Genomic DNA, 57671 nt, shown 5'->3' with positions numbered 1-57671 from the left:
AAAGTCAGTTCTCCTCGGTGTTGCGGTCGTTCTCGCGGGCTATTCGGCGTTTCTACACTTCGGCGTCGGACTCGCCGGGGTGCTCGGGTCGGTTCCCGACGGCGCGGTGACCGCCGTTTCCGCCCTCTTCCTGATCAGCGCGGTCGTCGTCGGGTTCTTCCTCGTCGCACTCGCTCGAGGAGTCGCCATCCCGACTATCTATCTGGCGGGTGGCGTCCTCATGGTCTTGCACCTGGTGGCCTACGTGGACGTCCACGCGCTGGGCTATTTCGAGACGGCGACCGGCGTCGATATGCACGGACACGACGGCGGCTCAGAAAATCACAGCCACGACGATACCACGACTAATCACAGTCACGACGATGGTGCGGTCGATCACAGTCACGCTGACGACACGGACGGACACAGCCACGACGATGGCACAGATGGCCACACCCACGCTGACGACGAGAACGAACACGCTCACGGCAGCGACGAGTCCACGGGGCAGATCCTCGTTTCACACCTTCGAAACGACCTCACCGCACTCTCGACGAAAATCGCGGAAACCGGTTCGGCGATCGCCTTTTTCGCGCTGTACGTCCTCGAGCGATAAGCAGACGATCCTAGCGAGCGGGCTTTCGCACCCATTTAGACGGGCTCGAGATCACGGCCTGACGATGTAGCCCTTCGACTCGAGCGATTCGATCACGCCCTCGGGCGCGGCCGCGGCGGCGTCGCCGGTCGCCGCGAACTCGAGTTCGTTCTCGCCGATCACGTCGAATCGGTAGTCGGTGCCCTCGTGACCGACGACGACCTGCTCGCCTTCGACGGTGATGTCCATAGTGGATCGAACGCAACGTACAGCGATGCGGGTGGTGAACTACCCCACCCTCACAGAGCGAACGGCGTTAGCCGGGAGCGAGTAGGGTGGGGCTTCCTGTTTCCACGACGCGCTTTGCAGACACAACGGTGTCCACAGGGAGCGCAGTCTCCACAGGCGTTCGAAAATCGCTTAGCGATTTTCGCAGCCCATCAGAATCTTCCGATTCTGAGGACGTTGATTCGGAGTAAACCACTCCTACATCCTCGAGACCGCGAGAAAGAATATTCCACGCCGCATTCGCGTCCCTATCCGCTTCAAACCCACACGCCGGACACGAGTGTTCACGAACCCACAGTGGCTTGTCCGTCTTGACACCACAGGACGCGCACTCCTTCGTCGTATCTTTCGGGTCAACCGAGACGAAGTGCGTTCCCTCACGTTCGCACTTGTATTCGAGCATCCGGAGGAATGTCCCCCACGCCGCGCCTGCTCGATTCCGTGAGTTACCGGGGAGTTCGACCACCCCCTTCGCATCCAAGTCCTCAACAGCCACCAAGTCGTACTCGGTGGCGTAGTAGTTCGACAACTTGTGGAGGAAGTCTCGTCGCTTTCGCTTGAGATTGGCGTGTCGTTCGGCCACGACCTGCCGTTGTTTCTCCCAATTCGCAGAGCCGTGTTCCTTCCGCGAGAGGTCGCGTTGTGCGCGTTCGAGTCGTTCGCGCTCGTCGCCGAAGTCGAGACTTTCGATGGCGTACCCATCGGTGTCGTGGGCGTACTTGAGAATCCCCACGTCGATACCAACGACCTTCTCGGGCGTCTCTGGTTTTTCAGGCGTGGCTTCCTCTACGTCGATGCCGAACGTGGCATACCACTCGCCCGTGGGTTCTCGTTTGACCGTGACCTGTTTGATGGTCGCATTCTCGGGGATGTCTCGGTGGAGGTGAATCGGTATCTCACCGATTTTGCTCAACCACAAGACAAGCCGACCACTCGTATTCTTGAGTTTGAAGCCGGACTGGTTGTAGGTGAGCGACCGATACTCCCGAGGCGGTTTCCACTTGAGCATCCCAACAGCGCGTCCGTTCTCCTTCTGTGCTTTGAGCGTGGAGAGGTTGTCGTAGACGCGCTTGACGACCATCTGAAGGACTTTCGAGTGAACGTCTCCGAGGTCGTCCCACCACGTTTTGAGGTCGGGGAGTTGTCCCTGAACCTCGTAGCGGGCGGGAATGTCGTCTGTCTCGTTGAGCAGGTAGAGGACGTGGTTGTACAGTTGTCTACAAGTATCGACGTGATCTAGAAGCGTCTCGGTGAGGGCTTCCGGCGGGTCGAATCGATACTTGTAGTTGTACTGCATGGTCTACTCGTCTGAAGTGGGTTCGGAGACGCGGACGACTTTCACGTCGGCTCCGCGCCAGCGTTTTGGGACGATGACGTGGGCACTATTCCCCGACGGTTTTGCAGTCCCGTCAAGGACTTCTTCGCCTTCGATTTCAAATCTATCCATCAGCGAGGTATAGACTTTGGATATACCTAAAGGTAGGGGTGGGCCTGTGGGCAGAGTGTCGTGGGTGTTTGAGAATTGTGCGGCGCTGTATCCCCTTCCTACTGTGCTACTCGGTCGCTTCGCTCCTGCGTTGCTCCTTGAGGACGGGGACTTAGCGCCTATTTCCAGTTAAAAGTGGTCGCTCGCGTTGGGTTCACGACCGGAGCGACCAGACCTGACGGGAGAGCTCCCACCGAACGCCGTCACGACGAGTCGTCCGCGGGAGCCAGCGCCGACAGCGTCTCTCGTATTTCGTCCTCGTTCGCGCCGCGGGGGAAACTCACCGCGACGGCGTCGACGCCCTCGAGCGACTCGAACGCTTTCAGGTTCTCTCGAGCCGTCTCGAGACTGCCCGCGGCACAGAGGTCATCCAGAAGGTCGTCGTCGAGAGCGGCGGTCGCCCGCTCGCGGTCGCCCTCCTGCCAGGCGTCGTGGATCGTCTCGGCCTGCTCGTAGCCCTGTCGGACGAGTGAATCGCGGTAGTACGTCCCCATGCCGCCGATATAAAAGGCCGCGTGCTGGCGGGCGAGTTCCTGCGCCCGCGCGGCGTCCTCGAGTACACAGCAGGTCACGCCGACCGTCACGCGAACGTCCTCGGGCGACCGATCGCCGAGTTCGGCGCCCCGGCGCAGGTCCTCGAGCCCGTCTGCCATTCCGTCGGCCGTGAACATGATCGCGTGCCAGCCGTCGGCGAAGCGGCCGGCTAGTTCGACGGCCTTCGGCCCCATGCCGGTCACGTCGACCGGTGGCGTCTGCGCCGGCGGCTCGCTCCGGAGTTTGAACCCCGAGAGCGAGAACTGGTCGCCGTCGTACTCGACGGGATCGCCCGAGAGCACCCGCCGAATCACCTCGACGTACTCTCGAGTGCGTCGGAGCGGATCGTCGAACTCGACGCCGTGCCAGTTTTCGATCACGATGGGGCCGCTCGGCCCGATTCCGAGGCGAAAACGCCCGTCCGCGACCTCCTGTAACGTGGCCGCGGTCTGCCCGAGCAGGGCGGGCGAGCGCGAGTAGGTGTTGACGATGCTCGAGCCGATCCCGATCGTCTCGGTTCGTTCGGCGATGGCCGTCAATACCGTCACCGCGTCCCGACCCCACGTTTCGGGCAGCCACGCGAAGTCGTAGCCGGCGGCTTCGGCCACCTGCGCGTACTCGACGAGCGCGTCGACGCTCGGCTGTGCGGCGACCGGCAGGTGGACGTCTCGAGCGGTCGTCGTCTGGTTTTCGCGATGATCCGTCGTCCCACCCACGCCTCGAGAACTCATACGTCAGGCGTCTCCTCGACTCGAGGGACGCCCTTGGCGGCGATCGTTTCCCCGACCATGTACGACGAGGCGGGACTCGCGAGGAACTGCGCGATGTCCGCGATTTCCTCGACGGTTCCGATCTGTCGATCCACGTCCGAGCGGTCGATCGCGTCCGCGGAGACGCCCATCTGACTCTCGACGCCGGGCGTGGCGACGAAGCCGGGGGCGATGCAGTTCACTCGAACGTCGTCGCTCGCCCACTCGGCGGCGAGCGATGTAGTGAGGTTTATCACGGCCGCCTTCGCCGCGCCGTAGTGGCTCATGTAGGCCGATCCCTGCTGGCCGGCGACGCTCGCGAGGTTGATGACCGCTCCGCCGCCCGCTTTGAGGTGGTCGGCGGCGGCGTGGGTGCAGTGGTAGGTCCCGTTGACGTTGATGTCGACGATGGTCTCCCAGCCGTTCGGACTGATGTCGTCGAAGCCGGCCATGAACGACGCCCCGGCGTTGTTCACCAGCACGTCGAGGCTGCCGAACTCCGCGACGGTCGTCTCGACGAGCGCGTCGACGGCGTCGCGGTCGGTCACGTCGCACTCGACGGCGACGGCGGCTCCCGGCCGGTCGCTCTCGCGGATGCCCTCAGCGACGGGGTCGACGTTGTCCTGTTCGCGCGAACAGACGACGACGTCGACGCCGTCGGCCGCGAACGACTCCGCGATCGCCCTCCCGATCCCGCTCGAGGCGCCCGTGACGACGGCCGTATCGCCGTCGACGCTAAACTGATCGGTACTCATTCGGTCTCACCGACGGAGATCGACAGCGCGTGCGATGATTTCCTTACCATTGTTAGGTACAACCCAGAATACGGAGACGTTGGTAATAAAGATGGGTATGGGAAGCGTATCGTTAAGTGTCTCGTCGCCATTGACACCTGTAGACAGACGCGGAGGAGCGGCTACCGAGGCGGGCAAGCGTGTACGCGCTCGAAACTGCATCGTCGATACCCGGCGACCAAGCCGAAACTGACCCGCGAACGGTCGTCCGCGAAAAACGAATGAGAGACACACGGGCAGCACAATCCGAGGACGCTGTCGGGACCGAACGCGATTCGACGAGCGAGCGCTCGTACGACCGAAGCCAGTGGGAAGCCGTCTTCTGGGACATCGGCGGCGTCATCCTCGACCTCGAGTCGGTTCGGACAGCCCACGTCGCGTTCGTCGACGAACTCCTCGAGCGGTACGACCTCGAGACGAGTCGGGAGCGGGCGCTCGAGACGTGGCGCTCCGTACTCGGCGAGTACTTCCGGGAGCGCGACGGCACGGAGTTTCGGCCGGCTCGAGCGGGCTACGCGATCGCCGTCGAAACGCTCGTCGGGACGGAGGTTCCCCGCGAGGACTGGAAACCGGCCTTCGAAGCGGCCGCAGACGATGCCATCAAACCCGTTACCGGCGCGCCGGAAACCATCCGTCGACTCGCGGCGCGCGACGTTCACGTCGGCGTCATCAGCGACATCGACGACGCGGAGGGGAAACGAATGCTCGAGCGCTTCGGCGTCCGATCGGCATTCGATTCGATCACGACCTCCGAAGAGGTCGGGCGGACCAAACCCGATCCGACGATGTTCGAAACCGCACTCGAGAAAGCGGGGGTAACTCCGAGTCGGTCGCTCATGGTCGGCGACAGATACGAACACGACGTAAAGGGGGCTGCGGATGCGGGCCTACACGGCGTGGCCTTCGGCGCGGACGACGGACCGGCGGTCTCGTACCGGATCGAGGATCCTCGCGAGGTGCTCGAGATCGTCGACGACGGCTCGAGAACATTGTAAGATACAGCATTCGTCGAAACTATTTTCGTTAAGCACCGTGAGACTGGTAGACACAACAATGCCGAACCGTATCGACGCGACCAGCGGGTGCTTTCGACCGCTCCCCCCCTCTCGATCTATCCCGTGGAAGCCATGAGTGACGAGTACCGCGAGCGCCTCGTCGACGAGGACGCGCTGGCGTCGTTTCTGACCGACCACCTCGGACCGGCCGAGACGTACGACGTCCGCCGACACCTCGAGGGCCACTCCAACGAGACCCTGTTCGTCACCTGGGGCGATCGGGAACTGGTCGTCCGCCGACCGCCGCCGGGCGACGTCGCGGAGACGGCCCACGACGTGCTCCGGGAGTACCGGGTGACCAACGCCGTCGCCTATACTGACATTCCCGTCCCAGAGCCGCTCTTCGCGTGCGAAGACCACGACGTCATCGGGAGCGACTTCTACGTGATGGACCGCCTCGAGGGTGACGTCCTCCGGGAGGACGAACCGGAGCGCTTCGCGGCTCCCGACGCTCGAGCGCGGATCGGCGAGGAACTGGTCGACACGCTGGCGACGATCCACGAGCTGGATTACAAATCGGTCGGACTCGGCGAGTTCGGCCGCCCGACCGGCTATACCCAGCGCCAGGTCGACCGCTGGGGCCAGCAACTCATGTGGGCGTTCGAGGTCACCGCCGATGAGCGCGAAGTACCGGATCTGTACGATGTCGGGGAGTGGCTGCAAGAGAACGTCCCCGACGACCATCCGCACACGCTCGTCCACGGCGACTACAAACTCGACAACGTGATGTTCGGCCCGGGCGAGACCCCGGAGTTGATCGGCGTCTTCGACTGGGAGATGGCCACCCTCGGCGATCCGCGCGCCGATCTGGGCTGGATGCTTTCTTACTGGCGCGATTCGAAGGATCCGGAGCCGTCGATTCCGGAGCTGACGACCCGGTTTATGGAGAGAGAGGGATATCCGAGCCGCCGCGAACTGGTCGATCGCTGGGAGTCCCGGACGGGCTATACGTTCGAACACGAACGGTTCTACCGCGCGCTCGCGGTGTACAAACTCGCGGGCCTCGGCGAGATGTTCTTCCGGCGCTACCTCGAGGGCAACAGCGACGATCCGATGTACCCGAAGATGGAGGGGCGCGTGCCCGCACTGGCCGCTCGAGCAAAGCGGATCGTCGACGGCGAGGAACCGCTCTAGGGGCTTCGAGAAAACTGGTGATAGCCGACTGGGGCCGCGCCGTACTACCGTGTCGAATTTTCACCAAACGAGAGTGTCAAATTTCCCACGAACGAGACGCGGTCAGTCCGACGTCTCCTCGAGATCCTCGTAGATTCGCGGGTCGGTCTGGAACTTGAGGACGTTGTGGACCGCCGAGTTGCGGATGTTGGCGATAACGCCGCCGTACTCCTTGTAACACTCGTGGATCCACCGGGAGACCTCCTGGCGATCGCGAAACATCATCACGGTCTTCCACTGGTACTCGCCGTCCGAGAGGAAGAAAAACAGCGTGTGTTTGTCCTCGCGGATGTGCTCCATCGCCGCCTGCCACCTCTCGGCGAAGTGTTCGGTGTTGAACTTGAACTCGAACAGCGCGAAGATGTAGTACTCCTCGTTGGGGATGATCGCTTCTCGAAAGACGCCCTCGTCGCGCATTCGCCGGATCGATTCGCTGACGGTGACGTGGGAAACCTCGATGTCGTACTCTGACTCGAGCACCTCGGTTAGCTCTCGAGAGGAGAGCTGCGGGTCGTCGGCGAGTTCGCAGAGAATCGCGATGTCGCGGTCTTTGAAGTCCCAGTCGGGCGGATCGTCTTCGGTCATACGAAGCCTGTTTCGGGCCGTTTTACGTGTGCGTTTCGATCGCTTCGGCCCCTCTCACGAACCGCTGCCCCGCGTATCACTCCGGCGCGATCCCGCCCTCGTCTCTCGTCAGGAGGTAGAGTACGAACGAGGAAAGCCAGTGTGATCCAGCGTAGGCGTCGGTAAACGCCTGAGCTAGCCCGCGCTCGGCGTGTCTTTTCGCGCTTCGCTCGAGGATGGGGGCATACTCGTGCCCGGGAAGGGCATCTGCGATTCCAGCCAGCGACCACGCTTTCGAGACGTTCAATCCGACGAAATGGAGGGCGATTTCCTCGTCGGGATCCGACTCCACGTCGATAGGATCGAGGATCGTTCGCCCGGGTGCGTCGGTGAGGTCAGGGAGAAACCGTTCGACCCAGTCGACAAACGCCGGGCGGTCGTACACGCGCCGCATGAGATCCGCTTCGGTGAGCGATGGGGAGAGAAAGTCCCAGCCGAGCGGCTCGTATTCGACGGGATACTCCCGGTCTTCGGCGAAGAATTCGGTCGCAGTAGTTACGGCCGAGGTTTCGAGCGAGTCGTTCGAAACAGTTCTCGCATAATCGAGAACGCAGTGGAGGGCGAACGCGGAGTTCTGGTGCGTTCCGACTCTGAACCGTTCGGATCGGTTTCTCGTTGTTTGGCAGGGAGGAGAGGGAGAAGAGACGAGAGGGCATACATTGAAAACGGCTGGCCGTCCGGAAACACGAGATCTTCTCCGTGAACTTCAAAATAGTCGCCGACATTGTAGTTTGCTTCCGCCTCGCCGTTGATTTCGATACACTCTACACGAAGGTCGTAGAGGGTAAATTCCCTCTCTTCCGGGTTTTCTGCCATCGCAATCATACCGTCTCAAGAGAATAGCATAAGTGTTTTTTTCTCCTCAATTGATGCCGCGACTGCAGCTACCGTAGATGACGAGGCGCTACTCAGTGATTCCTCACGGCATCTCGAGTCTGTTCCGTCCTACGGCCGTAGAGCGAACCTCACGTAGCACCATACAACCACGGTTAATATCTACCGGTCGAGACCCGTACTCTGCACACGCTCTGCCACGTCGAGAAGAAATATTTTATGACGGCACTATGATGGACGGAGGTGATAGTAGCCTATCTCCAATGCCGAGCCCAAATGGGAAAGCTGTCACCGGATGTAGCGAGTGTCTCGCGAACGTGGTGAACTTGCACGTGCCACAAGCTCGGACGAACACACAGGCGCTTCGTTCTCGTTCTGGATAGCGGAAAGGTTTTTGATTCTCCAGGTGAGTGTTTCCCATGCATGCAGGTCCTAGTTACGGATCCGATCGCAGATGCGGGTTTAGACGTGCTCAAAGAAGCTGGCCATGATGTCGAGACGGGCTACGAACTCGAGGGTGAGGCTCTCCTCGACGCGGTCTCGGACGCCGACGGACTCATCGTTCGCTCCGGGACCGAGGTCACCGAGACGGTCCTCGAGGCCGCCGAAGAGCTGGTCATCGTCGGTCGTGCTGGTATCGGCGTCGATAACATCGACATCAACGCCGCGACCGATCACGGCGTCATCGTTGCCAACGCTCCCGAAGGGAACGTCCGTGCCGCCGCCGAGCACACCGTCGCGATGACGTTCGCAGCTGCCCGGTCGATTCCTCAGGCTCACATTAGACTGAAAAACGGCGAATGGGCGAAAAGTGACTATCTCGGTGCGGAACTCAACAACAAGACGCTGGGCGTCGTCGGCCTCGGCCGCGTCGGCCAGGAGGTCGCCAAGAAGCTCAACTCGCTTGGCATGGACGTCGTCGCCTACGACCCCTACATCAGCGAGGAGCGCGCCGACCGCATCGGCGCCGAACTCGTCGACCTCAAGGCGAGCCTGGTGCAGGCAGACTTCCTAACCGTCCACACGCCGCTTACGCCGGAGACGGAGGGGCTGATCAGCGAGGACGAACTCGACTTGCTCGGCGATGGCTACCTGATCAACTGCGCTCGCGGCGGCGTCGTCGACGAGGACGCTCTCGCGGCGAAAGTCGAAGACGGGACGCTGGCCGGCGCGGCGATCGACGTCTTCGCCGAGGAACCGCTGCCCGCTGACTCGCCGCTGCTCGAACACGACGATACTATCATCACGCCCCATCTGGGTGCGTCGACGGAGGCCGCTCAGGAGAACGTCGCCACCTCGACGGCCGAACAGATCAATGCTGCCTTAGCAAGCCATCCGGTCACCAACGCCCTCAACGCCCCGTCGATCGACGAGAGCGCGTTCCCCCGCGTTGAGCCCTACATCGAAATCGCTGAGACCGCGGGCAAAGTTGCCGCCCAACTGCTCGAAGGCCGCGTCGAGGACATCGAGGTCGTCTACGAGGGCGACATCGCCGGCGAGGACGTCGAGTTCGTCACCGCGAGCGCGCTCAAGGGCATCTTTGAGCCGGTCCAGTGGCAGGTCAACGCCGTCAACGCGTCTCAGATCGCCGATGACCGTGGTGTCGACGTCACCGAATCCAAGACCCCCCAGGCCGAGGACTTCCAGAGCTTGGTCTCCGTGAGCGTCAGTAACGACGATAACGGAATTTCGGTCGACGGGACGTTGTTTATGGACGATGATCCTCGCATTGTTCGCGTAGACGGCTACCGAGTCGACGCCATTCCACACGGTCAAATGATCGTCGCGCGAAACACCGATGAGCCCGGTGTTATCGGTTTCATCGGCTCCGTTATGGGTGAGTATGACATCAACATCGCCGGCATGTTCAACGCTCGCGAAACCATCGGCGGGAAGGCCCTGACCGTCTACAACGTTGATGGCCCTGTCCCCGACGAAGTCAAAGAAGAGCTAGAAGGGGACGAGCGGATCATCGAGATCAGCGATATTAACCTGAACGGTCAAGATTGAATCTGGTATCCGTACGAGCAGTTTGTTAATCTCGCTCGCCTTCTCATTATCCCTGCGAACATCGGCCCTGAAGGAGTTCCTCCGCCTAGCGGACCGCTGTGAACGTCTCGCTTACGGCTGGTGCCGTTGACTCCGGAAGGGGCACTCCTGTTGCCGAGGCGCATGTTGGAGGAGTCAGTAACGTCCTCGGAGCGATGTCGCCCGATTCGACTAACGAGGGGAAAACTATCCGGTTTTGATACCAGCGATATCGCACGTACTGACGGAGCGAGGGAAAGTCCCTAACGGCCCCGCCTCAGACAGAGCCGTTCAGCTCCACGTACTCCTCGATTCTATCGAATCCGAGCTCAAGGCGGTCGAGACTGTTCGCGAAGCTAATACGAATATACTCGTCGAGCGTGTCCCCGAAGCCGACACCTGGAACAACTACCACACCGTGCTCCTCGAGTAATTCTCTGGCGATCGTCGTGCTCTCGACACCGAGTTCCGAGCAATCGAGGAACGCATAGAACGCCCCGTCAGGTTCCGGACACGAGATCCCCGGGAGATCCTCGACGCGGTTGACGACGTATTCTCGTCGGTCATCGAAGGCCGATAGCATCGACTGAATTGGCTCCTGATCTCCTGTGAGTGCTTCGACAGCCGCTTGCTGAGATGGAGCAGGAGCACAGGTCACGATGCTCTCGTGGAACTCGAGCGCTGCATCGGCGACTCTTTCATTGGCCGCGAACCAGCCGACACGCCATCCAGTCATCGAGTATGTCTTAGAACAAGACCCGACAGTGATTACATGTTCCGGATGCGCTGTGTTGCTAGCGACCGACTGAAACTGTTGATCGTAAACAATGTCCTTGTATACCTCGTCTGCGATAACGTACGCATCGTGTTCGGCAGCGGCTTCGACGATCTCTGCTGTCGCGGACGGGTCGAGTATCTGCCCGGTCGGATTCGACGGGGAAGTGAGAAGAATCGCGGCGGTCTCATCGGACATCTGGTCGACCAAGAGTTCGGTGTCCAGCGCGAATCCTTCCTCTTCACAGAGAGGGACGTTGACCACGTTGGCATCGGTCATGATCCCTTGTATCTGGTAGTTCGGCCAAGCGGGAGTCGGAACGATGACTTCGTCACTGGGATCCGCGACGGTTATACACGCGAGCGCCAGCGCCTCGACGGCCCCTGCCGTAACAATGATCTCGGAGTCCGGATCGTACTCGTAATCGAGGTCATCGGCGATGGCGTTTCGGAGTTCAGAAATCCCAGTGCTTGACGTATAGTGGGTTGCCCCGTTTTGGGTCGCTTCCACTGCAGCGTCTATAATGTGGTCCGGTGTATCGAAGTCTGGTTCCCCGATCTCCATATGGACGAGGTCTTGATCGCGATACTCATGAGCGAGATCAAACATTTCTCGGATCGGAGATCGGCTTACTCGTTCGGTTCGGCTAGCTAATGATAGGCCATTACCATCTTCTGGATTCATGTTCCACTTATCGTAGAGAAGACACATATAGCTTGTGATCGCAAAAGGCTGATCGGCGTGGATGGCCGCTGGCTTCCGCTCGGAAGAAACGAGTACGATGCAGAGACGGGACGCCTCACAGCGTCTGCTTTCGTCGTTCGTCGTATCGGGGCATTGTCTACGGATCGGAGGCCAGTGTCGCGATCGGTTGCCTCTTAGTTCTGCAGTAGCCCTGACAGTTGCCAGTAGTTCCTGTTGGACCTGCTGTGTATCGCTGCACCCCCGACCAAACCTCGCCCCTATGAAATCAAGGCATAACCATATGAATTCTATAATTATTACTTTTATTCTGTGAGATGTCATGACAGGGCATGGACAATCCAGATGCCACCATGCAAGCCGTGACCGCTGAGATACCTCCCATCAATTCGCTCACGGTCGAGCAAGCGCGACAGGGGTACAAACAGTATCTCGAAATCGAAGAAACGATTTCTGACGTCGGTGACGTGCGTAATCCAACTATTTCCGGACTGGACGGCGATATTCCGGTCCAAATCTACGAACCGACGGGGACCGGCGCGCGGCCGCTCGTCGTCTGGATGCATGGCGGTGGGTTTATTTTGGGCGATATCGAGTCGTACGATCCGACCTGTCATGCCCTCTGTGATGTGCTCGATGCCGTCGTCGTTTCCGTGGACTACCGACGTGCTCCGGAGCATCCGTTCCCGGCAGCCGTCGAAGACTGCTACATCGCAACGGAGTGGGCCGCGGAGTCCGCCGAACGGCTCGGTGCGGACCCGATAGGCTGATCGTCGCCGGCGATAGCGCTGGTGGGAACCTGGCCGCATCAGTCGCTCACTTGGCTCGTGACAAAGGCGGCCCATCGATTGATCACCAGGTCCTGATCTATCCGACGACGACTTTCAAATTCGATTTTGACACGGAAAGCGAACCGAATACCGACTTTTTCCTTACCGAACCTGATCTCGAGTGGTCCTGAGATCTCTACCTCGACAACGAACTTCACGGAATGACTCCGTATACATCACCGCTCCAAGCGCGATCGGTAGCAGACCTTCCACCGGCGACCGTCATTACTTGTACCTTTGATCCGCTTCATGACGAGGGCGTCGAATATGCCAATCGTCTTGAAGAAGCCGGCGTCGAGGCTTCACATAAAAATTCCAACGGGATGATACACTCTTTCATCACGTTACTGGCGGAACCACGAATCGACCAGGTGTGGGACGCGCTCGACTTCATCCAAGTGAGCCTCTACGATGAGCCAAACGGCGAGTGAGTAGCGCACGCCCTCGGCCGCTCAACTGCGTACTTGTCGTTCGCGTCTTTCCGAGAACGGACGGCGCTGACAGCGAGTCATTGATGACTGTCACCGCCGGACGCCGTACGGAAGCGGGATCGATCTGGAGTATCTGTTCTATAGGTTCTCACTCACACGAGACTCTCTTGTCTCTTCTTCCATCTTCCGGAGATAGGACATATAATCCGTCCCTCCAGTTCCTTCGGTGTCTCCGGTCTCCTCACGGATATACTGGATCACCTGCCCAAAGTGAACATCTCTGAATTCCTCGAGGTTACTCACACACCTGTTATAGGTCTCCCAGAGGTCGTCCCGATCTTGCTCAGTCACATACTCGACGATGTCGGGACCACTGTCGAGCGTCTCGATAGTGGACCTGTGCAACGGCGGCATATAACTCCGCATATCTCCGAGTTTCTCGGTCATCTCCGTCGCGTCATGTTTTATTCCGAGCGTCGCATCGATCGAGGGAAGTATGGAGCTCTGTGCACCAGATCCACCACGTAGCGTTTGCGGCGTCCCCTCTAACTCATCTACACCTTCGAAGTAGATTTCATCGAAGCCGTCGTAGTAGGGTCGATACTCATTTGCAAATACCGACGTATCGTTGCCTTCGGTCATCTGCTCCATGATGTCGGTTACGTCGATGATCGATCTTGCTATCGTGTCCAGCGTCTCCTGTAATAATTCCGGCTCATCGTCAATAACTGCCTGTTGTGCGACTGGACACGCATTTACTGCAGGGCCAGCAGCTGCTTCGATTGCAACATGAATGATGACGAACCACCGCTCGTCATCATAGTGTGTAAAGCTCTGGATCAAGTCCAAGTTATCAAGCGATATGTCTTCGTCTGGGTCCTTCCTCTGGAAGTTGTGGAGGCAGAGGAGATCGTACGAGAGAATTGGTTTTCCGCTCTCGCTACTCGTATCGGGGGTTTCGAACCGAACCGGTCGCGAAAACGGACGGTGAAACACACTTGGCATATCATTCGGCCGGCCTAAACAATAACGTTCGGCCGATAATAGTGGGTAAACTCTGAAATAGATGGATTTATACGCCACTCTCGGAAGAGATGTTGTACGAACTATCCCCTCGAGACAATGGTAGCAGATGTCGATACGCCGACCGCGTCGAGACGAGAGAAGATCGACGCCCTGATCAGCGTTCTCAAGTACGACCCGCGACTCACGGCACTGATCGTGGGCGTCGGAATCGTCGCCGCCGTGCTTGAAGGAGTGGGGTTGAGCTTCTTGTTGCCGATCATCGAGCTGGTCCAGTCCGGCGGCCAGCCCGGACAGAGCGGAAACCTCGGCGCGTTCGCGACGGCGTATCAGACCGTAAACGTTCCGCTGACGCTGGGGACGGCGGTGCTCGGCGTCGCAGTCGTCATGACGGTACGGTTCGCGGCGAGTTTTCTCGTGGCGTGGCTCCGCGAAATCCTCCGGATGTCCTACATACGAGACCTCCAGACGGAGGCGTTCGCGAACGCGTTCGAGGCCGAGATCGCGTACGTAGACGACGTCGGGTCCGACGACACGCTGAACGCGATCATCACCCAGACGTTTCACGCGGGCCAGGTTATTCGGCGGCTGGTGTTGTTTCTCGAGCAGTCGTTTCTGGGGGCCGTCTACGGACTCATCGCGTTCGTCATCTCGCCGCGTTTGACGGCGCTCACCGTCGTCGTCCTCGGGGGCGTGACGCTGTTACTGCGTGTCGTCGTCGAGCCGGACGGCGACATCGGCGACAGGGTCGCGGACGCGAACGAGCGGCGCCAACAAACCGCCCAGGCCGGCGTTCAGGGGATGCGAGAGAGTCGAATATTCGGGCTCGTCGACGAGTTGTACGTGGATTTCGTCGACTCGGTCGAACAGTACACGAACGCGCGAATCAAGCTCCGGCGAAACCAGGCCGCGATCAACAACTTCTATCAGCTAACCGTCGCGGTGTCCGTGTTCGCGCTCATTTACGTCTCGCTCACATACGTCGACCTGACGCTCAGCTCGCTCGGGCTCTTTCTGTTCGCGATGTTCAGACTAGGGCCGAAAGCGAGCCGGGCGAACGAACTGTTCTACCGGATCGGCCACGATCTCCCCCATCTGGTTCGGACCCGCCAGTTCACTCGCGATCTCGCCGATAACGCCGAACCTGACACCGCCACACGCGCGGTTCCCGACCGGGTCGAGTCGATCACCGCCTCGGACGTCACCTTTTCTTACGACGGCGAGACGGACGTGCTGAAAGAAGTGGACTTCACCGTCGAGCGAGGGGAGTTCGTGGCGTTCGTCGGCCAGTCCGGGGCCGGAAAGTCGACCGTCGTCTCCCTACTCTCGCGCATGTACGAACCCACCGACGGCGAGATCAGGGCGAACGGCGACCCGATCGAGGAGATGGATATTTCGGCCTGGCGCGACCGGATCGCGGTCGTCAGCCAGGACCCGTACATCTTCGACGACACGCTCCGGTACAACCTGACGATCGCCGACAGGGACGCCACGGAAGCCGAGCTCGATCGAGTCTGCGAACTCGCGCGGGTGGACGAGTTCCTCGAGGACCTCCCGAACGGCTACGACACGGCCGTCGGCGACGACGGGGTCCGCCTCTCGGGCGGCCAAAAACAGCGCGTCGCCATCGCTCGAGCCCTCATAGACGACGTCGACGTGTTGCTCTTGGACGAGGCGACGAGCGATCTGGACACGAACCTAGAACGGGAGGTACAGCGCGGCTTCGAGACGATGGATCGAGAGTACATCGTCGTCACCGTCGCCCACCGCCTCTCGACGGTCCAGAACGCGGACCGCATCTACACGCTCGACGACGGCGTCGTCACGGAAGTCGGCTCGCACGACGAACTCGTCGAAAACGACGGGGAGTACGCCGATCTCTACGCGGTGCAGGCACACCACTGAAACGGTGGCCGGGTACAGCAGCTGCGATCGAGTGCCCGCGAGACCGAACGAAACCGGTCACGTACCCGTCCTCGAGTCGACCCGGTGCAAGCGTTAACTGGTCGTGCGGTGTAGCCGATCGGATGGCCGAGACACCGCCAAACGTCTTGCTCGTCCTCACCGATCAAGAGCGCTATGACTGTAGCGCGCCCGACGGACCGCCGGTCGAGACGCCGACGATGGACCGACTCTCGAGCGAGGGAATGCGCTTCGAGCGGGCGTTCACGCCGATCAGCATCTGTTCGAGCGCGCGTGCGTCGCTGCTGACCGGACTCTTTCCCCACGCCCACGGGATGCTCAACAACTGCCACGAAGCGGACGCCATCCAGCCGAACCTGCCGACTGAACTGCCGACCTTCTCGGAACTGCTCGCGGATGCGGGCTACGAACTGACCTACACCGGAAAGTGGCACGTCGGGCGCGACTCGACGCCCGACGATTTCGGGTTCTCGTACCTCGGCGGCAGCGACAGACACCACGACGACATCGACGAGGCGTTTCGGGCCTACCGCGACGAACGCGGCGTTCCAAAAGACGACGTCGAACTCGAGGACCCCATCTACACCGGCGACGACCCACACGACGATAGCGAGGGAGCGTTCGTGGCCGCGAAGACGCCGGTCAACGTCGAGGACACGCGCGCCTGGTTTCTCGCGGAGCGGACGATCGAAGCGATCGAAGCTCACGCGGACGAGGACGGCAGCGGCGAGCAAGAACACGCTGGGACCGAAGCCGACGACGACCGGCCCTTCTTTCATCGTGCCGACTTCTACGGCCCGCACCATCCCTACGTCGTCCCCGAGCCCTACGCCTCGATGTACGATCCCGCGGAAATCGAACCGCCGGCGAGCTACGCCGAGACCTACGACGGGAAGCCGCGGGTTCAGAAACAGTACCTCGAGTACCGTGGCGTCGCCGGCTTCGACTGGGAGCTGTGGGCCGAGGCCATCGCGAAGTACTGGGGGTTCGTCAGCCTGATCGACGACCAGCTCGAGCGGATTCTCGAGACGCTCGAGCGGACGGGACTGGCCGAGGAGACGGTGGTGGTTCACACGTCCGATCACGGCGATTTCGCGGGGTCACACCGGCAGTTCAACAAGGGGCCGCTGATGTACGACGACACCTACCACATCCCGTTGCAGGTCCGCTGGCCGGGCGTGGTCGAACCGGGGTCGGTCTGTCAGGACCCAGTCGTGCTCCACGATCTGGCGGCGACGTTTCTCGAGATCGGAGACGTACCCGTTCCCGACTCGTTCCATGCTCGAAGCCTCGTCCCGCTTCTCGAGGGCGACCGCAAGCCCGGACGCGGGCGAGCCCACCGCGCGGAGTGGCCGGATTCGGTGTTCGCTCAGTACCACGGCGACGAGTTCGGCCTCTATACCCAGCGGATGGTCCGCACGGACCGATACAAGTTCGTCTACAACGGCCCCGACGTAAACGAACTGTACGACCTCGAGGCGGACCCGGCGGAACTGCAGAACCTGATCGAGCATCCGGCGTACGAAGAGATTCGACTGGAGATGAGCACCCGACTGGTCGAGTGGATGGCGGAAACCGACGATCCGAACCGGACGTGGGTCCCCCAGACGCTCGAGTAGGCTTCACCGACAGTCGTCGAGCGCCGCTGGGTCCCCCAATTCAGTGTGCCATCAACAGCAGTTTCGCCTCCGTTCTGGCGAGACAGAACGGCCGCTCGGGTGGTGTATCGAACGACGCCGTCGCGTTTTCGGTGACGAACAGCCGACCGAACGCCCGTCCGCAGGCGGGACAGCCCAGCTCCGCGCGGTTCTCGAGCGTTCGCGTCTCTCCGTCGTCGTGTAAGAGTTTCAGTTTCGCCCGGTAGTCGTGAATGCTGAATCCGCCGGTGATGTCGATCCGTTCCATGTCGCTCGTCGTGTACGTCTGCGGGAATTCATTTTAGTGTCACTGCCGTCGGACCGTCGGGAAGAAATAGATAGGATTCTTACACGTGTGGCGTGATATCGCTGTCCGCTCGAGACTTCATCCCCGTCGCGTGGCCGATTCTTGGCAAAAATATAACGGGAACTCGAGGATTACTACGGAACCGAAGTCAACCACGGGCGTCTCTACCCGAACCTCGACGAACTCGTCGAACTCGGTCTCGTCGAGAAGAGCGAACTCGACAAGCGAACGAACGAGTACTCGCTGACCGACGACGGCTACGACGCCGTCCTCGACGGCATCAACTGGACGCTCTCGAAGGTCGTTACGGACGGCGACCGAGCTGACGAGATCACCGATATCGTCGAAGACAGCTACTAAAACCCAGTACGACGATTCTGTCGGTGTCACGTCGCGACGAACTGACAACGATCACTCGGACCGGTATTCGGGCACCGGTTCGCCGGCCGTCTCGAAGACGAGTTCGATCGAGCGCTCGAGCGCGTCGCGTTGCTCGTCCGACGGCCACGCATTTCTTACGACGTACTCCGTCCGGAACTCCGAGAGCTCCGCGACCGTCGCCGACTCGATCGGCTTCGCGTAGTGGTTCCCCATGAAATCCGCCAGCAGCGCGGCGTTGTCGCCGTGGACCTCGCCGTGAGCGGCCCGAACGTCCTCGACGAGCGCGCGATTCGCCGCGTCGACCGCCTCCCAGTCGTCCGGGTCGCCAGCCCCCTCGAGCGGGATTTCGACGGCGCGCTCGAGATCGTCGATCCGGTCCGTTCTGATGACGCCCGCGTCCTCGTCGTGCCACTCCTTGGGGTGGAGGACGAGCACGTCGTCGTCTTCCGTTCTGACCCGCGCGGTGTACTCGTGGTCCTCGAGCAGCGTCTCGCGCTCGGCTTCGTAGGCGGCTGTTTCCTCGTCGTCGATGGCGTTTCGCGCGAGTCTGGTGAGCCGTTCGGCGTCGTCGATCGCTTCCCTCGGAAGCGATTCGCCGGCCTCTGCGGCCGTTTCTCGGGAAGTCGACTCGGCTTCGTCTCCGGCGCTCTCGGCGTCGGGCCCGGTGGCCGACTCTTCGTTGGGAGTAGGCATGTGGATACTCGAGAAAAGGAGCGGCTGACTTTTCAGTCGTGCGTTCCCGGTGTGCCTTCGCGGGTTCGTTTCGGCGGGGGGCGCGAGCGCTCAGGCCTCGTCGAGCGCCTCGTTCGCGAGGTCGTCTGCCCGTTCGTTGGCCTCTCGAGGGACGTGCTCGATGGTCCACTCTCCGAAGCCCGTGAGTAACTCGAGTGCGGTTACGCGGCGCTCTCTGAGTTCCGGATTGTTCGTGTCGTACTCGCCGCGAACTTGCTTGACGATCAGTTCGGAGTCCCCGCGGACGTGGACCTCGTCGTACTGGTAGTCGCGGGCCGCCTCGAGTGCCGCGATGAGCGCCTCGTACTCGGCCTGATTGTTCGTCGCGTGCCCGATCGTGTCGTTGCCCTCGGCGACGATACCGTCGCTCGTGACGATCACCCACCCGATTCCCGCGGGGCCCGGATTGCCGCGTGCCCCGCCGTCGAAATAGACGTGCGCGCGACCGCCGCCCTCGCGCAGCAGCGCCTCGAGGTCCTGCGGGTTCGAGCCCTGGACGACGACTTTGTCGTCGTAGGCGATCCCCGTCGCGTCGCCGCGACTCGCCCGCCAGCGTTCGTGGTCCGTGTTTCCAGACTCGATGGTGACGTTCGCGTCCTCGAGCCGTTCGCGGGCTCGATCGACGTTGCACTCGATGACCGGCATTCGTGCGAACTCGGCCGGATCCGAATAAAGTCTTTCTGGTTTTGAGTGACAAACTCCGCCCGTCAGTACGTCTCTCGACTGATATCGGCGCTTTGGCTCCAACGGAAAAAACCCTTACCAAGGATTTATATACGTCCGTGATACTACTATAAAAGTGCGATGACACGGTCCACCCGCCAGCGGGAGCGAACACGTGAGACGGACGAGACCGAGGAACAAGAAGGGGTACGTGCCTGCCCCGAGTGTGAATCGGATAATCTCGTGAAGGATTCCGACCGGGGTGAGCTCATCTGTCAAGACTGTGGGCTCGTCGTGGAAGAGGAAAAAATCGATCCCGGCCCTGAGTGGCGGGCGTTCAACCACCAGGAACGGCAACAGAAGTCCCGCGTCGCGCGCGCGACGACCCAGACGATGCACGACAAGGGACTGACGACGACGATCGACTGGAAAGACAAGGACGCCTACGGACGCTCGATTTCGTCGAAAAAGCGCAGTCAGATGCACCGACTGCGCAAGTGGCAAGAGCGCATCCGTACCAAAGACGCCGGCGAACGTAATCTCCAGTTCGCGCTCAGCGAGATAGACCGCATGGCCTCGGCACTCGGCGTGCCGCGATCCGTGCGCGAGGTCGCGTCGGTCATCTATCGCCGCGCACTCAAAGAAGACCTCATTCGCGGACGCTCCATCGAGGGCGTCGCGACGTCTGCGCTGTATGCCGCCTGCCGAAAGGAGGGCATCCCGCGCAGTCTCGAGGAAATTTCGGAAGTCTCACGCGTCGAACGAAAAGAAATCGGTCGAACGTATCGGTACATCTCGCAGGAACTCGGTCTCGAGATGCGACCCGAAAATGTTGATCCGAATCGGCTATCACTAATTCCGTCGAAGAATTCATTCCGAAATTCATCTACTGAAATGGATCGATGGTCGTCCGAGGAACTCGACGAACCCGACCTCCCGACGGTGTTGAAATCCCTCGACGACGATAAATGTCGAACCATACTCACGCTACTGACCGAACCGAAATCTGCCAGTGAACTCTGTGAGGAGTGCGGTCTCTCGAGCTCGACGGTGTACCGGAAGCTCGACTTGCTCCGTGAATCGATGCTCGTCCGTGAATACACCGAGGTTCGACGTGACGGACCCAACGTGACTCTCTACGAACGCGATTTTACTGACATCTCAATTAGCGTCACCGATGACGAGTTCACGATAGAGGTATCCCGACCCAAAGAAGACCCAGAAGACCGCATGGCAACGTTCTGGTCTGCAATGAAGGAGGAATCAAAATGAACCTCTCTATCGTGTTACTCGGCGTCGTGAAGATCACTGCCCTCATTCTCGGAGGAATTGTGTCTCTGATGGCGTACAGAGCATACAATCGCACGCGAATCGCGGGCCTCCAGTTTTTCGCGATAGGATTAGCAGTCATCACATTTGGAACGTTTCTCGTCGGAGTCTTCCATCACATCGGTGGAGCATCCACTATCACCGGGATGACTCTCGAGAGTGTGATCATCAGCATTGGATTCGTCGTAATGATTTATGGGCTCAACCAGACGTAGAATCCGGTCTGTCGTCGACGGTCGCTACTCCAGTAGGAACGTTCAAAGCTACGACTGGTTCTCCCACATCTTGGGACACTTCCATCGCTCCTTATCAATCCCCATCGGAGTGCGCATATGGACACGTCCGATACAGAACGCAGTCAATTAGACATTGTATTCCCTGGCATAGCCGGGGGTGTCAGTAATCGATGAAGCGAAGCCCTACTTTTGAGTACGCAGATCTCGTCGCATCGCGGAGCAGATTGGTAATTGCACTGTTGCTCGTTATCAGTGCCGTCGTTGGGGCTGGCGCGATTGTCGGCACAACTGGGGAAGGTCAGATTGGCCAAGCCGGCATCGATTCTCCGGAACAGGCGGCGCTTGACCGTATCGAAGCAACGTATGAGACGGACGATGCAGTTGTTTCACAGGTCGTTATCAGGGACGAGGGAGGTAACGTTCTCACCCGCGAATCGTTACTTAAAAGTCTCCGTCTTCAGCAGGAGCTTCGAGAAAACGAATCGGTCAATGCGACACTTCGTGACGGAACGGGGATGGTCGGCATTGAGAATATAGTTGCCAACGTTGCGTACGCACACCAACAGAGTAGGGGTTCGTCGGCTATCGCCAATGATTCTGGAAACAATACATCGATGGCAAGACAGGGTCAGTCATCAGCACCGACACTTAACCAGCAGATCACAGCACTTGAATCCAGCATCGACGAGGAAGTGGAAACGTATCTCAGCCGAATCCTCGACCCAGACGCGTCTGTTCCCGGCAACGAGCCAACTCAATTTTTGCCGACGGATTACGAACCAGGGATGACGAGTGCAGACGCGAGAACGACTCTCGTCTTTCAGCAGAGTCCAAGCAGTTCGACTACAACAACCGAATCGGTGAACGATGCACAGCTGGTTATCAGCTCTCTTATCGAGAAGCGCTTCGACGATGCGTTCGTGTTCGGGCAGGGTCTCATCGATGCGGAATCCTCGCAGGCCATCGGCGACACGTTCATCATCATTACGCCCGTCGCAATCGTTCTCTTGCTCACCGTCCTCACGATCGCCTACCGGGACCTCATCGACGTTCTCGTGAGTATATTCGGCGTGGCCGTCGTGCTGGTGTGGTACGCTGGCATACAGGGGTGGCTCGGGATTCCATCGAATTCGACCCTGATCGCCGTTCCGTTCTTGCTTATCGGCCTTAGTATCGATTACTCGCTTCATGTCGTCATGCGCTACCGCGAAGCCCGAGAGGGAGCGCTCGACACCGACGATGAGAACGTCAGTCGACGAGATCCCACGACAGCGATGCGTCTCGGAATCGCTGGGGTCGTTCTCGCTCTCGCTACTGCCGCGTTCTCGACGGCTGTCGGGTTCCTATCGAACTACGTCAGTCCGCTGGGCTCAATTCAGGATTTCGCCATCCTGAGCGGTGTGGGAATCGTCGCCATCTTCGTCGTTTTCGCCGCGCTTGTACCAGCCGTCAAACTCGAACTCGAACGGTTTTTCGACCGCCGTGGCCGCGACCGGCATACCCCCGCTGTCGGCGTTGGTTCGGGGCGGCTGAACCGTGTTCTTTCGGGTACTGCGACGCTTGCCCGGCGAGCCCCCATCGTGGTCATTGTTCTTTCGTTACTCGTCGCCTCCGCAGGGGCGTACGGCGCGACGAATATCGACACCGAGTTCAACCAAGCTGATTTCATCCCGCAGGATGCACCGTCGTGGATGGGGTCTCTCCCGGAACCGTTCGCACCCAGTGAGTATGAGGTGAGTGAGAACCTTGCATACCTCAGCGATAATTTCCACCAACGTGGAGAGGAATCAGAAGGCCAGATATTGATACGTGGGAACGTGACCGCGCCAGCACTCCTTACCGCGACCAACGATGTGATCAGCAATACGAACAGCAGCGGGACAGTCGTCGTCGGTTCCGATGGAAGAGCAGCTATCGAAGGTCCAACATCTGTGCTTCGTGCTGTCGCCTCAGAAAATCAAACGGTTGCAGATGCAATCGCAGTCCGTGACACGGATGGTGATGGTCTCCCAAACAGAGACGTCGCAGCAGTCTATGACTTGATGTTCAATGTTGCTCCCGAACAAGCATCGTCGGCTCTCTATCGTGCCGAGAATGGGTCATACGAATCTGCACGGCTAACTGTCGGCGTGCAGGGGGACGCCTCGGCTCAGTCGGTCGCAAGGGACGTACGAAACATCTCCTCGACCATTGAACAGGACGCCCCAGTACGAGCTACTGCAACGGGTGGTCCGGTTATCACTGCGGTCGTCCAAAGTGCTCTGTTCGAAACGCTCGTCGAAGGATTCGCTATCACCCTTGGGGTCATTCTTGCCCTTCTTATCAGTATGTACTGGTGGCGATACCGCGCGCCGGGGCTGGGTGTCGTGACGCTCGCACCCGTCCTAATCGCACTCGCGTGGTTGCTCGGCACCATGTCCGTGCTCAATATCCCATTCAACAGCGAGACCGTCGTGATCACGAGTCTGGCGATTGGTCTCGGTGTGGATTACAGCATTCACGTCAGTGAGCGGTTCGTAGATGAACGCGCTCGCCACGATTCGCTCGCCGAAACGCTGGCAACAGCACTCGAAGGAACTGGTGGTGCGTTGCTCGGAAGTGCGGTGACGACTGCGGCAGGCTTTGGGGTGCTCGCACTGGCGCTGTCACCCCCGCTCCAACGATTTGGCATCGTCACAGGGTTGAGTATCGTCTACGCGTTCATCGCGTGCGTGACGGTACTTCCGTGTCTGCTCGTGGTTCGGGAGCGCGTACTTACAAGAGTGGCCTGAATCTCCTTGGGACGCACACATATTCGTCCTTTCACACGATGTTGTAGTTTCTCAACCGCGTTGATCACTTTACGATTCAGAGACTAATCTGAAGTGTAGCTGTTTGTGCACGCCTGCTCACGGGTGATGCACGGGAAACTATCTATTCCGTGCCTGTGTCGAAGTTGACGCGCGCACCTATAGTAGAAGTTAGAAATAATGCCGCGCCGATTCCACCGGCAGCGCCGGCTCCGCCAGCCGCGGCGGCCGGCGCGGACACGGCCCCCAGCATTCCGACGAGGACCGCATCGGTCGCGGTCTCGGCCGGTCCCCGCGGTGTCGGCTCCTCGCCAGCGAGGGCCTTTCCGACCGGCGACTCGTCGTCGACCGTCGCGACGACCGCCGACGAGAGGTCGGTCGGATCGGCCATCGTAACGCTCGAGACGGTCTTCGAAACGCTCGAGGCGGCCCCCGACGCCGTCTCTGCGAGCGCGTCGGTCGTAGAGCCGACCGGTTTCTCGAGGACCGAACCGGTTCTGTTGGCAGGTTCGTCGGTCGCCTCCTCGAGTTCGTCGGGAGTGGTTCCGAGGTCCTCGGTCGCGTTTTTGACGCTGTCAGTCGCGTTTTCGGGGCCTTCCGAGGTGTTTTCGATACCCCTCGCGGTCTCATCGAGGTCGTCGGTACCGTTCTCGAGGGTATTCGTGGCGTTCTCGAGATCGTCAGTAGTGTTCCCGAGCTCGGTCGACTCGCTCGTCGCGTTCGAGACGGTCGCTGTCGCATCGGTTTCGTCGTCGATCGTTCCATCGTCGCCGTTCGTGACGTCGCTATCCGAGTCGTCAGCCTCGTCGAGGCCGTCTGTCGTCTCGTCGACCGTCTCGCTGGTGCTACCGGCCGTATCGTCGACGGTCTCGGTCGTATTGTCGATACTACCGCTCGAGTCGCCGTCGATCGAGGTGATTTCGGCCGAGACGGTATCGGACGCGAGACCGATCACGACGGTCTCGATCGACCCGCTTCCCTCGAGCGAACGGTCTGCCGGCGCGGAGGCGAGAGCCGGTGCCGTCGCTGTCGCGACGATCGCACAGACCACCAGCGCGGCGAGGACCACGACCGTTCCGCTCGAGTTCGGCCAGTCCATACGGTCTCATCACCTACTGGCGAGCCAACTGTAATACCTTTTTCCGCCGTTTGGGCCTCGAGAGCGGTCGCGTCCAGTCGATCCAGCAAGCTATTTCAGCGTCCGGCGGTCGGTACTGGGTATGGACTCGGCCTGTGGCCCTCCACCCGAAATGGCCGGCCGGCGCGAGGAACTGACGCCCATGATGGGCCAGTACCACGACCTCTGTGCGCGCTACGACGACGCGATCGTCCTCTTTCAGGTCGGCGACTTCTACGAGACCTTTTGCGGCGCGGCCGAGCGGACCGCCCGTCTCCTCGAGTTGACGCTAACGAGCCGTGAGGACTCGACGGGAGAGTACCCGATGACCGGCATTCCGGTCGACAACGCGGCGTCGTACATCGACGACCTACTCGAGGCGGGCTACCGCGTCGCGGTCGCAGACCAGGTCGAAGAGCCGGGCGAGTCGCCCGGCGTGGTCGAACGCGCCGTCACCCGCGTCATCACCCCCGGGACGCTCACCGAGGACGAACTGCTCGCGAGCGACGACAACAACTTCGTCGCGGCGCTGGCTCGCACCGACGACACGCGCGGACTCGCGCTACTCGATGTCTCGACCGGCGATTTCCTCGCGACGAGTTCGACCTCGAGCGACGCCATCGCCGACGAGATGAGTCGGTTCGACCCCGCCGAAGCCATCGTCGGCCCGGCGGCAGACGGTGCGCTCGCGCCGGAAGATTGCCTTGTAACGCCCTTCGACGAATCCGTCTTCGGGCGCGAGCGCGCCGGCGACCTGTTCGCGGCGTATTTCGGTGATCCGGACTCGATGCTTGCTGATGCCGCTGAGCTCCGAGCCTGCGGGGCTTTGCTCGCCTACGCGGAGTACGCTCGAGGGGGCGTCGAAGAAGACGCCGACTCCGACGGGATGATCGAAACCGGAACCCAGACGACGCGACTCGAGTATTTGACCCACCTCACCCGGTACGACCCGCGGGAGTACCTCCTGCTCGATGCCGTCGCGTTACGTAGTCTCGAACTGTTCGCACCCAGAGCCGTCTACGGCCGGGAGGAGGCGACGCTGTTCGGCGTCCTCGACGAGACCTCGAGTGCGCTGGGCGGGCGGAAGCTCAGAGATTGGCTTCGGCGACCGTTGCTCGAGCCCGCCCGGATCGACGCGCGCCTGGACGCCGTCGAGGCGCTGACAGACGACGTCCGGACCAGAGAGGAACTGACGGACCTGCTCAGGGATGTATACGATCTCGAGCGGCTCATCGGACGGATCTCCCGCGAGCGTGCGAACGCGCGTGATCTGCGCTCATTGCGGGACACGCTCGCGGTCGTTCCCAAACTTCGCGACCGGCTCGAGGGCGTCCGCAGCGAGTGCGACAGACTCGAGACGCTGCACGCGAACCTCGATCCGCTCGCAGACGTTCGAAAACTGATCGAGGACGGCGTCGTCGCCGATCCGCCGATCGAGATCACCGAGGGCGGCGTCATCGCCGAGGGATACGACGACGACCTCGACGAACTCCGGGAGACCGCCCGGGACGGCAAGCGGTGGATCGACGACCTCGAGGAGCACGAACGCGAGCGGACCGGCATCGACTCGCTGTCGGTCGGCTACAACTCCGTCCACGGTTACTACATCGAGGTGACGAATCCGAACCTCGAGTCAGTGCCGGAGAACTACCAGCGCAGACAGACGCTGAAGAACTCCGAACGGTTCGTCACGCCGGAACTCAAGAACCGGGAGGACGAGATCGTCGGGGCCGAAGAGCGCGCCGACGAGCGCGAGTACGAGCTCTTTTGCGAGATTCGACGCGAAATCGCCGACGAAGTCGAACGCGTCCAAGGGCTCGCGGAGGCTGTCGCAACCCTCGACGCGCTCGTCTCTCTTTCGACCGTTGCGGCTCAGTACGACTACTGTCGACCCGAACTTCTCGAGCGCGGGAACGAGCAGATCCTCGAGATCGAGGGCGGCAGACACCCCGTCGTCGAGCGAACCCAGGAGTCGTTCGTCCCGAATGGGGCCCGCTTCACTGACGACCGTCGACTCGGGATCATCACCGGGCCGAACATGTCCGGGAAGTCGACCTACATGCGACAGGTCGCCCAGATCGCGCTGCTCGCACAGGTCGGGAGTTTCGTCCCTGCCCGCTCCGTTCGGCTGACGCCCCTCGAGCGGATCTTCACCCGCGTCGGCGCGAGCGACGACATCGCCGGCGGGCGCTCGACGTTCATGGTCGAGATGGACGAACTCGCGACGATCCTCGCGGAGGCCGACGAGCGCTCGCTCGTCCTGCTCGACGAAGTCGGCCGGGGAACCTCCACGGCAGACGGGCTCGCCATCGCGCAGGCGATCACCGAACACCTCCACGACGAGGTCGGCGCGACGACGCTGTTTGCGACCCACCACCACCCGCTGACCGCATTGGCGGACGACCTCGAGGCCGCCTTCACGCTGCACTTCGAGACGACCCAAGAAGACGGCGAGGTCGTCTTCCACCACGACATCGCCCCCGGCGCGGCCGACGGCTCCTACGGCGTCTCCGTCGCGACCGCCGCCGGCGTCCCCGAACCCGTCGTCGAGCGCTCGCGAAAGCTGGTCGCTGAGGCGGGCGCCGAGTCCGCGACCGAACGTGTGGGAGCGGGCGACGGTGAAACGGCCGCAACTGACGACGCGATGGCTGCGGGCAACGACGCGACCACTGCAACTACCGATGCGTCCAGCGCGACCGACGGCGCGACGACGGCGACCGCGGACGGCGGGGACGTGCCGACCGATGTCGCGGCCGAACTCCGCGCGCTCGATCTGGCACACCTCACGCCGGTCGAGGCGCTGACAGAACTGGATCGGTTGAAGCGGTTGCTCGAGGAGTGAGCCGCTTCGAACTGATTCGCCTCGCAGAACTGGAGAGACGCTTCTGACCACCATCTGATCAACCCTGCCTTGATCACCCTCGCTTGTATCGACATCTGGCAAAGTGCCCTGCGGCGGCGCGCGCTGGATCGCGGTGAGCGAAGCGAACCGCGATCGAAAGCCGTGCGAGGGATGAACGAGTGAGCGGCGCGCGACGCGTTGCATCGCGCGACAGCGAACGAGTGAGTCGGCTGGGGAGGACGTGGCGATTCGTGTTGTCGGCTCGAGTGATGGTACCGGATCGACTGATGTTGTCGGCTCGAGGAATTCTCTTCGGGCGGTGTCAGCGTCGAGCGGAGTCCTCCTCGAGCGATGTCAGCTTCGAGCGCCCCGTCGGATCCAGCGCTCTCGGCCGAAATCGGCTTCTACTCGAGTATCAACGCTCTCCGACTGGCTCGAGCGAGACGAACTCGAGGCCGTGCTCGCCGAGCAGCCCGTGCGCCCGATCCGTCACTGACGGCGCGACCAGAATCCCGCGAATCGATGCGTCGGCGTGTAGATCGCGCTCGAGCGCGTCGACGTACCGCCGCAATTGGCTCACCGCGTCGGGGCCGACGCGGCGTCGCTTGAGTTCCACGACGACTGCGCGACCGACCGAATCCTCGCCGTAGATGTCGATCGCACCCGCGGGCGTGTCGCGCTCGGTCGCCAGCGGCCGAAAGCCGGGCTCGAGCAGGCCGGGATCCTCGAGGATCCGCTGGCGGAGGTCCTCCTCGGTCCCGACGAGGGTGAGGTCGCTCGAGTCGGAGATCGGAAACAACGACACCTGGGCCACGCGCTCGAACCCGACCAGCAGCCGCTCTTCAGGGGTCGAGCGGTGGCTCTCGAGAAACAGCGCGTCGTTCTCGCAAAACACCTCGTGGCTACACCCCGGCGGCTGCCAGTTGACCGGCTGCTGGCCCTCGTCGGTGTGGACCAGCGTCGTGCCGTCCGGTTTGCACATGACGTGTCGATCCCCCGCCTCGAGCTGGCTCGCGGCCCGGCCGTCGTACTCGACGGTACACCGGCCGAAGACGGTCACCAGCGCATCGCGATCGATGCCGTCGGCGACGGTTTCGCGCGCCGCCTCGAGGGCGGGCTGCTCGAGGGTGACGGGACCCGTGTAATCGGAGGCGGTCACTGGACGGACTAGCCGCCGGTCGGATAAAAACGGCCCGACACGGCGCGGAACCTGCGGCGGAATCGACCGCAGCCGAACCGATCACTGGAGACGACCCCGCAACTGACGCCCAACAACCGACGCCCCGCCATCGACGCCCCGCAACCGGCGACTCTCCCACCGCCACGCAGGCGAGCCCCGGGCCCGGTACTCACTCGGGATCGACGGCGAACGGGCTGTCGCGCTCGGTCCAGTCCCAGCCCGGAAGGCGCTCCTGAAAGCCCGCGGCCAGAGCCGCCTCGAGGTCGTCGACGCCCGCGTTGTCCTCGCTCGAGCCGTGAACGTGAACGTCCGCGTAGTGAAAGGTCGCTTCGCCCAACGTCCGGAGGGGTTGGGTGCCAGCGATCGTAGCGGCCAGTTCGCGCCCGAGGATCTCGTCGACGACGAAACCGGGGTAGTCGTCCGCGACGTCGAGGTCGCGGAGGATGGCGACTAACGCCGCGACGTTGACCGCGAGGTCGCCGTCGGCAAACACCGCGTCGACTTCGGCTCGGTACTGCGTCTCTGTGACCGGATCCACGTCGGTCTCGAACTGTTCGCCGAGTTCGGCGCGAACGTCGTTTATCGTCGAGACGACGGTTGCAGAGCGTGTCGCTACCCAGTCGCGCTGTTCGACGACGGCGGCTGGCGTGAGTCGCATACGGGCCGTTCGGGTCGAACCGCCCTGATCTTTGCGAAGGCTTTTATAGCATGCGCGGATTACCCTCGAGTAAGCGGGTTCTTCCTGGAATCTTCCCGCACGGACCAGGATAACCGATCCGGGAGCGTACCGACGTACGAAGACGGACGGCGTCCCCGAGATACCTATCGATGTCGTGAGATGCGACGAAAACGTCCCCGTTTGGGGTCGTCTCTCGATGCCATCGACGGATTCGACACGAACGTCGTACTCTCGGAGACGACACCGCCCTGACTCCCCGCTTTCCGTGGGACGTTCCAGACTCCACGATCGACGGGACGTTCACGAAATCCACATTCGGCGATTATGAGCACTGTAGAGCAGCAACTCGACGATTTGGAAGAACAGATCACGAGCGAGGTGATTTGCGATGCAAACACGGATAGTTAGACTAAATCCTATAAGTAGACCATATTTTCGAACTCAGTAAGACATAAGTGGGTGTTCCTAAATGAATGAGTATGGCTAACACAGAGCCAAATGGAAAATTCTCGCGTGTTCTTACGAAGCGTGACGTGTTCGTATTGGCGTTCGGTGCGATGATCGGCTGGGGATGGATTATCCAGTCAGGGTACTGGATCAACGAAGGGGGCGTTGCCGGATCGGTCCTAGCATTTATACTCGGAACGTTCATGGTTGCCGTTGTGGGACTCATCTACGGTGAACTCGCGTCATCGATGCCGTTCGTAGGTGGTGAACACGTTTACAGCATGCGCGCATTGGGTCCCATCGGATCGTTCATTTGCACTTGGTCGCTAATCCTTGGGTACGTCGGCGTCGTTATCTTTGAGGTTGTTGCTTTCCCGTCAGCGCTAGCGTACGTCGTGCCTGGCTTCAACGCGATTCCACTCTGGTCGATCGCCGGCCAGACCGTCTACGGGACATGGGTTCTCGTCGGCGGTGTCGGTGCGATCGTCATGACGTACTTGAACTACAAGGGAGTCCAGCCAGCAGCACAGTTCCAGACGATCCTTACACTGGTCATCGGGTTCGCGGGCCTTACGCTAGCCATTGGTGCGGTGGCTAACGGTCACTCAACGTCGACACCACCTTTTGCCGACTCCGGGATGGCCGGTGTGCTCACCGTCGCGATCATGACGCCGTTCATGTTCGTCGGATTCGACGTTATCCCCCAAGCCGCCGGGGAAGCCAACGTCTCCGAACGGACGATTGGTCTTCTGATCATCGCCTCCGTGTCGGTCGCTGCATTGTTTTACATCCTCGTCATATGGGCGTCCGGGAGAGCGCTGCCGGGTTCGGTGCTCGTTGAGAGTCCGCTTCCCGCAGCCGCCGCCATGGAGGCACTGTTCAGTAGCGCTACCATCGGGAAGATCATGGCACTAGCAGGCATCGCCGGGATCCTCACCAGCTGGAACTCGTTCCTGCTCGGTGGAAGCCGCGCCATCTACGCGCTGGCCGAATCTGGTATGCTGCCGGAGACCCTTGCGACAGTCGACCCCGAAACCAACACTCCCTCGAGGCACTTGCACTCATCGGCGGCCTGTCAGCACTTTCGCCGCTATTCGGCGAGCAGATGCTCATCTGGGTCGTCAACGCTGGCGGATTGGGTATCGTCTTTGCATGGGTGATGGTCGTCATCTCCTTCCTCGTGTTGCGCGTCCGCGAACCCGAAATGAATCGACCTTTGAAGGTTCCAGGCGGGAAAGCGATTGGTACCCTCGGACTCGGACTGACGCTCGGATTCACCGCAATGTACATGCCAGGTGCCCCCTCCGCGCTTCAGTGGCCCTTCGAATGGGGTATCATCTTCCTGTGGATTGTCCTCGGCATCGGCCTGGTTTCACAGTCGCGGCTCACCAGCGGGACATCACAGATTGAAAGTCATGGGTTTGACGGGGACTAAATGAGTTCACCCCACCGACGGGGAATTCCGTGTCTGCGACGCGATGTTTCCCTTTGAGCTCCCGGAGGAACTACGTCGCTGCTTTCATTCCACGCCGAGGAGAAAATTCTTGGGAGAAGGGCTTTTTTTCTCCTTCAGCCTCGATTCCGAAGTATTTTCTTCTGGCTCGGAGTGAGTTCGATTGATGACATATGGAATCTTACGTAATTGATTTCCTTAAACCCGGCGGGTGAGCCGGGCGTTCGTCTCCGTTTCGTTGTGGTTTCCGTGAGTAGTAAGGCGTTTCCTTTCTTTGGGAGGAGTCGACAGCGGACGCTACGGCTCGATGCCGGGGAGGGGAGCGACGCGAACGTGGTGAGCGACGCCCTCGGGAAGCGACACCGTCTCGTCGTGACCCTCGGCGCGTGCGGTCACCATTCCGAAGGGAGCGACTTCGAGAATCTCGAGTTCGACGCCGGGTTCGACGCCGCGATCCGCGAGATACGAGAGGATGTCAGGGTCACGGTCCGCGACTTCCTCGACGACGACGACATCGCCCCGGTCGAACTCGGAGACAGCGTCTCCCTCGGGCGCCGCCGGCGGCTCGAGGTCAGCACCCGGAATCGGAGAGCCGTGGGGATCCACGTCGGGTTCGTCGAGTGCGGCCGCGACCCGACGCTCGAAAGCCTCGCTGATGTGGTGTTCGAGTCGGTCCGCCTCGGCGTGGACCTCCGACCAGTCGTAATCGAGGTGTTCGGTCAGGTACGACTCGAGGAGCCTGTGGTGGCGAACGACCTCGAGTGCGACCGTCTGACCCTCGGCTGTCAGGGTGACGCCGCGATACTTCTCGCGATCGACGAGCCCGCGCTCCTCGAGTTTCTCGAGCATGCTCGTCACCGTCGGCGACGTGACGTCGAGTTCGGACGCGATCTCGGACGTTTTGATGCGATCGTCCTGATCGCGCTGAAGCTGGTAGATGGCTTTGAGGTAGTCTTCCATCACGTCGCTCAGCATCATGTCTCAGGTTTAGAGGCGTCTAACCCTAAACCTGTCGACAGCCGTTCTCCGCCGATCGACACCACCAAACGACTGGCAGTACACGCTCGAGTATGGACCGGACAGTTCGCATTATCGGTGCGCCGATGGACTACGGGGCGAACCGTCGCGGCGTCGACATGGGCCCGTCGGCGATCAGGTACGCCGGCATCGCCGAGCGACTCGAGAGCGCCGGCCTCGCGGTGACTGACGCCGGGGATCTGCAGATGCCGCGCGCGGAGGAACGGGATCCGGAGGCGGACCAACCCGATCAGGGAGACGCGAAGTTCCTGCGTGAGATCGAAGACGTCTCGAGACGGCTCGCTCGCGAAGTCGACGAGACGATTCGGGAGGACGTCTTTCCGCTCGTCCTCGGCGGCGACCACTCGATTGCAATCGGCTCGATGAACGGCTCGGCTCGTGACGCCGACCTGGGCGTCGTCTGGTTCGACGCCCACGCGGACCTCAACACCCCCGAAACGTCGCCGAGCGGAAACGTTCACGGGATGCCACTCGGTGCGGCGCTCGGGCGCGGCACCTTCGACGAGATGGACTGGGCCCGCGCGCCCCGCGTCCGCGAGGAGTCGGTCGCGTACGTCGGCCTTCGGAGCATCGACGACCGGGAGCGCGAACGCATTCGAGAGAGCGACATCACGTCGTTTACCATGTCCGACATCGACTCTCGGGGGATCACAACCGTCGTCGAGGAGGCTCTCGACGTCGCGACGACCGGAACCGACGGCATCCACGTAAGTCTCGACTTGGACTGGCTCGATCCAAAAACCGCCCCCGGCGTCGGCACGCCCGTCCGTGGCGGGGTCACGTACCGCGAAGCGCACTCGGCGCTCGAGGCCGTCTCGACCCGTCACGCCGAAACGGGCGTCCTCCGGTCGATGGACGTCGTCGAGGTAAATCCAATCCTCGACGAGGCGAACGAGACGGCGACGCTGGCCGCCGAACTGACCGCGAGCGCGTTCGGCAAGCGGATACTCTGATCTCCCGCCGGCGTGTGTCTGGTGCTATTGAGGCTCAAGAGTGCAGTTCGGAAGCACATCCGGGGCAGACGGTCGTTCGAGAGTCTCGTGCGTTAACACCAAACACGGTAGTGTGTGTTTCAACACCTTTGTATCGGTGTACACACCACTACTGAGTATGACTGACAATGTAGTCGTACTCGGTGCTGGCTACGCCGGCGCCGGCGCCGTCAAGAAACTCCAGTCGGAACTCGATGCCGACGCGTCGCTCACGTGGATCGCCGACGTCAACTACCACCTCGTTCTCCACGAAGCCCACCGCGTGATTCGCGATCCGAACGTTCGATCCGACATCACGATTCCGGTCGGCGAGATCGCCGATCGCTCGACGCAGTTCATTCAGGACGAAGTCACCGGCATCGACACCGACGACCGACTCGTCTCGCTCGCGGAGGGCGAGGAGATCGAGTACGACTACCTGATGGTTGGTCTGGGCAGCCAGACCGCCTACTACGGCATTCCGGGCCTCGACGAGCACTCGCTGACTCTCAAGAGCCTCGACGACGCACTCGAGATCCACGAATCGATCAAGACCGCCAGCGAGGAAGCGACTCGCGGCGAACCCGCACAAATCGTCGTCGGCGGCGCGGGACTGTCGGGAATCCAGACGGCGGGCGAAATCGCCGAGTTCCGCGACATCCACCGCGCGCCGATCGACATCCACCTCGTCGAGGCGCTCGAGGAGATCTTCCCCGGCAACGATCCGGAGATCCAGCAGGCCCTGCGCGACCTCCTCGAGGACGCCGGCGTCGAGATCCACACCGACGACCCGATCACCGAAGCCGAAGACGGCGTCATCCATTTCGACGAGGGCGAGCCCCTCGAGTTCGACACCTTCGTCTGGACCGGCGGTATCACCGGCCGAGACGCGCTCGACGACACCAACCTCGATAACGAGCACAACCGCGTCACCACCGAGGCGAACTTCCAGACCTCCGACGAGCGCGTCTTCGCGATCGGCGACTCGGCCATCATCGACCAGGGCGACCAGCCCGCACCACCGACGGCCCAGGCCGCCTGGCAAGCCGCGGAGGTCGTCGGCGAGAACATCCCTCGAGCGATCGAGAACCGACCGCTGAAAACCTGGGAGTACGACGACAAAGGGACCGTCATCTCGGTCGGTGATGAGGCGGTTGCCCACGACGTCAAAATGTTGCCGTTCGATACGTTCGGCGGCTTCCCAGCGAAGAACCTCAAGAAGTTCATCGCCGCCCGCTGGATGGCCGACATCACCTCTTGGAACCGCGCCCGGACGTCGTGGTCGTCGCTGTAGTTTTCTTCTCCCAGTTTACACTCTCCGCACTCGACCAGCGATCTGCACCCTACTCGAGCAGGGCACTTCGATCGCTCTTACTCGGTGGCGCCGCTCGAGTCGCCCCCCATCTGCCGGGCGGGAACGCCCGCGACCGTCTCCCCGGGAGCCACGTCTCGAGTGACGAGCGAGTTCGCCGCCACGCGCGCGTCGGCGCCGATTTCGACGCCGGGCAAGACGATCGCACCGGCACCGATCATCGCCCGCTCGCCCACAACGACCTCGCCGGTTCGATACTCGTCCTGGAGAAACTCGTGACAGAGGATCGTCGCGTCGTAGCCGACGATAGCCCGATCCTCGACGGTGATCAGCTCGGGCCAGAAGACGTCTGGCGTCGCCTCGAGTCCCCACGAGACGCCGTCACCGACGCGCACGCCGATTCGGCGCATCAGCCAGCGCTTGAGCCGCAGGCTCGGAGAGATGCGAACGAGCCAGATCACGAGGTAATTGATCGCGACCTGCAGCGGGTTCCGAGCGCTCGTCCAATGAGAGAGCGAGTTCCCCGACCCGGGGGTGGCGTGGACGCGAACGCGGTCGTGTCGCCGATTCGTTCCGTCGTCTGAATCCGTATCGTCGCTCACTGTCTCGTCCGTTCGTCGGCTTTCATCATGAAACCGACCGATCGACGCGTCGCCGGATCGCGCGGCCCGGATTCCGATCGGTGGAAAAGGGTGACGCGAGATCCGCGACGCGCCGACTCACCCGTGGTCCGCGATGTGGCCGTGTTCGCTCGAGCGTTCACCCGGAATCCCGACGAGCTCGCGGAACGACTCGCCGGAGATCGAACAGCGGTAGGCCGGCTTGTACATCATGTTCTCCCCGCCGGCCGTGACCGCGAACGCGTCCGCGACCGCCTCGCGCAAGTAGTACTGTGCCCGTTCGTTGCCGGGTTTGACGTAGTATTCGCTAAGTCGAATCGGGTGGCGATCGAACAAGCCGCCGGGTCCGCGGCCGTCGATCAGCGCGATCGTCTTATCCGGGAGGTAGGGAACTCCGTCGCGCGCCCGCTTCGCGTGGGCGTTTTCCGAGTGAGTCTCGAGGACGGCTCGCCGCCGGTCGGCGGACGCGTCCGGCTCGAGGACGTCGACCGCATCGACCGTGAAGTAGCCGAGAAGATACCGGTGTGCCCGGTCGCCGTCCGGTCGACGGAGCCCGGCGTAAAATCCGACGACATCGCCGGGCTCGAGGGCGCGAAGACGGGAGACGTAGCCGTTCCGGTGTTCGCCGTAGGCCAGTGCGTCGAAGTTTGGATCGCGGTGGAGCGGCCACTCGGCGAGGTCGGCCCCGGAGATTCGCGTCTCCCCGTCGGCGATCGGCCGCGGCGAGATCGTACTCGCGAGATCGGCCGCGACGCCGTCTCGAGTGCGGAGGGGCCACGACCCGAGCGTTTCGGATTCGCTCGTGTGGCGCGTTTTTTCGGGAATCGGCACGTAATCGAAGCGCCCGTCGTCGGTAAGCGCCCCGAGGGCGCCGAGGTTCGTGGTATCGGCGCCGACCCCGGCGAGGACGACAGTCATTGATCGACGTGCGAACGGGAGTCGAATAAATCCGATGATACCGGGGCCATCGCCGAGAGCGTCGGCCGGTGCAGAATCGACCGTCCCTAGTCGTACTGCTGGACTGCGAGTTCGATCGCCTCGAGGGTGTTGTCGACTCGATTGTCCGCAACCCGGATCAGGCCGTTCGGATTGTAACCGTCGGAGTACTCGAAGATCGTATTCACAGCCGCTTTCGGCACCGATGTCGCCGTGAAGTCTTCGATCGTGTAGATCAGCGTGCGGGGGCTATCGTCCCAGACGGTCGCACTCGCCCACTCCTCGTCGTCCACGAACGTCGTTCCGATGCGTCCGGTTCCGACGTATTCGCCCTCACGATAGAACAACAGGAGATCGCCTTCGTCCATTTTCTCGAAGTACGTCTCCGCGCTCGAGTCCGCTTCGACGCCCCAGAATCGAGCCGACTCCGACTCGGCTAGCTCCTCGGGGCGGTCGGGATAGTCGGTCAGATCGACTTCCGAGAGAACCGTTCGCGCAAATGGTTCAGAATCGGACGACACGAGAAATACGTTCGAGCTCATTACCGTATAAACGACGGGAATTACTGATAAAACGTTGGTTTTACGCTCACGAACCAGATACCGTGTGAACACTGGAGTGACGTACTCGCCGCGGCGCGCTCGAGAACGTACGATTTCGGTCGAGTTACGAGATCGGGCCACCCGTTGGCACTCCCGCGACGAACCGGCAGTCGAACGGGATGGCAACAACAGATATACTCCCCCCGAAACCACTGACCACATGGAGTATCTGCTGTGGGTCGTCCTCGCCGTTTTGGCGTACTCGGCCGTCGCCCCGCTCACGAGTATCGCGACGCAGGAAGTGCCGGCCGCGGTGGGGCTCTTTCTCGCAACGATCGTGTTTCTCGTGATCGCGACGGTCGTGTTGTTCCTGACGGACGCCGCCGACCCGTCCTACGCGGTCTCACCGGACGCCGCGTATATTTACGTCGGCGGACTGTTCCTCACGATCGGCATTCTCGCGTACACGTCGGCGCTCGAGGCCGGTCCCGTCAGCGTCGTTGTGCCGATTTACGGCATGTTCATCGTCGGGAGCTCCGTGCTGGGGATCGTCTTTCTGGACGAGACGCTCTCGGTGACTCGCGGTGCGGGAATCGCCTGTGCGATCGTCGCGATCTACCTGAGCGCGGGTGAACGGTAGTGTCTCGTCGCTATCTCGCCCTGTCGTTCGTCGCGTTCGTCGCGTACAGCCTAGTCGCGCCGGTGATGAAAATAGCGATGGAGTCGATCCCGAGCACGATGGCCGTCTTCCTCTCGAACTTCGTCATGCTCGTGTTCGTCGGCGGCGTGTTAGTCTACAGGGAAATTCCGGTCCGGCCGTACCTGAACCATCCGAAGACGCCCTATATCGCCGGGTGGGGAATCACGCTGGCAGTCGGCCTCCTGGCGTACTACCGCGCGCTCGAGCTCGGCCCCGTCAGCGTCGTCGTCCCCATCTACGGGCTCTTCATCGCCCTGAGTTCCGTCATCGGTATCGTCTTCCTCGAGGAATCGCTCACGGCTCGAAAAGTGGCGGGTATCGGGTTTGCACTGCTCGCTATTGTGCTCATGTCCCTGTGATTTCGGTCTACAGCGGGCTCGAGTTTGGCCTGTGAATCTCGATCGTCAGTCCAACGGGTTGAACGGAATTTCGAGAGACTGCTACGAGTCGGTGGGCTCGAGGCACTCCCTGCATACTGTATCTCGTCTGGGGATTCCCGCGGTTGCGAGAAATCGCAGACCAATCGTCGAAGCGATGAAAAAACTCGTGACTGCAATCACAACCAGTAGAATACCGGCCCAACCGTCCAGTAGAATCGAACCGAAGAACCCTATCGCCACGAAGAATACTGAAAGTGCCAATAGTTGCGTGTTCTCGTCCATCCTTCCACTACTCGTAGTGGATATTCCTATTGGCTGGTGTATATAGGTATGCCGTATCAGTGCAGCGGAGTAGCGAGCAAGTGAACCGCCTCGGTGTCAAGTGGTTCGAGACGCCTTGGCGTCTCGTCACTAAGCGGGATCGGAGATCCCGCGAGGTCCGCGAACCCGAAGGGTTCGCTTGATCCCGAAAGACTACGTCTTTCGGACGACCCCAAGGCACTCGCCTTGCTTTCTCTGTAGATCCCCGTGTGTCCGGGTAGCGAATCCGAGTGCAGAACGCGCTCAATTCACGCGCGCTCGAGTTACTTAACAAAAAGAATATCATTGTCTGACGTACGTTTATGTGTCCGGACCGACCGCTAGTTGGTATGTCGAAAAACCGCGTCGAGAAGCTGGAATCGACGGTTGCGGAACTCGAGTCGACGGTCGAAGGGCTCACCGAGGAACTGGTCGAATCGAAAGAGCGCATCCGTATTCTCGAGGCCGAACTGGACACGGAGACGCCGACGCGAGCGGCCTCGAGACGCTCGGGTTCATCGGAATCATCGACGGAGATGATCGACGCCGAAGCCGACGCCGACGCCGGCTCGGATCAGGCGACCGAAGGCGACCTCGAGGAGGAGACGGCCGATTCGAGCGAGGACGAAGCGGAAGACTCAGGGACCGACGACATTATTGTCGCATAACAGCAGGTTCCCGCGACCGCTCGCGTGCTGTGATTTCGTGGCGCGACCGATCGTCCCAGCGATCGGTTGACAGTCGCGTGTCCGGTCGCCGGGAGCGGTCAACTGACGGAGGTCTCACAAGACGATGTACATCAAGGCGCTCGTTCTGGATGGGTTCAAGAGCTTCGGCCGCAAGACGAAAATTCCGTTTTACGAGGACTTTACCGTTATCACCGGCCCGAACGGCTCCGGGAAATCGAACATCATCGACGCCGTTCTGTTCGCGCTCGGGCTCGCTCGAACCCGCGGGATCCGCGCCGAGAAGCTCACTGACCTGATCTACAACCCCGGCCACGACGACGGCGACAACAGCGGCGGGCCGCGCGAGGCGACCGTCGAGGTCGTTCTGGACAACTCGGATGGCACCCTCGAGCGCTCGCAGGTGGTCAACGCGGCGGGAAGCGACGACGTCGGCGATTGCGAGGAGGTTCGGATCCGCCGGCGCGTCAAGGAAACCGAGGACAACTACTACTCGTATTACTACCTGAACGACCGCTCGGTTAACCTCTCGGACATTCAGGACTTACTCGCACAGGCCGGCGTGACCCCAGAGGGGTACAACGTGGTCATGCAGGGAGACGTGACCGAGATCATCAACATGACCCCCTACAACCGGCGGGGGATCATCGACGAGATCGCCGGCGTCGCCGAGTTCGACGCGAAAAAGGAAGACGCCTTCGAGGAACTCGAGGTCGTTCAGGAGCGGATCGACGAGGCTGAACTCCGGATCGAGGAGAAACGCGAGCGATTGGCCCAGCTCGAGGACGAACGCCAGACAGCGCTGCGCTACCGACGGCTCCGCCGCGAGAAAGAGGAGTACGAGGGCTACCGGAAGGCGAGCGAACTCGAGGAGAAACGCGAGGAACTCGAGACCGTCGAGGAGCGGGTCGAGGGACTCGAAGACGACCTCGAGGATCTCCAGCGCGAACTCGACGAGCGACAGGGAAAAGTCGTCCGCCTAAACGAAGATCTCGAGGATTTGAACGCCGAGATCGAGCGCAAGGGCGAGGACGAGCAGTTGCGCATCAAAAGCGAGATCGAGGAGGTCAAAGGCGACATCTCCCGACTCGAGGACAAGATCGAATCCAGCGAGGAACAGATCGAGTCCGCCGAGTCCGATCGCCGCGAGGCGTTCGTCCAGATCGACCGCAAACAGGAACAGGTCGAGGACTTGACGAGCGAGATGCGCGAGCACAAACTCGAGAAGGCCTCGCTCAAGTCCGAAATTCAGGAACGCGAGGCCGAACGCGAGGAGCTACAGGCCGAGATCGACGCCGTCGACACGGAGTACGACGAGGTCAAAGCCGAACTCCAGGAGCGAAAGGAAACGCTCGAGACTGAAAAAACCGAGAAGAACGACCTCCAGCGCGAGCAGGATCGCCTGCTCGACGAGGCGCGTCGGCGCTCGAACGCCATCAGCGAGAAAGAGGAGACGATCGAGGAGACCGAAGCGAAACTCCCCGAACTCGAGAGCCAGCGCTCGGACCTCGAACGCGAACTCGAGAAGGCCGAAAAGAACCGTCAGAGCATCGACGGCGTCGTCGAGGATCTCAAAGGTGAGAAACGACGCTTGCAGGACGATCTCGATGATCTCGACGACGACATTCAGGCCAAACAGGCCGAGTACGCGGAACTCGAGGCCAACGCGGGCGAGAGCGGCGACTCGTCGTTCGGCCGCGCCGTCACGACGATCCTCAATTCGGGAATCGACGGCTTGCACGGGGCGGTCGCCCAGCTTGGCACCGTTCCGGGCGAGTACGCGACGGCCTGTGAAACCGCGGCAGGCGGTCGGCTCGCGAACGTGGTCGTCGACGACGACGTGATCGGACAGCAGTGTATCGAGTACCTGAAATCGCGCAACGCGGGCCGGGCGACGTTCCTCCCGATCACGAAGATGCGCGAGCGAAACCTTCCGAGTGCGCCCTCGGATCCGGGAATCGTCGGCTTCGCGTACGACCTCGTCGACTTCGACGACCAGTACGCCGGCATCTTTTCGTACGTCCTCGGCGACACGCTCGTCGTCGAAGACATCGAGACGGCCCGCTCGTACATGGGCGACTACCGGATGGTCACCCTCGACGGCGACTTGGTCGAGAAAAGCGGCGCGATGACCGGCGGTTCCCGAAAGGGTTCGCGCTACTCCTTCTCGGGCGGCGGCAAGGGTCAACTCGAGCGCGTCGCGACGGAGATAACCGAACTGCAGGACGAACGCGAGTCGGTTCGCGAGGAACTGCGCGGCGTCGAGGATCGACTCGACGACGCGCGGGACCGCCAGACCGACGCCGCCGACGAGGTGCGCTCGATCGAGTCGAAACTCGAGGGGATCGAGGAGAGTCGAGAGGATCTCGAGGACGATATCGACCGGCTCGAGGACGAACTCGAGGAGCTACGCGAGGAACGCGAGTCCGTCGACGAGCGGATGACCGAGATCTCGGGCAACATCGAGGACAAGCAAGCAGAAATCGAGGCGATCGAAGCCGACATCGACGACCTCGAGGCCGAACTCGCGGATTCGAAGATCCCGGAACTCACCGCCCAAATCGACGAGCTGAACGAGGAGATCGACGAGCGCGAGGACAAGATCGACGACCTCGACGGCACGCTCAACGAACTCGAACTCGAGAAGCAGTACGCCGAAGACGCAATCGAGGACCTCCACGACGACATCGAGGCGGCCCAGAACCGCAAGGCCGACCACGAGGAGCAGATCGAGTCGTTCGAGGACTCGATCGAGGACAAACGCGACGTTCTCGCGGACAAACGCGAGGCGGTCGAGGAACTCGAGGAAGAACTCACTGAGCTCAAAGCGGACCGTCGGGAACTCAAAGACGAACTCGGCGATGCCAAAACGGCTCGCGACCAGCAACAGGATCGGGTCAACACCGTCGAGAGCAAACTCGAGGACAACCGCGAGCGGGCGGACGATCTCGAGTGGGAACTCGAAGCACTCGAGGAGGAGGTCGGCGACTACGATCCCGAGGACGTTCCAGACCACGAGACCGTCCTCGAGATGATCGAGTTGCTCGAGGCAGACATGGAGGCACTCGAGCCTGTGAACATGCTCGCGATCGACGAGTACGACGAGGTTCGCAGCGACCTCGAGGACATCGAGGAGGGCAGAGACACCTTGGTCGAGGAGGCGGACGGCATCCGCGAGCGGATCGAGCAGTACGAATCCCAGAAGAAACAGACGTTCATGGACGCCTACGAGTCGATCGCCGAGCACTTTACGGACATCTTCGAGAAGCTCTCGGAGGGGACCGGCTCCCTGCACCTCGAGAACGAGGAGGACCCGTTCGAGGACGGGCTGACGATGAAGGCCCAACCGGGCGATAAGCCGATCCAGCGTCTGGACGCGATGTCTGGCGGGGAGAAGTCCCTGACCGCGCTGGCCTTTATCTTCGCGATCCAGCGGCACAACCCGGCGCCGTTCTACGCGCTCGACGAGATCGACGCCTTCCTCGACGCGGTCAACGCGGAACGCGTCGGCCAGATGGTCGACGAACTCGCGGGCGACGCCCAGTTCGTCGTCGTCTCCCACCGCTCGGCGATGCTCGATCGCTCCGAGCGGGCGATCGGTGTGACGATGCAACAGGACAACGTGAGCGCGGTGACCGGCATCGACCTGAGCAGCGAGGGGGTGCCGGCGGATGACTGAGGGGGACGAAGGACGTGACGGCGAGTCCGAATCGACCGACGACATCCCGCTGCAGATCGCTGGTCACGAGGACCGCGATCGCTCGAGCGGCCCCGGAGACGACGTGTTCTCCTTCAGCGAGGCGGGGGCGGACGGATCCGATGACGGCGAGAGCGCCGCGGTCGATACATCCGCCGCCGTCGAGGGCGGTGTGGACTCCGACGACGAGGAGGAAGTCGAACCCGTCGAACTGCTCGTCCAGCTCGCCAAGGACGGCGAGATCGACCCGTGGGATATCGACGTCGTTCGGGTGACCGACAAGTTCCTCGAGGTGTTAGACGAGGCGGACCTGCGAACGTCGGGTCGGGCGCTGTTCTACGCGAGCGTCCTCCTGCGGATGAAAAGCGACGAACTGTTCGCGCCCGACGAGCCCGAGGAGGAAGAACTGCCGCCGTGGGAGGCCCCCTTCGCCGACGAGGGACCCGTCGAGGATCACGAGCCCGGCTTCGACCCCATCGAGAGTCTCGAGGCCGAGATGGACCGTCGCCTCGAGCGCAAATCGGCCCGCGGCAAGCCGGAAACCCTCGACGAACTGGTTCGGGAGCTTCGCGACGCAGAGCGTGGGACTTGGTGGAAAGAATCACGAAGCTACGACACCAGCGACTCGCCGAGCGGCTACGGCCGCGGGATGCAGGAGCTGAGCTACCACTCGGGCGACGACTTCCGCGTCGACGACGAACCGACCGCGGGCGACGTGACTCACACCACTCACGAGGAGGACATCGAGGACGTGATCGAAGACGTCGAGAGCGTGCTCGAGACCCAGTACGAAAACGGCCGGGAGGAAGTTCTCTACGCCGAAATCGACGAGACCGGCGGCTCTCGAGTCATGACCTACCTCGCACTGCTATTTCTGGCCCACCGTGGGGCCGTGGTGCTCGAGCAGGACGAACTGTTCGGCGACCTCTGGATCCAGCGGGCGGGCGTCGAGGCAGAGCCGAGCGAAGCGATCGCGGATTGACCGTTCGACGTAGTTTTCGTGACGTATTGGTTATATTCTGACCTCTACAGTAGGGTCGATTCACACAGGTAGAAAATATTTCACTATTGTGCGTTATCGTGAGTATCTTTCCGATAGCTTGCACACGACTGCATTCAGGTCGGAAGATACAGAGATACCGTATTGGGCATCTTACGCGTATTGTAGAGGGAATTTAGGCGATACTGTGATCGAAAAGTAGTGCTGGATAGATAACATCTGCACGAAGAAATCAAAATTATGTGAGTTACATTCACATTCAATTACTATCTTCTGACGTTTAACCATCATCGGGGCTATATGGGATCTAAATCGCTTTAGTCATCAGAGATTGAGGAAGTTATATTTTCGATCCATCTTGACCGTGGCGCACCCCCGGTCTTTTCGATAACGACTCGATCTCTTTCTCAGCAGCCGAAACTCTCGATAATCACTTATAGACGTTTTAGTGCCGCAATACACTCGAGCAGTGCACGACCGTTGTGATACGCCGCCTTGTAGACTGCCCCTTTGCGGCCAACGGGTTCGAGATCCTCATTAACGCCAGAGTGCCACTCGCCATGGTCGCGGTCGATCTGATATTCGTCAGTGAAGTCCCATGTGTCGGTGTAAGAGTAGCTACGTCTGGCATTGCAAATAGACGATTGTATACGCACTGGATAATAATACCGATAGCAGATTATTCTCACTGAATAGTTGGCAACTTATCGGTGGTCGATTCGTCAAGACACAGGACGCCAGATCGGAGGGAAATACATATAGTGTGGTATGACACAACAAAAAGTGACGTACATGAGTAGCTACACAGTCGCAGTTATCGGAACAGGTCCTGATCCAGACAATCCAACCGTAGACGGGTTTGCTATGGGGTATCGGCATGGTGAAGCGTTCGAATCCGACGACCGCTGTACTCTCATAGGCTGTGCGGACATCGTTGAAGAGAACCGTCTCACCTTCGCCGATACGTTCGGACTACCAGCTGAGAACGCTTTTGAGGATTACGAAGAACTGCTTTCAGCTCTTGAGCCGGACGTTGTGAGCGTCGCGGTTCCACCGTCGATACACAGAGATATCGTCGTAGGTTGTGCAAAAAAGTGAATTTGTGAATCGATGTCGGCCGAATGCCGAGCGACTCGTACTCTTCGAGGTTAATCTGACAGTCATCCCACGCGGCACACTGGTTCGATACTTCGGCGAGAAGACCGTGAAGGTGAATGAGCTCCTGTTTCTTCATAACCATGCAATTGTATCCACTGCAGGGTTATATTATTATCTTGAGAAGCGTTAACACGCGAAGCAGATCCCTGTAGTTGCCTGTTTCCACGAGAGACGACGAACACATCGGGTCGAATTCGCCGAAACTCCCGACAACGGTCGATGCGGGGTCAGTAAGAAGATGCTTACTGCGTCCAACGGCACCGGTCGGAGCCGCCGACTCGCGAGAACGGTTCCCGCGACAAACCGTCGTTTCGGGCTGTGGCCCGTCGTTTCGAGAGCCGAACTCACACGACACCGTTCGAAACGTCGGCTTATCCGAGTTGTTTGAGCGTCCGGAGGTCGCGGTCCGTTCGCGCGAATTCGGAGGTCAGCCTCGAGGCGTGACAGTTCGGGCAATGAAAGAGTTCAGTCGATTCGGGGAGTTCGGCCGGCGACCGCTGCCAATCTTTGGTACACTCGGGACACAACAGTTGGATCGACGTCTCGTCCATGGTACGGTATTGCACACCGCAGGTGAAAAAGCTTCCTCGATCGTGTCGACCGACCGACGTTCCACTCGTGGGTCACCGAGACAGTGTACTGACAGACGGAGCGACCGCCGCGCGGAGTCTATCGGTCGCGTTAGGCTGGCGTCGCCGTGTCCGAGGCCTCGAGCAGTTCCTTGTAACGGTTTCGAATCGTCACTTCCGAGATGTTCGCGACCTCGCTGACCTCGTTCTGGGTGACCTTCTCGTTGGTCAGCAGCGCCGCGGCGTAGACCGACGCGGCGGCGAGGCCGACGGGCGATTTGCCGCTGTGGACGCCCTCCTCGCGGGCGGCGTCGAGCAGTTCTCGAGCCATCCGCTCGGTCTCCTCCGAGAGGTCGAGGCCGCTGGCGAAGCGGGGGACGTACTGTTCGGGATCGGCCGGCTGGACCTCGAGTCCGAGCTCCCGGATGATATAGCGGTAGGTTCGGGTGAGTTCCATCTTCTCGACCCGGCTGACTGCCGAGATCTCGTCGAGGCTTCGCGGCGTGCCGGCCTGCCGGGCGGCCGCGTACAGCGAGGCGGTCGCGACCCCCTCGATCGAACGGCCGGGGAGCAGGTCCTCCTCTAAGGCGCGCCGGTAGATGACCGACGCCGTCTCGCGGACGTTTTCGGGGAGGCCGATCGCGCTCGCCATCCGGTCGATCTCGCCCAGCGCCTGCTTGAGGTTGCGCTCCTTGGAGTCACGGGTTCGGAAGCGCTCGTTCCAGGTGCGAAGCCGCTGCATCTTCTGGCGCTGGCGGGAACTCAGCGAGTTGCCGTAGGCGTCTTTGTCCTGCCAACCGATGTTCGTCGATAGCCCCTGGTCGTGCATCATGTTCGTGGTCGGGGCGCCGACGCGGGACTTCTCGTCTTTCTCGGCGGCGTCGAACGCGCGCCACTCGGGGCCGCGGTCGATCTCGTCTTCCTCGACGACGAGGCCACAGTCCTCACAGACCGTCTCGGCGTGCTCGGCGTCGGAGACGACCCGACCACCACACTCCGGACAGCGCTCTGTTTCCTCCGCCTCCGTGCTCGTCTCAGCTTCGGTCTCACTCTCACGTGAGTACGTTCGAATCGTTGAATCTGTCATGGTGTTTCGAGTTGGTTACGTGGGACTCCCGGGTGGGGGAACCAGAAGAAACCCGGTCGTCGCAGCTAACATAGTGTAAGGCCGAAGAGTTTAAAAAGCTTTTGCCTACCTTATAAACTGACACCCAAATTAGTTATATACGTTTCGTCTACATGGTTATCTATCGTGATCGATTCGGCGCTGACAGTCAGCCACGTAGATAAAACGTTGTCGGTCATCGCGACCGGTGCGGTCGGGCGAAAATTGTCGACTAGACGGTAAAAAGGTGGCCCTCGGTGGGCACGTCGAACAGCCCGACTCGAGCGCCGGCGTCGAGCCACGCGTGGCCGTAGGAAAACGACGCGAGCGCGTTCACGAGGTCGCCCTGCTCGCGAAAGTGGGTCCCGTCCTCGAGGTAGGACTCGGCCATCTCGTAGCACTCGTCGGCGGCGTCGGCCATCGGCGACCCCTCGGGGGGTGCGACGGTCGCTTCCGAGAGAGCGGTAGACAGCAGTTCACCGTACCGGTCAGTCTTCTCCTCGAGGTCTGCGGCCATACGTGGCTCTCATTGCTCGAGTGCGTAAGTGCGTTGGCTTCGTCGATGGGGTTGATCGACGGAATCGGTGAGTAGTCGAGCCCAGCGTCGTTTCAGTCGTTACGTCGGGCAATCGCTACTGCACCGAGCAGGGCGGCGAGTGCCACAGCGATTCCGAAGCCAGGAACGCTATCGTCACCGTCCATCTCCGTGTTTTCAGATTCATCGGTCATCGACTCGTTTTCCATCCCACCCATTTCGTCGTCCGTCTCGTTGTCCATCCCGTCCATCTCATCGTGCGTTCCATCCATCTCGTCACTGTCGACCGTAACGTTGGCCATCGCCATGATCGGTCCGTTCGCAGCCACGTAGGGGCCGTCCGTTGTTCCCTCGCTCTCGAGGAAGTCGTACGATTCGTCGTCGTCGGTATCCCGATGGGCCATGGCGAAGACATCATCATCAGTTGACAACGACTCCTCGAGCGTGATTTCGACGTTCTCGTGCGTGCCGACCTCGAGGTATTCGCTCGTGCCACGGACGCTGTCGAGGACTGCGCCATCCGCGAGCGTGCTGTCGTGAACCGTGACGAATCCACCATCGTGGAGCGTCACGGAGTCGACGGTGACCACCTCGCCGTCGCTTCGTTGGTCGGTCGCGTCGACGGTCGCCGGAACGGTTAGCTTGGCCGTGTCGACGACAGCCTCACCGTTCGCGGTGTACGGGCCATCGTCAGCGCCCTCGCTGGCTGGGAAGTCGTACATCTCGTTTCCGTTGGAATCGCGATGTGCCATCGGAACGAGCGTCTGACTCGCTGTCAGCCGCTCGTCGAGCGTGATTTCGACGTTCTCGTGCGTGCCAGCCTCGAGGTACTCGCTCGTCCCGGCAACGCTGCCGAAGACGTCGCCACCGAAGAGGCTCGCATCGTGAGCCGTCACGAACCCACCCTCGGAGAGATCGACTCTGTCAACGGTTACCGTCGTCCCGTCCGAAACCTGCGCCGAGGCGGAGACGGCGGCCGAGACCGCCACGTCACCGCCGTCCATCACGATGTCGCCGTCGGTGGTGTACGGTCCGTCCTCCGCGCCCTCGCTGGTGGGGAAGTCGTACGTAGCGTTGTCGTTCGTATCCTGATGTGCCATTCCGAATAGCGTGTCGTCGTCCGCGAGTTCATCTTCGAGGTGGACCACAACATCGCGATGGAGTCCTGCCTCGAGATACTCGCTCGTCCCGCGGACGCTCTCGAAGACCGCGCCGTCTTCGATCGTACTGTCGTGCATCGTCACGAAACCGCCCTCCGGGACGAAAACTTCGTCGACGACGACGGAGTTACCACCCGAAGATTGGGCCGCGAACGAAACGGTGGCCTCGTGGCTCACCATCACGTCGGTCGGGGCCATCACCGGGTCACCGTTTCCGTTCGCGTACGGTCCGTCGTCAGCGCCCTCACTGGCGGGGAAGTCGTACATTTCGTTGTCGTTGGAGTCTCGATGTGCCATCGGGTACACCGTCTCATCGCCGGTAAGCGACTCGTTGAGGTGAACGCGGACGTTCTCGTGAACGCCGGCCTCGAGGTAATCGCTCGTTCCGCGGATGCTGTCGAAGACCGCGCCGTCCGCGACGGTGCTGTCGTGGACCGTCACGAAGCCGCCCTCCGAGAGTTCGACACGGTCGACGACGACGCTGTTGCCGGTCGTCGACTGTTCGCTCATCTCGAGGTCGGCCGAAACGGTTACTGCAGCGCTCTCCATCACGATGTCACCACCGTCGGTGTACGGTCCGTCCGCTTCGCCGTTGCTCGAGACGAACGAGTACACGCGATCGTCGTCAGTATCTTGATGTGCCATCGCGGACAGCGTCTCGTCATCCGAGAGCCGCGTTTCCAGTTCCACGGTGACATCTTCGTGCGTGCCGGCCTCGAGATACGCGCTCGAACCGACGACGCTACCGAGTGTTTCGCCGTCGTCCAGCGAACTATCGTGGATCGTCACGAAGCCGCCGTCGGGGATCGTTACCTCGTCGACGACGACGGTCGAGCCGCCCGACGTCTGTGTGTCGAACGAAACCGCCGCGTGGTCGTGTTCCTGTGCTGTCGCGGCCGACGCGTTCGCCGCGCCGGCTGCACCCGCCGTTCCGGCCAGCATCGTGCTGACCACAACGATGGTTCCGATCAGTATTGCGCTGTATTGGCGCATAGCCCACACTGCCCCAGTTACTTCAAAAAGAATTGTCCGAACTCCGACCAGACTCCTGTGGGACTTCGACCGAACTGAGACCCAAATTCGACCCGAAACCCTCGTCGGAGATCGACGGGACTCTACCGGTGACGCCGATGCATTCCAGCTTGCCAACTGGGGAGTCACCAGTGGACGCCGGCACAACCCGAGCGAACAATGGTGTACTCCAGCCAGGACGGTCCCGTCCCTTTCGAACCACAACAGTCGCCACCAAACGGAAACAGAGAACACAACGAACGCGGAGAATGCAATCGAACGGAACGGATGGTTATGAGACCTCAGTCGAGAGAGATCCAGAGCAAAAAGGACAGACCAACCGTTTGGGCGCAACTATTTTTCGAGCGTTGAAACATCGTCTGACGCCAACACCCACAGAAATCAAACAATAGTTGCTATTTTCCGGGGAAAACAGTAACTATCTGTTATTTATATGAGATATTCTGGATGGATGCTAGCTTATACAAACGATAGGTGGCGACTTATCCGCGGTATAGTAATGCCCGAACGAGCAGAGGTGCAAGTAGATACCTGAGCCGTCCCGCTGCGGACGCCGTAAACGGGTACGAGACAACTATGATACGAACTACCAGTCTATTCGAAGCGACGTCGTCGAACCGAACGGTCCGGGCCTCTCTCACCAGTGAGGGCGTCTCCGACTGCCGGTCAGTGGCGCTCCCGACCCGCGAGACGCTCCGAGGGACGGTCGGGTCGTCGTCGATCGACGGGGTGTCTCGTTGATGTGTGGGATCATCGCCCGGATCGGCCACGGAGACGCCGCCGAAACGCTGCTCACCGGCCTCGAGAACCTCGAGTACCGCGGGTACGACTCCGCCGGCATCGCCGTCCAGAACGGCTCCGGCGTCAAGGTACACAAGTGCTCGGGCGAGGTATCCGAGCTCAAGTCCCAACTCGAGGCCCACCCGAACGGGAACATGGGCATCGGCCACACCCGCTGGAGCACCCACGGGCCGCCGACCGACGAGAACGCACACCCCCACACTGATACGGTCGGTGACGTCGCCGTCGTTCACAACGGCGTGATCGACAACTACGACGAACTCAAAGCCGACCTCCGATCGAAGGGTCACGAGTTCGAAAGCGACACTGACACGGAAGTCATCCCGCACCTGATCGACGAGTACCGAGCGGAAACCGGCGACACCGAAACGGCCGTCCGAAAGACCGTTTCGACGCTCGAGGGCAGTTACGCGATCGCCGCCATCGTCGACGGGGAGGAGGCGGTCTACGCCGCCCGAAAGGGATCGCCGCTCGTGCTCGGACTCGACGACGACGAGTGGTTCCTCGCCAGCGACGTCCCGGCCTTCCTCGATTACACCGACGAGGTGATCTACCTGGAGGAAGGCGACCTCGTCGTGCTCGAACCGGACTCCTACCAGATCACGGACCTCGACGGGACGCCCGTCGAGCGCTCGAGCGACACCGTCGACTGGGACCCAGAGGACGCGGGGAAAGGCGAGTTCGACCACTACATGCTAAAGGAGATCTACAACCAGCCGACCTCCCTGTCGAACACGATCGAGGGCAGAGCGAGCGACGGCGAGGTCTCCTTCGAGAACCTGACGGAGGGGACGTTCAGCGACGTCGACGCCGTCCAGTTCGTCGCCTGTGGAACGTCTTATCACGCCGCGATGTACGGCGGCCAGTTGCTCCGGTCGGCCGGCATCCGAACTGAAGTACTCCGAGCGAGCGAGTACGAATCGACGACCGGGCCGGTCGACGAGAACACGCTCGTCGTCGCCGTCACCCAGAGTGGGGAAACCGCAGACACCCTCGAGGCCGTCCGCGAAGCGACCAGCCGAGGCGCTCGCTCGCTCGCGGTGACCAACGTCGTCGGCTCGACCGCCGCTCGAACCGCCGACGACGCGGTTTACATTCGCGCCGGCCCGGAGGTCGGCGTCGCAGCGACGAAGACGTACTCCTCGCAGGCGGTCACGCTCGCGTTGCTCACCCAGCAGATCGCGAGCGACGTCCCCGGCGGAGAGCCGGCGGCCGACAAAGCGACCCTCCTCGAGTCGCTACAGGATCTCCCCGAGCACGTCGAGGAAGTGCTCGAATCGAGCCAGGCCGAAGCCGTCGCCCGGGAACGACTCGACAGCCAGTCATACTTCTTCATCGGCCACGGCCTCGGCCACTCGGTCGCACTCGAGGGCGCGCTGAAGTTCAAGGAGATTACCTACGAACACGCCGAAGGCTTCGCGTCGGGCCAGCTCAAACACGGGCCGCTCGCGCTCGTCACCGACGAGACGCCGATCTTCGCCGTCTACTCCGGCAGGGGCGACGAGAAGACGAAGACGAACGCGATCGAAGCCCGCTCGCGCGGCGCGCCGATCATCGCGGTCGGCCCCGACGATCACTCCCTGGCCGACGCGGCAGACACCAACCTCTCGGTCCCCGACACACACCCCGTCTGGGCGGGCCTGCTCGCGAACGTCCAGTTACAACTCGTCTCCTATCACGCCGCGAAGTTACTCGAACGACCGATCGACAAGCCGCGCAACCTCGCCAAGAGCGTCACGGTCGAGTAACCGCTTTTTGCAGATCGACTCGGGTGAGCACAGTCGTCTGCGGATGCTTCGTCGTCGATACAGACACCTACTCGTCGGATCGAAGGCCTCGAGTCTGCGAGCTTACGTGGCGGTGAGATTTCGGCGAGATCACGTCGAAACGCCACCGCCGGTTCTCCGTCGGCCAGGGGGTCGCGATCGAGTTCCTGATAGCGTTCCGTAACAAATTTGTTGGATACAAAACGCGTATCGGTATGGTCCCTATCGACATCGACGGCCTCAACAAGGAGTTCCCCGGTGACGTCCTTGCAGTCGACGACCTCGACCTCCGGATCGAGTCGGGCGAGATTTTCGGGTTCCTCGGGCCGAACGGCGCCGGGAAATCGACGACGATCAACGTCCTCCTCGGGTTCGCCGCCCCGACCGCTGGCAGCGTGACCGTCCTCGGACAGGACGTCCAGGGAAGCGAGTTCGCACAGGCTCGCGCCCGAATCGGCGTCCTTCCGGAAGGGTACAGTCTGTACGACCGGCTGAGTGCCCGCGAGCACGTCGACTGGGTCGCCCGAACGAAACGCGCGGACGACGACCCCGACGCGGTTCTCGAGCGAGTCGGCATCGGCGATGTCGCCGATCGCCGCGTCGGCGGATTCTCGAAGGGGATGTGCCAACGCCTCGCGTTCGGCATGGCCCTAGTCGGCGATCCGGACCTCCTCGTTCTGGACGAACCGTCGTCGGGCCTCGATCCGACGGGGATGCAAGAGATGCGCGCGATCATCCGAGAGGAAGCCGCTACCGGCACGACGGTGTTCTTCTCGAGTCACGTGTTGCCGGAGGTCGAGGCGGTCTGTGATCGCGTCGGAATCATGAACGACGGGCGGCTGGTCGCCGTCGACGAAATCGAGGCGCTGCGCAACGAGATCACGAGTTCGTCGCGGATCACCCTGGTGGTTCGATCGGTGCCGGACGAGTTCGGCCTCGAGGATCTAGACGGCGTCACGAACGTTCGGATCGACGGCTCCGAGATCCGCGTCGACTGTCGGGCGACGACCGTCAAACCGCGGGTCGTCAGGTACATCGACGACCGGGCGACGATAACTGATATCGTTTCCGAGGAGCCGTCCCTGGAGGAGCTTTTCAACAGGTACACGGGCGAGGGCGACGCCCCCGACGAGGAGACCACTCCCGCGGCCGAGGTGACGGCATGAGCGTCGTCGAAGTCGCCCGGAAGGACTTCCTCGACGTCCGCCGGTCGAAGGTGATGTGGCTCGTCGTTTCTATCTTGACCGGCTTCTCCGGCCTGTTCGTGTACTTCCAGACCAGCCAGATCCCGTATTTCGAGACCCCTCGAGCGGGCGTCGTGGGCGTCCTGAACGGTCTCGTCATACTCGGTTCGTTCCTGGTCCCGATCGTCGCGTTCGTCGCGGCCTACCTCGCTATCGCGGGCGAACGCGAGACGGGGAGCCTGAAGTTCGTGCTCGGACTGCCAAACACGCGCCGCGATATCGTCGTCGGCAAATTCCTCAGTCGGTGTCTCGTGATCGGCCTCGGTCTCGCGAGCGCAACGCTCGGAGTAACCGTCTTGCTCGCGCTCTTCTATCCGCTCATCCCGGTCGTCCCGTTTCTCGTCATGCTCGGGCTGTTGACCCTGTATGCCGTCGTCTACGTCGCGCTTGCGATCGGCATCTCCGCTGCCGTCGCGAGCAAAGCCCGCGCGGCGGCCGCCGGGTTCGGGCTGTACTTCGTCCTCAACATCGGCACGTTCCTCGCATCGCCCGGCGGTCTCGTCCGCACGGTACACACCGGCGTCCTCGGGTTCGGCGAATCCCCTCTCCTTTACCAGTTCGTCTCGGTTCTGGTGCCGCCCGAAGCGCTCCTTTACGGTGCTACCACCGTCGCCGAACCGACCGGACCGGTCATCAGTCCTCCCGCGGACGCGCCGTTTTTCGTCCAGCCGGCGTTCATGCCCGTCGTTCTGATCGTGTGGATCGTCATCTCGATCGGGATCGGGTACTACGCGTTCGAGTCCGCGAACGTGAGCTGACTCGGTCTCGAAGTGCCTTCGATTCACGAGCGGCCCGCTTCCCGTGTTCGCGGTTCGGAGACAGCGTCTCCGATCTGAGATGGATGCGTCACCGACCGAGTAGCAGAAATCGAATGCGTCACCGAGTGCGGTCCGGTCAGTTCTCCTCGAGTTCGAACGTGACTTCCTCGTCGCCGCCGTCGATCTCAATGTCGGTCTCGGTCTCCTCGTAGCCGTCCGCGTTCGCCGTCACCGTGTACTCGCCGTTCTCGCGTTCGAACTCGGCCTCACCGTCGTCGTCGACGGTCTGCTGGTCGCCGTCAAAGGAACTGAAGAACCCGCCGTCGGCGTCTCCAACTTCGACTTCGGCGTTCTCGAGCGCCTGGCCGTTCTCGTCCTCGACGACAGTCGTCAGCGTGTAGGGCCCACCGCTCGAGTCGTCGCTCTGGTTGCCGCCGTCGTTCTGATCACCGTCATCACCGGTCGACGACAGCTCGAGGGTGACTTCCTCGTCGCCGCCGTCGATCTCGACATCGGTTTCGGCCTCCTCGTAGCCGTCCGCGTTCGCCGTCACCGTGTACTCGCCGCCGTCATCGACGGCGAAGACCGCCGATCCGTCGTCGCCGGTCGTCGTTTCCCCGCTTCCGCCAGAGGCAGCCTCGACCGTGACCGTGGCGTCGGTCAAATCGTCGCCGTCCTCGGACTCGACGGCCGTGGTGAGCGTGTACGATTCGTCCGACTCGCCACCGTCGTCACCGCTCGAGTCGTCGTCGGACTGATCCTGTCCGTCGGAGTCATCGCCGCTCGAACCGTCGTCTCCGCTCGAGTCGGTATCGCCGCTCGAGTCCCCGTCGGACTGATCCTGTCCGTCGGAGTCGTCGCCCGCGTCGGAGCCGTCAGCGGCGTCGTTTCCGTCCCCATTTCCGTCGTCACCCCCGCCGTCGTCGGCGTCGCTCTCGGAGCCGTCTTCCGGTTGCGGTTCGACCGCGCCGCCGTCGTCACCCCCGTTGCCGCCGTCAGTTCCCTCGTCGGTCGGCTGGGAGTCGCCGAGCCGGTCGGCGGCGGTCTCGACCGCGTCGTCGATCGAGACGCCGCTGGCCGTGAGCGCGACACCCGCGACTAACAGGGCGATGCCGGCGACGACCAGCAGTATCTGTACGCCACTTTGCATCGAGCGAGTCCGCGAGTTCGACTGGCGACCGCTAGAAGACATCCGTTGCCCCCTATCGATTCGCGATCGCCAGAACGTTCGGTGCGCCCACCGTCCCTTGCGGCGAGATCGCACGCGCCGATTCGGCGCTCGTCGGTCCGTCTCTGCAGGCCGTGTCCGGACTCGAGGAACCGGCGGACCGCCCCGCGGGAGACTCGAGCGCGATCGGTGACGACATCGTTTCGTACATTCGTTCGACGGTTTCTTCCCTGGGTGGTTCACTATGCGGCCGATAAGACGATTTCACCTCGCGAACGAACCTCTGTTTCCAATCGGAATCGCCGATGGAAACCAATCTGGGCACCGTCTCCAGTCCTGATCACGGCGTCTCCGACGGCTGTCGGCTCGCGGGCGATTAGGTCTCCCCCAAACCGTCCCGTTTCGACCCGGGCGGCGATCCCAGCTGATCGGTTCGGTCGATTTCGACCCCGAGGAAGTCTCACCGATCGTTTAACACGTCCATATTATCGGTGCTAGATAGATTCCGTGAGATCATGAACGGCTACACGCTAGCGTTCAAACCTGCAATTGGTCTGTATGGACAGCACGACCCCAGTGCCGTCCTCTTCGACGACGGAACGCCCGTCTTCGGGATCGAGGAGGAGCGACTCACCCGCGAGAAACACGCCCCCAACACGTTCCCGACGAACGCGATCAACGCCTGTCTCGACTATCGAGACATAGAGCTCGGCGACATAGACGAGATCCGCCTCCCCTACGACCCCAGCCTCCGCTCGCGTATCCGTTCGCACTACCTCACCGACGCCGTCCGCGCGCCGACCCTCCCGCGCAAGCTCTCCGCGCTCGAGCAAACGCTCGTGACGGAAGTCCAGAGCCAGTTCTTTCCGACGCGACAGGTCGAGTCCCGCCTCGAGTTGATCGGCTCCTCGGTGCCGCCGATCGAGCGGCTCGCGCACCACCGCTGTCACGCCGCCAGCGCGTTTCACCCCTCCGGATTCGACGACGCACTCGTCCTCACGATCGACGCGAAAGGTGAGTACGACTCGACCGTCGTCTGGCGGGGCGATCGAAACGGCCTCGAGCGCGTCAGAACCTACGAACACCCCAACAGCCTCGGGCTGTTCTTTGCGATCGTCACCGAGTACCTCGGCTACCGGATGTTCAACGGCGAAGGGAAGGTCATGGGGCTTGCCCCCTACGGAACGGAAAACCCGGAGATCGAACGACACCTGCGGAACCTGATCGACGTGGGTGCGTCCTACGACGTCACCGAACTCACCAAGCGCTGGGGAACCGGCCACGGCCTCGAGTTGCTCACGGAGGTCTTCGACCGCCCGCCAAAGGAAGACACCGACGAGTTCGACCAGTGGGAGAAAGACTTCGCCCACACGGCCCAGAAACTGCTCGAGGAGATCGTCCTCGACATCGTCGAAGCCCACACCGACACCGTCGGTTCGCACAACGTCGCGCTCGCCGGTGGCGTCGTACTCAACTGCAAGCTCAACAAGCGCGTTCGGGAGGCCGCCTGCGTCGACGACCTCTTCGTCCAGCCGGTCGCCAACGACGCGGGGCTGGCGCTGGGTGCGGGCTGGGTCGGACGGCCGCCCGAGACCGTCGACGACCTGTCGACGGTGTACTTCGGCTCGTCCTACAAGACGGAGACTATAGAGGAGATCCTCGAAACATCGAAACTCACCTACGCCGAGCCCGCGAACGTCGAGCAGTACGTCGCCGACCGCCTCGCCGACGGCGCGCTCGTGGGCTGGTTCCAGGGCCGGTCGGAACTCGGCCCGCGCGCGCTCGGCTCTCGCAGCATCCTGGCGGACCCGCGCACGGCAGACTCGCGCGACCGGGTCAACCGGTTCGTCAAACACCGCGAGGGGTGGCGGCCGTTCGCGCCGTCGATGCTCGAGGACGTCGCTTCGGAGTACCTGGTCGACGGTCGCCCGTCGCCGTTCATGATCGAGGCCTTCGACGTCGACCCCGCGAAAGCGAGCGAGCTCGAGGCGGTCGTCCACCCCGCCGACAACTCCACCCGTCCCCAGACGGTCCGTGAGGACCAACACGAGCGGTATTATCGGCTGATCAAAGCCTTCGGCGAGCGCACCGGCGTGCCCGTCGTCCTGAACACCTCCTTCAACGACAACGGCGAGCCGATCGTCGAGGAACCGATCGAGGCGATCAAGGACTTCTACGGGATGGGACTCGACCTGCTCGTCGTCGGCGACTTCGTCCTCGAGAAAGACGCCACCCGACAGCCGACCACCCGCGAGGTCGGCGAGTTGGTCGGGAGCGCCGACCCGGAACCGGTGACTCGAGAGCGAACGACGGCGATCGGGAACGGGTAGACAGACTTGACGAATTCTGGTTGATCCTCTCAAAATTTGGTAGCCGCGTCTGATTTCAACAGAGCCACCGAGAGTACACGGCGAATCTAGAGGGATCTGCTCGATGGCGTGGAAACGAAGGTGGCTGCTCCAGACGATCGAGGTGGTTTCTCGGATATATCACTCTAAGATTGTTTTACCAGTAGTCAGTAGCACTCTCTCTTTATTTAGAGATGTAGGTAGATATTAGTACGACTCTACGGTCACGC

The 57671-nt window shown here is 61.5% G+C and carries 48 protein-coding genes and 7 pseudogenes (2 of these 55 only partly in view); 27 read left to right on the top strand and 28 right to left on the bottom strand.

Features of this window, described 5'->3' with window-relative positions; all coding sequences use genetic code 11:
* Positions 1 to 595: the 3' portion of a hypothetical protein gene (locus EL22_RS13975; RefSeq protein WP_050052063.1), read on the top strand. The gene continues 8 nt to the left of window position 1, outside the view; 595 of the gene's 603 nt are visible here — the last part of the coding sequence; the start codon falls outside the window, past its left edge; it ends in the stop codon at positions 593 to 595.
* 51 nt (positions 596 to 646) lie between these two features.
* Here EL22_RS13975 and EL22_RS17345 read toward each other — a convergent pair whose 3' ends face one another.
* The 5 genes from EL22_RS17345 to EL22_RS13960 all read right to left on the bottom strand — a co-directional run bounded on the left by EL22_RS17345 (position 647) and on the right by EL22_RS13960 (position 4386).
* Entirely contained in the window at positions 647 to 823 is a 177-nt protein-coding gene (locus tag EL22_RS17345; protein ID WP_156184149.1) for a hypothetical protein, read from the bottom strand.
* 67 nt (positions 824 to 890) lie between these two features.
* On the bottom strand, positions 891 to 2159 hold the full coding sequence (locus EL22_RS13970) for an RNA-guided endonuclease TnpB family protein (protein WP_050052062.1): 1269 nt from the start codon (positions 2157 to 2159) through the stop codon (positions 891 to 893).
* A gap of 3 nt (positions 2160 to 2162) precedes the next feature.
* Positions 2163 to 2309, bottom strand: coding sequence for a DUF2080 family transposase-associated protein (locus tag EL22_RS17340; RefSeq protein WP_394298909.1), 147 nt, complete (start codon positions 2307 to 2309; stop codon positions 2163 to 2165).
* Positions 2310 to 2551: 242 nt separating this feature from the next.
* Positions 2552 to 3613, bottom strand: a complete 1062-nt coding sequence (locus EL22_RS13965) for a TIGR04024 family LLM class F420-dependent oxidoreductase (RefSeq protein ID WP_050052061.1) — start codon at positions 3611 to 3613, stop codon at positions 2552 to 2554.
* Positions 3610 to 4386, bottom strand: coding sequence for an SDR family NAD(P)-dependent oxidoreductase (locus EL22_RS13960; RefSeq protein ID WP_050052060.1), 777 nt, complete (start codon positions 4384 to 4386; stop codon positions 3610 to 3612). The genes EL22_RS13965 and EL22_RS13960 overlap by 4 nt, the downstream gene beginning before the upstream one ends.
* Before the next feature lie 260 nt (positions 4387 to 4646).
* On the opposite strand from EL22_RS13960, the gene EL22_RS13955 reads away from it, so the two are divergent.
* Both EL22_RS13955 and EL22_RS13950 read left to right on the top strand, forming a co-directional pair.
* On the top strand, positions 4647 to 5420 hold the full coding sequence (locus tag EL22_RS13955; protein WP_050052085.1) for an HAD family hydrolase: 774 nt from the start codon (positions 4647 to 4649) through the stop codon (positions 5418 to 5420).
* 132 nt (positions 5421 to 5552) lie between these two features.
* Complete coding sequence (locus EL22_RS13950; RefSeq protein WP_050052059.1) at positions 5553 to 6614, top strand: phosphotransferase family protein; 1062 nt, start codon at positions 5553 to 5555, stop codon at positions 6612 to 6614.
* Positions 6615 to 6716: 102 nt separating this feature from the next.
* Here EL22_RS13950 and EL22_RS13945 read toward each other — a convergent pair whose 3' ends face one another.
* The 3 genes and pseudogenes from EL22_RS13945 to EL22_RS16265 all read right to left on the bottom strand — a co-directional run bounded on the left by EL22_RS13945 (position 6717) and on the right by EL22_RS16265 (position 8093).
* Positions 6717 to 7238, bottom strand: a complete 522-nt coding sequence (locus EL22_RS13945) for an Lrp/AsnC family transcriptional regulator (RefSeq protein WP_050052058.1) — start codon at positions 7236 to 7238, stop codon at positions 6717 to 6719.
* Between the two features lie 76 nt (positions 7239 to 7314).
* Positions 7315 to 7815, bottom strand: a pseudogene (locus EL22_RS13940) (DUF2891 family protein); the annotation flags it as partial.
* Positions 7773 to 8093 carry a TIGR04076 family protein gene (locus EL22_RS16265; protein WP_156184147.1) on the bottom strand — a complete coding sequence of 107 codons (321 nt, stop codon included), beginning with the start codon at positions 8091 to 8093 and terminating at the stop codon, positions 7773 to 7775. The pseudogene EL22_RS13940 and the gene EL22_RS16265, both read right to left, overlap by 43 nt.
* 441 nt (positions 8094 to 8534) lie before the next feature.
* Between EL22_RS16265 and serA the strand changes: the two genes are divergently transcribed.
* Positions 8535 to 10121, top strand: a complete 1587-nt coding sequence (serA, locus tag EL22_RS13935) for a phosphoglycerate dehydrogenase (protein WP_050052057.1) — start codon at positions 8535 to 8537, stop codon at positions 10119 to 10121.
* A 295-nt stretch (positions 10122 to 10416) separates the two neighbouring features.
* Here serA and EL22_RS13930 read toward each other — a convergent pair whose 3' ends face one another.
* The gene (locus tag EL22_RS13930) at positions 10417 to 11478 is read right to left on the bottom strand and encodes a pyridoxal phosphate-dependent aminotransferase (RefSeq protein WP_231587965.1); all 1062 of its coding nucleotides are present in this window, start codon (positions 11476 to 11478) and stop codon (positions 10417 to 10419) included.
* Between the two features lie 470 nt (positions 11479 to 11948).
* On the opposite strand from EL22_RS13930, the pseudogene EL22_RS19380 reads away from it, so the two are divergent.
* Positions 11949 to 12877 (top strand): annotated as a pseudogene (locus EL22_RS19380) (alpha/beta hydrolase).
* Positions 12878 to 13015: 138 nt separating this feature from the next.
* Here the strand turns inward: EL22_RS19380 and EL22_RS13910 are convergent.
* Positions 13016 to 13882 (bottom strand): hypothetical protein, encoded by an 867-nt coding sequence (locus tag EL22_RS13910; protein ID WP_050052053.1) that lies wholly within the window; start codon positions 13880 to 13882, stop codon positions 13016 to 13018.
* 117 nt (positions 13883 to 13999) lie between these two features.
* Between EL22_RS13910 and EL22_RS13905 the strand changes: the two genes are divergently transcribed.
* Together EL22_RS13905 and EL22_RS13900 are read left to right on the top strand one after the other, a co-directional pair.
* Positions 14000 to 15805 carry an ABC transporter ATP-binding protein gene (locus EL22_RS13905; protein WP_050052052.1) on the top strand — a complete coding sequence of 602 codons (1806 nt, stop codon included), beginning with the start codon at positions 14000 to 14002 and terminating at the stop codon, positions 15803 to 15805.
* Between the two features lie 122 nt (positions 15806 to 15927).
* Entirely contained in the window at positions 15928 to 17442 is a 1515-nt protein-coding gene (locus tag EL22_RS13900) for a sulfatase-like hydrolase/transferase (RefSeq protein WP_050052051.1), read from the top strand.
* A 40-nt stretch (positions 17443 to 17482) separates the two neighbouring features.
* On the opposite strand, the gene EL22_RS13895 is transcribed toward EL22_RS13900, so the two are convergent.
* A complete protein-coding gene (locus tag EL22_RS13895; RefSeq protein WP_050052050.1) occupies positions 17483 to 17728 on the bottom strand; it encodes a flagella cluster protein in 246 nt (81 codons plus the stop codon).
* A 156-nt stretch (positions 17729 to 17884) separates the two neighbouring features.
* Between EL22_RS13895 and EL22_RS16255 the strand changes: the two are divergent.
* Positions 17885 to 18127: pseudogene (locus tag EL22_RS16255) on the top strand (helix-turn-helix transcriptional regulator); the annotation flags it as partial.
* A 51-nt stretch (positions 18128 to 18178) separates the two neighbouring features.
* Here the strand turns inward: EL22_RS16255 and EL22_RS13885 are convergent.
* Both EL22_RS13885 and rnhA read right to left on the bottom strand, forming a co-directional pair.
* Entirely contained in the window at positions 18179 to 18841 is a 663-nt protein-coding gene (locus tag EL22_RS13885) for a hypothetical protein (protein WP_050052048.1), read from the bottom strand.
* Between the two features lie 90 nt (positions 18842 to 18931).
* Complete coding sequence (gene rnhA / locus EL22_RS13880; RefSeq protein ID WP_050052047.1) at positions 18932 to 19525, bottom strand: ribonuclease HI; 594 nt, start codon at positions 19523 to 19525, stop codon at positions 18932 to 18934.
* Positions 19526 to 19684: 159 nt separating this feature from the next.
* Here rnhA and EL22_RS18615 point away from each other — a divergent pair.
* From EL22_RS18615 to EL22_RS13865, 4 genes and pseudogenes are all read left to right on the top strand, one after another.
* A pseudogene (locus EL22_RS18615) lies at positions 19685 to 20389 on the top strand (transcription initiation factor IIB family protein); the annotation flags it as partial.
* Positions 20390 to 20437: 48 nt separating this feature from the next.
* Positions 20438 to 20815: a winged helix-turn-helix domain-containing protein gene (locus EL22_RS18610; protein ID WP_231587971.1), complete on the top strand. Its 378-nt coding sequence runs from the start codon at positions 20438 to 20440 to the stop codon at positions 20813 to 20815.
* A complete protein-coding gene (locus EL22_RS13870; RefSeq protein ID WP_050052046.1) occupies positions 20812 to 21087 on the top strand; it encodes a hypothetical protein in 276 nt (91 codons plus the stop codon). Before EL22_RS18610 ends, EL22_RS13870 begins: the two co-directional genes overlap by 4 nt.
* Positions 21088 to 21278: 191 nt before the next feature.
* On the top strand, positions 21279 to 23879 hold the full coding sequence (locus tag EL22_RS13865) for an RND family transporter (protein ID WP_050052045.1): 2601 nt from the start codon (positions 21279 to 21281) through the stop codon (positions 23877 to 23879).
* 142 nt (positions 23880 to 24021) lie between these two features.
* Here EL22_RS13865 and EL22_RS13860 read toward each other — a convergent pair whose 3' ends face one another.
* A complete protein-coding gene (locus tag EL22_RS13860) occupies positions 24022 to 24996 on the bottom strand; it encodes a hypothetical protein (protein WP_050052044.1) in 975 nt (324 codons plus the stop codon).
* 121 nt (positions 24997 to 25117) lie between these two features.
* On the opposite strand from EL22_RS13860, the gene mutS reads away from it, so the two are divergent.
* Positions 25118 to 27856 carry a DNA mismatch repair protein MutS gene (gene mutS, locus EL22_RS13855; RefSeq protein ID WP_050052043.1) on the top strand — a complete coding sequence of 913 codons (2739 nt, stop codon included), beginning with the start codon at positions 25118 to 25120 and terminating at the stop codon, positions 27854 to 27856.
* A 415-nt stretch (positions 27857 to 28271) separates the two neighbouring features.
* On the opposite strand, the gene nucS is transcribed toward mutS, so the two are convergent.
* Positions 28272 to 29015, bottom strand: a complete 744-nt coding sequence (nucS, locus tag EL22_RS13850) for an endonuclease NucS (RefSeq protein WP_050052042.1) — start codon at positions 29013 to 29015, stop codon at positions 28272 to 28274.
* 190 nt (positions 29016 to 29205) lie between these two features.
* Positions 29206 to 29694: a hypothetical protein gene (locus tag EL22_RS13845; RefSeq protein ID WP_050052041.1), complete on the bottom strand. Its 489-nt coding sequence runs from the start codon at positions 29692 to 29694 to the stop codon at positions 29206 to 29208.
* Positions 29695 to 30194: 500 nt separating this feature from the next.
* Between EL22_RS13845 and EL22_RS13840 the strand changes: the two are divergent.
* Positions 30195 to 31597, top strand: a pseudogene (locus tag EL22_RS13840) (APC family permease).
* Positions 31598 to 31912: 315 nt separating this feature from the next.
* Here the strand turns inward: EL22_RS13840 and EL22_RS13835 are convergent.
* On the bottom strand, positions 31913 to 32593 hold the full coding sequence (locus EL22_RS13835) for a metal-dependent transcriptional regulator (RefSeq protein ID WP_050052040.1): 681 nt from the start codon (positions 32591 to 32593) through the stop codon (positions 31913 to 31915).
* Between the two features lie 92 nt (positions 32594 to 32685).
* Between EL22_RS13835 and rocF the strand changes: the two genes are divergently transcribed.
* Both rocF and EL22_RS13825 read left to right on the top strand, forming a co-directional pair.
* Positions 32686 to 33606: an arginase gene (rocF, locus tag EL22_RS13830; RefSeq protein WP_050052039.1), complete on the top strand. Its 921-nt coding sequence runs from the start codon at positions 32686 to 32688 to the stop codon at positions 33604 to 33606.
* Positions 33607 to 33763: 157 nt separating this feature from the next.
* Positions 33764 to 34918 (top strand): NAD(P)/FAD-dependent oxidoreductase, encoded by a 1155-nt coding sequence (locus EL22_RS13825; RefSeq protein WP_050052038.1) that lies wholly within the window; start codon positions 33764 to 33766, stop codon positions 34916 to 34918.
* Between the two features lie 77 nt (positions 34919 to 34995).
* On the opposite strand, the gene EL22_RS13820 is transcribed toward EL22_RS13825, so the two are convergent.
* From EL22_RS13820 to EL22_RS13810, 3 genes are all read right to left on the bottom strand, one after another.
* A complete protein-coding gene (locus tag EL22_RS13820; RefSeq protein WP_050052037.1) occupies positions 34996 to 35538 on the bottom strand; it encodes a DapH/DapD/GlmU-related protein in 543 nt (180 codons plus the stop codon).
* A gap of 117 nt (positions 35539 to 35655) precedes the next feature.
* The gene (locus EL22_RS13815; protein ID WP_050052036.1) at positions 35656 to 36474 is read right to left on the bottom strand and encodes a hypothetical protein; all 819 of its coding nucleotides are present in this window, start codon (positions 36472 to 36474) and stop codon (positions 35656 to 35658) included.
* An 86-nt stretch (positions 36475 to 36560) separates the two neighbouring features.
* Positions 36561 to 37034 (bottom strand): hypothetical protein, encoded by a 474-nt coding sequence (locus tag EL22_RS13810; protein ID WP_050052035.1) that lies wholly within the window; start codon positions 37032 to 37034, stop codon positions 36561 to 36563.
* 220 nt (positions 37035 to 37254) lie between these two features.
* On the opposite strand from EL22_RS13810, the gene EL22_RS13805 reads away from it, so the two are divergent.
* From EL22_RS13805 to EL22_RS13775, 6 genes and pseudogenes are all read left to right on the top strand, one after another.
* Positions 37255 to 37674 carry an EamA family transporter gene (locus EL22_RS13805; protein ID WP_050052034.1) on the top strand — a complete coding sequence of 140 codons (420 nt, stop codon included), beginning with the start codon at positions 37255 to 37257 and terminating at the stop codon, positions 37672 to 37674.
* Positions 37674 to 38093: an EamA family transporter gene (locus tag EL22_RS13800; RefSeq protein WP_050052033.1), complete on the top strand. Its 420-nt coding sequence runs from the start codon at positions 37674 to 37676 to the stop codon at positions 38091 to 38093. Before EL22_RS13805 ends, EL22_RS13800 begins: the two co-directional genes overlap by 1 nt.
* A 671-nt stretch (positions 38094 to 38764) precedes the next feature.
* Positions 38765 to 39082, top strand: coding sequence for a hypothetical protein (locus EL22_RS13790; RefSeq protein ID WP_050052031.1), 318 nt, complete (start codon positions 38765 to 38767; stop codon positions 39080 to 39082).
* 124 nt (positions 39083 to 39206) lie between these two features.
* The gene (smc, locus tag EL22_RS13785) at positions 39207 to 42779 is read left to right on the top strand and encodes a chromosome segregation protein SMC (protein ID WP_050052030.1); all 3573 of its coding nucleotides are present in this window, start codon (positions 39207 to 39209) and stop codon (positions 42777 to 42779) included.
* The gene (locus tag EL22_RS13780) at positions 42772 to 43779 is read left to right on the top strand and encodes a ScpA family protein (RefSeq protein ID WP_050052029.1); all 1008 of its coding nucleotides are present in this window, start codon (positions 42772 to 42774) and stop codon (positions 43777 to 43779) included. Before smc ends, EL22_RS13780 begins: the two co-directional genes overlap by 8 nt.
* Positions 43780 to 44589: 810 nt before the next feature.
* A pseudogene (locus tag EL22_RS13775) lies at positions 44590 to 44889 on the top strand (Gfo/Idh/MocA family oxidoreductase); the annotation flags it as partial.
* A 7-nt stretch (positions 44890 to 44896) separates the two neighbouring features.
* Here EL22_RS13775 and EL22_RS16245 read toward each other — a convergent pair.
* From EL22_RS16245 to EL22_RS13755, 5 genes and pseudogenes are all read right to left on the bottom strand, one after another.
* Positions 44897 to 45031: pseudogene (locus EL22_RS16245) on the bottom strand (UPF0058 family protein); the annotation flags it as partial.
* A gap of 295 nt (positions 45032 to 45326) precedes the next feature.
* The gene (locus EL22_RS13770) at positions 45327 to 45506 is read right to left on the bottom strand and encodes a hypothetical protein (RefSeq protein WP_050052027.1); all 180 of its coding nucleotides are present in this window, start codon (positions 45504 to 45506) and stop codon (positions 45327 to 45329) included.
* A gap of 130 nt (positions 45507 to 45636) precedes the next feature.
* A complete protein-coding gene (locus EL22_RS13765; protein ID WP_050052026.1) occupies positions 45637 to 46611 on the bottom strand; it encodes a transcription initiation factor IIB family protein in 975 nt (324 codons plus the stop codon).
* Between the two features lie 250 nt (positions 46612 to 46861).
* Positions 46862 to 47146, bottom strand: coding sequence for a DUF357 domain-containing protein (locus EL22_RS13760; RefSeq protein ID WP_050052025.1), 285 nt, complete (start codon positions 47144 to 47146; stop codon positions 46862 to 46864).
* Between the two features lie 92 nt (positions 47147 to 47238).
* Complete coding sequence (locus EL22_RS13755) at positions 47239 to 49266, bottom strand: PGF-CTERM sorting domain-containing protein (protein WP_394298910.1); 2028 nt, start codon at positions 49264 to 49266, stop codon at positions 47239 to 47241.
* Between the two features lie 666 nt (positions 49267 to 49932).
* Here EL22_RS13755 and EL22_RS17335 point away from each other — a divergent pair.
* The 4 genes from EL22_RS17335 to EL22_RS13740 all read left to right on the top strand — a co-directional run bounded on the left by EL22_RS17335 (position 49933) and on the right by EL22_RS13740 (position 53925).
* A complete protein-coding gene (locus EL22_RS17335; RefSeq protein WP_156184146.1) occupies positions 49933 to 50097 on the top strand; it encodes a hypothetical protein in 165 nt (54 codons plus the stop codon).
* On the top strand, positions 50097 to 51905 hold the full coding sequence (gene glmS / locus EL22_RS13750; protein ID WP_050052023.1) for a glutamine--fructose-6-phosphate transaminase (isomerizing): 1809 nt from the start codon (positions 50097 to 50099) through the stop codon (positions 51903 to 51905). Before EL22_RS17335 ends, glmS begins: the two co-directional genes overlap by 1 nt.
* A 233-nt stretch (positions 51906 to 52138) precedes the next feature.
* Positions 52139 to 53089 carry an ABC transporter ATP-binding protein gene (locus EL22_RS13745; RefSeq protein ID WP_050052022.1) on the top strand — a complete coding sequence of 317 codons (951 nt, stop codon included), beginning with the start codon at positions 52139 to 52141 and terminating at the stop codon, positions 53087 to 53089.
* Entirely contained in the window at positions 53086 to 53925 is an 840-nt protein-coding gene (locus tag EL22_RS13740) for an ABC transporter permease (RefSeq protein WP_050052021.1), read from the top strand. The genes EL22_RS13745 and EL22_RS13740 overlap by 4 nt, the downstream gene beginning before the upstream one ends.
* Before the next feature lie 136 nt (positions 53926 to 54061).
* Here EL22_RS13740 and EL22_RS13735 read toward each other — a convergent pair whose 3' ends face one another.
* Positions 54062 to 55075, bottom strand: coding sequence for a carboxypeptidase-like regulatory domain-containing protein (locus EL22_RS13735; RefSeq protein ID WP_050052020.1), 1014 nt, complete (start codon positions 55073 to 55075; stop codon positions 54062 to 54064).
* A 52-nt stretch (positions 55076 to 55127) separates the two neighbouring features.
* On the bottom strand, positions 55128 to 55304 hold the full coding sequence (locus EL22_RS17330; protein ID WP_156184145.1) for a hypothetical protein: 177 nt from the start codon (positions 55302 to 55304) through the stop codon (positions 55128 to 55130).
* A gap of 304 nt (positions 55305 to 55608) precedes the next feature.
* On the opposite strand from EL22_RS17330, the gene EL22_RS13730 reads away from it, so the two are divergent.
* Complete coding sequence (locus tag EL22_RS13730) at positions 55609 to 57423, top strand: carbamoyltransferase C-terminal domain-containing protein (RefSeq protein ID WP_050052019.1); 1815 nt, start codon at positions 55609 to 55611, stop codon at positions 57421 to 57423.
* Between the two features lie 225 nt (positions 57424 to 57648).
* On the opposite strand, the gene EL22_RS13725 is transcribed toward EL22_RS13730, so the two are convergent.
* A protein-coding gene (locus EL22_RS13725) for a type II toxin-antitoxin system VapC family toxin (protein WP_197075919.1) crosses the window boundary here: on the bottom strand, positions 57649 to 57671 show its 3' portion. 181 nt of this gene lie beyond the right edge of the window; the window shows 23 of its 204 coding nt (coding positions 182-204); the start codon falls outside the window, past its right edge; it ends in the stop codon at positions 57649 to 57651.

It is taken from the genome of Halostagnicola sp. A56, assembly GCF_000691505.1.
Classification (GTDB): domain Archaea; phylum Halobacteriota; class Halobacteria; order Halobacteriales; family Natrialbaceae; genus Halostagnicola.
The sequence above is the reverse complement of the archived record's forward strand: the minus strand, read 5'-3'. Positions and strand labels throughout refer to the sequence as shown.

Coding starts and splice junctions, on each gene's coding strand:
- EL22_RS17345 (WP_156184149.1), bottom strand. CDS start 823: ATGGACATCACCGTCGAAGGCGAGCAGGTCGTCGTCGGTCACGAGGGC.
- EL22_RS13970 (WP_050052062.1), bottom strand. CDS start 2,159: ATGCAGTACAACTACAAGTATCGATTCGACCCGCCGGAAGCCCTCACC.
- EL22_RS17340 (WP_394298909.1), bottom strand. CDS start 2,309: ATGGATAGATTTGAAATCGAAGGCGAAGAAGTCCTTGACGGGACTGCA.
- EL22_RS13965 (WP_050052061.1), bottom strand. CDS start 3,613: ATGAGTTCTCGAGGCGTGGGTGGGACGACGGATCATCGCGAAAACCAG.
- EL22_RS13960 (WP_050052060.1), bottom strand. CDS start 4,386: ATGAGTACCGATCAGTTTAGCGTCGACGGCGATACGGCCGTCGTCACG.
- EL22_RS13955 (WP_050052085.1), top strand. CDS start 4,647: ATGAGAGACACACGGGCAGCACAATCCGAGGACGCTGTCGGGACCGAA.
- EL22_RS13950 (WP_050052059.1), top strand. CDS start 5,553: ATGAGTGACGAGTACCGCGAGCGCCTCGTCGACGAGGACGCGCTGGCG.
- EL22_RS13945 (WP_050052058.1), bottom strand. CDS start 7,238: ATGACCGAAGACGATCCGCCCGACTGGGACTTCAAAGACCGCGACATC.
- EL22_RS16265 (WP_156184147.1), bottom strand. CDS start 8,093: ATGGCAGAAAACCCGGAAGAGAGGGAATTTACCCTCTACGACCTTCGT.
- serA (WP_050052057.1), top strand. CDS start 8,535: ATGCAGGTCCTAGTTACGGATCCGATCGCAGATGCGGGTTTAGACGTG.
- EL22_RS13930 (WP_231587965.1), bottom strand. CDS start 11,478: ATGGAGATCGGGGAACCAGACTTCGATACACCGGACCACATTATAGAC.
- EL22_RS13910 (WP_050052053.1), bottom strand. CDS start 13,882: ATGCCAAGTGTGTTTCACCGTCCGTTTTCGCGACCGGTTCGGTTCGAA.
- EL22_RS13905 (WP_050052052.1), top strand. CDS start 14,000: ATGGTAGCAGATGTCGATACGCCGACCGCGTCGAGACGAGAGAAGATC.
- EL22_RS13900 (WP_050052051.1), top strand. CDS start 15,928: ATGGCCGAGACACCGCCAAACGTCTTGCTCGTCCTCACCGATCAAGAG.
- EL22_RS13895 (WP_050052050.1), bottom strand. CDS start 17,728: ATGGAACGGATCGACATCACCGGCGGATTCAGCATTCACGACTACCGG.
- EL22_RS13885 (WP_050052048.1), bottom strand. CDS start 18,841: ATGCCTACTCCCAACGAAGAGTCGGCCACCGGGCCCGACGCCGAGAGC.
- rnhA (WP_050052047.1), bottom strand. CDS start 19,525: ATGCCGGTCATCGAGTGCAACGTCGATCGAGCCCGCGAACGGCTCGAG.
- EL22_RS18610 (WP_231587971.1), top strand. CDS start 20,438: ATGGATCGATGGTCGTCCGAGGAACTCGACGAACCCGACCTCCCGACG.
- EL22_RS13870 (WP_050052046.1), top strand. CDS start 20,812: ATGAACCTCTCTATCGTGTTACTCGGCGTCGTGAAGATCACTGCCCTC.
- EL22_RS13865 (WP_050052045.1), top strand. CDS start 21,279: ATGAAGCGAAGCCCTACTTTTGAGTACGCAGATCTCGTCGCATCGCGG.
- EL22_RS13860 (WP_050052044.1), bottom strand. CDS start 24,996: ATGGACTGGCCGAACTCGAGCGGAACGGTCGTGGTCCTCGCCGCGCTG.
- mutS (WP_050052043.1), top strand. CDS start 25,118: ATGGACTCGGCCTGTGGCCCTCCACCCGAAATGGCCGGCCGGCGCGAG.
- EL22_RS13845 (WP_050052041.1), bottom strand. CDS start 29,694: ATGCGACTCACGCCAGCCGCCGTCGTCGAACAGCGCGACTGGGTAGCG.
- EL22_RS13835 (WP_050052040.1), bottom strand. CDS start 32,593: ATGATGCTGAGCGACGTGATGGAAGACTACCTCAAAGCCATCTACCAG.
- rocF (WP_050052039.1), top strand. CDS start 32,686: ATGGACCGGACAGTTCGCATTATCGGTGCGCCGATGGACTACGGGGCG.
- EL22_RS13825 (WP_050052038.1), top strand. CDS start 33,764: ATGACTGACAATGTAGTCGTACTCGGTGCTGGCTACGCCGGCGCCGGC.
- EL22_RS13815 (WP_050052036.1), bottom strand. CDS start 36,474: ATGACTGTCGTCCTCGCCGGGGTCGGCGCCGATACCACGAACCTCGGC.
- EL22_RS13810 (WP_050052035.1), bottom strand. CDS start 37,034: ATGAGCTCGAACGTATTTCTCGTGTCGTCCGATTCTGAACCATTTGCG.
- EL22_RS13805 (WP_050052034.1), top strand. CDS start 37,255: ATGGAGTATCTGCTGTGGGTCGTCCTCGCCGTTTTGGCGTACTCGGCC.
- EL22_RS13790 (WP_050052031.1), top strand. CDS start 38,765: ATGTCGAAAAACCGCGTCGAGAAGCTGGAATCGACGGTTGCGGAACTC.
- smc (WP_050052030.1), top strand. CDS start 39,207: ATGTACATCAAGGCGCTCGTTCTGGATGGGTTCAAGAGCTTCGGCCGC.
- EL22_RS13780 (WP_050052029.1), top strand. CDS start 42,772: ATGACTGAGGGGGACGAAGGACGTGACGGCGAGTCCGAATCGACCGAC.
- EL22_RS13770 (WP_050052027.1), bottom strand. CDS start 45,506: ATGGACGAGACGTCGATCCAACTGTTGTGTCCCGAGTGTACCAAAGAT.
- EL22_RS13765 (WP_050052026.1), bottom strand. CDS start 46,611: ATGACAGATTCAACGATTCGAACGTACTCACGTGAGAGTGAGACCGAA.
- EL22_RS13760 (WP_050052025.1), bottom strand. CDS start 47,146: ATGGCCGCAGACCTCGAGGAGAAGACTGACCGGTACGGTGAACTGCTG.
- EL22_RS13755 (WP_394298910.1), bottom strand. CDS start 49,266: ATGCTGGCCGGAACGGCGGGTGCAGCCGGCGCGGCGAACGCGTCGGCC.
- EL22_RS17335 (WP_156184146.1), top strand. CDS start 49,933: ATGATACGAACTACCAGTCTATTCGAAGCGACGTCGTCGAACCGAACG.
- glmS (WP_050052023.1), top strand. CDS start 50,097: ATGTGTGGGATCATCGCCCGGATCGGCCACGGAGACGCCGCCGAAACG.
- EL22_RS13745 (WP_050052022.1), top strand. CDS start 52,139: ATGGTCCCTATCGACATCGACGGCCTCAACAAGGAGTTCCCCGGTGAC.
- EL22_RS13740 (WP_050052021.1), top strand. CDS start 53,086: ATGAGCGTCGTCGAAGTCGCCCGGAAGGACTTCCTCGACGTCCGCCGG.
- EL22_RS13735 (WP_050052020.1), bottom strand. CDS start 55,075: ATGCAAAGTGGCGTACAGATACTGCTGGTCGTCGCCGGCATCGCCCTG.
- EL22_RS17330 (WP_156184145.1), bottom strand. CDS start 55,304: ATGTACGAAACGATGTCGTCACCGATCGCGCTCGAGTCTCCCGCGGGG.
- EL22_RS13730 (WP_050052019.1), top strand. CDS start 55,609: ATGAACGGCTACACGCTAGCGTTCAAACCTGCAATTGGTCTGTATGGA.